54 protein-coding genes and 2 pseudogenes (2 of these 56 only partly in view) are annotated in these 55842 nt (G+C 61.7%); 30 read left to right on the top strand and 26 right to left on the bottom strand.

Features of this window, described 5'->3' with window-relative positions:
• The 3 genes in view from mpl to AB4N92_RS08725 are tightly spaced (each overlapping or abutting the next) and all read left to right on the top strand, a layout consistent with a single transcriptional unit that may run on beyond the window.
• Nucleotides 1–1225: the 3' portion of a UDP-N-acetylmuramate:L-alanyl-gamma-D-glutamyl-meso-diaminopimelate ligase gene (gene mpl / locus AB4N92_RS08735; protein WP_236266947.1), read on the top strand. The gene continues 125 nt to the left of window position 1, outside the view; the window shows 1225 of its 1350 coding nt (coding positions 126–1350); its start codon lies beyond the left edge, outside the window; it ends in the stop codon at nucleotides 1223–1225.
• Entirely contained in the window at nucleotides 1222–1851 is a 630-nt protein-coding gene (gene ubiX, locus AB4N92_RS08730) for a flavin prenyltransferase UbiX (RefSeq protein WP_010206807.1), read from the top strand. Before mpl ends, ubiX begins: the two co-directional genes overlap by 4 nt.
• Nucleotides 1844–2128 (top strand): YceK/YidQ family lipoprotein, encoded by a 285-nt coding sequence (locus AB4N92_RS08725; RefSeq protein ID WP_236266948.1) that lies wholly within the window; start codon nucleotides 1844–1846, stop codon nucleotides 2126–2128. The genes ubiX and AB4N92_RS08725 overlap by 8 nt, the downstream gene beginning before the upstream one ends.
• Nucleotides 2129–2266: 138 nt before the next feature.
• On the opposite strand, the gene AB4N92_RS08720 is transcribed toward AB4N92_RS08725, so the two are convergent.
• From AB4N92_RS08720 to AB4N92_RS08710, 3 genes are all read right to left on the bottom strand, one after another.
• Nucleotides 2267–2908 carry an oxidoreductase gene (locus AB4N92_RS08720; RefSeq protein WP_010206805.1) on the bottom strand — a complete coding sequence of 214 codons (642 nt, stop codon included), beginning with the start codon at nucleotides 2906–2908 and terminating at the stop codon, nucleotides 2267–2269.
• Nucleotides 2909–2937: 29 nt separating this feature from the next.
• Nucleotides 2938–4656 carry a C13 family peptidase gene (locus AB4N92_RS08715; protein WP_047543341.1) on the bottom strand — a complete coding sequence of 573 codons (1719 nt, stop codon included), beginning with the start codon at nucleotides 4654–4656 and terminating at the stop codon, nucleotides 2938–2940.
• 105 nt (nucleotides 4657–4761) lie between these two features.
• On the bottom strand, nucleotides 4762–5217 hold the full coding sequence (locus AB4N92_RS08710; protein WP_236266949.1) for a MaoC family dehydratase: 456 nt from the start codon (nucleotides 5215–5217) through the stop codon (nucleotides 4762–4764).
• A gap of 177 nt (nucleotides 5218–5394) precedes the next feature.
• Between AB4N92_RS08710 and AB4N92_RS08705 the strand changes: the two genes are divergently transcribed.
• From AB4N92_RS08705 to AB4N92_RS08695, 3 genes are read left to right on the top strand one after another with little or no spacing between them, the layout of a single operon-like run.
• Nucleotides 5395–5748: a CidA/LrgA family protein gene (locus AB4N92_RS08705; protein ID WP_010206802.1), complete on the top strand. Its 354-nt coding sequence runs from the start codon at nucleotides 5395–5397 to the stop codon at nucleotides 5746–5748.
• Nucleotides 5745–6461, top strand: a complete 717-nt coding sequence (locus AB4N92_RS08700; RefSeq protein WP_236266950.1) for an LrgB family protein — start codon at nucleotides 5745–5747, stop codon at nucleotides 6459–6461. The genes AB4N92_RS08705 and AB4N92_RS08700 overlap by 4 nt, the downstream gene beginning before the upstream one ends.
• 21 nt (nucleotides 6462–6482) lie before the next feature.
• Nucleotides 6483–7073: an LON peptidase substrate-binding domain-containing protein gene (locus AB4N92_RS08695; protein ID WP_010206798.1), complete on the top strand. Its 591-nt coding sequence runs from the start codon at nucleotides 6483–6485 to the stop codon at nucleotides 7071–7073.
• On the opposite strand, the gene AB4N92_RS08690 is transcribed toward AB4N92_RS08695, so the two are convergent.
• Complete coding sequence (locus tag AB4N92_RS08690) at nucleotides 7070–8386, bottom strand: bifunctional DedA family/phosphatase PAP2 family protein (protein WP_010206797.1); 1317 nt, start codon at nucleotides 8384–8386, stop codon at nucleotides 7070–7072. The two genes, AB4N92_RS08695 and AB4N92_RS08690, sit on opposite strands and share 4 nt — an antisense overlap.
• A gap of 145 nt (nucleotides 8387–8531) precedes the next feature.
• Nucleotides 8532–9215 (bottom strand): DNA-3-methyladenine glycosylase, encoded by a 684-nt coding sequence (locus tag AB4N92_RS08685; protein ID WP_029529011.1) that lies wholly within the window; start codon nucleotides 9213–9215, stop codon nucleotides 8532–8534.
• A gap of 174 nt (nucleotides 9216–9389) precedes the next feature.
• On the opposite strand from AB4N92_RS08685, the gene AB4N92_RS08680 reads away from it, so the two are divergent.
• The 13 genes from AB4N92_RS08680 to AB4N92_RS08620 all read left to right on the top strand — a co-directional run bounded on the left by AB4N92_RS08680 (nucleotide 9390) and on the right by AB4N92_RS08620 (nucleotide 21870).
• A complete protein-coding gene (locus tag AB4N92_RS08680; RefSeq protein ID WP_021492970.1) occupies nucleotides 9390–10655 on the top strand; it encodes a glutamate-5-semialdehyde dehydrogenase in 1266 nt (421 codons plus the stop codon).
• Nucleotides 10655–11299, top strand: a complete 645-nt coding sequence (nadD, locus tag AB4N92_RS08675) for a nicotinate-nucleotide adenylyltransferase (protein WP_010206794.1) — start codon at nucleotides 10655–10657, stop codon at nucleotides 11297–11299. Before AB4N92_RS08680 ends, nadD begins: the two co-directional genes overlap by 1 nt.
• A gap of 69 nt (nucleotides 11300–11368) precedes the next feature.
• Nucleotides 11369–11863, top strand: a complete 495-nt coding sequence (gene rsfS / locus AB4N92_RS08670) for a ribosome silencing factor (protein WP_010206793.1) — start codon at nucleotides 11369–11371, stop codon at nucleotides 11861–11863.
• Between the two features lie 9 nt (nucleotides 11864–11872).
• Nucleotides 11873–12340, top strand: coding sequence for a 23S rRNA (pseudouridine(1915)-N(3))-methyltransferase RlmH (rlmH, locus tag AB4N92_RS08665; RefSeq protein ID WP_003176297.1), 468 nt, complete (start codon nucleotides 11873–11875; stop codon nucleotides 12338–12340).
• Nucleotides 12341–12355: 15 nt separating this feature from the next.
• Nucleotides 12356–14254 (top strand): penicillin-binding protein 2, encoded by a 1899-nt coding sequence (mrdA, locus tag AB4N92_RS08660; RefSeq protein ID WP_021492969.1) that lies wholly within the window; start codon nucleotides 12356–12358, stop codon nucleotides 14252–14254.
• Nucleotides 14255–14285: 31 nt separating this feature from the next.
• Nucleotides 14286–15389: a rod shape-determining protein RodA gene (gene rodA / locus AB4N92_RS08655; protein ID WP_042570827.1), complete on the top strand. Its 1104-nt coding sequence runs from the start codon at nucleotides 14286–14288 to the stop codon at nucleotides 15387–15389.
• 17 nt (nucleotides 15390–15406) lie between these two features.
• Entirely contained in the window at nucleotides 15407–16417 is a 1011-nt protein-coding gene (mltB, locus tag AB4N92_RS08650) for a lytic murein transglycosylase B (RefSeq protein ID WP_236266951.1), read from the top strand.
• Entirely contained in the window at nucleotides 16417–17421 is a 1005-nt protein-coding gene (locus AB4N92_RS08645; protein WP_010206787.1) for a septal ring lytic transglycosylase RlpA family protein, read from the top strand. The genes mltB and AB4N92_RS08645 overlap by 1 nt, the downstream gene beginning before the upstream one ends.
• Nucleotides 17422–17602: 181 nt before the next feature.
• Nucleotides 17603–18760, top strand: a complete 1158-nt coding sequence (locus AB4N92_RS08640) for a D-alanyl-D-alanine carboxypeptidase family protein (protein WP_010206786.1) — start codon at nucleotides 17603–17605, stop codon at nucleotides 18758–18760.
• Between the two features lie 84 nt (nucleotides 18761–18844).
• Nucleotides 18845–19120: a DUF493 domain-containing protein gene (locus AB4N92_RS08635; protein ID WP_010206784.1), complete on the top strand. Its 276-nt coding sequence runs from the start codon at nucleotides 18845–18847 to the stop codon at nucleotides 19118–19120.
• On the top strand, nucleotides 19120–19767 hold the full coding sequence (lipB, locus tag AB4N92_RS08630; RefSeq protein WP_010206783.1) for a lipoyl(octanoyl) transferase LipB: 648 nt from the start codon (nucleotides 19120–19122) through the stop codon (nucleotides 19765–19767). The genes AB4N92_RS08635 and lipB overlap by 1 nt, the downstream gene beginning before the upstream one ends.
• A 26-nt stretch (nucleotides 19768–19793) precedes the next feature.
• Nucleotides 19794–20795, top strand: a complete 1002-nt coding sequence (lipA, locus tag AB4N92_RS08625) for a lipoyl synthase (RefSeq protein WP_162098517.1) — start codon at nucleotides 19794–19796, stop codon at nucleotides 20793–20795.
• 154 nt (nucleotides 20796–20949) lie between these two features.
• The gene (locus tag AB4N92_RS08620) at nucleotides 20950–21870 is read left to right on the top strand and encodes a S66 peptidase family protein (protein ID WP_236266952.1); all 921 of its coding nucleotides are present in this window, start codon (nucleotides 20950–20952) and stop codon (nucleotides 21868–21870) included.
• A gap of 130 nt (nucleotides 21871–22000) precedes the next feature.
• Here AB4N92_RS08620 and AB4N92_RS08615 read toward each other — a convergent pair whose 3' ends face one another.
• The 5 genes from AB4N92_RS08615 to leuS form a co-directional block, all read right to left on the bottom strand.
• The gene (locus AB4N92_RS08615; RefSeq protein WP_010206779.1) at nucleotides 22001–23326 is read right to left on the bottom strand and encodes a lytic murein transglycosylase; all 1326 of its coding nucleotides are present in this window, start codon (nucleotides 23324–23326) and stop codon (nucleotides 22001–22003) included.
• Between the two features lie 61 nt (nucleotides 23327–23387).
• Nucleotides 23388–23552, bottom strand: a complete 165-nt coding sequence (gene arfA / locus AB4N92_RS08610) for an alternative ribosome rescue factor ArfA (RefSeq protein ID WP_003176285.1) — start codon at nucleotides 23550–23552, stop codon at nucleotides 23388–23390.
• Between the two features lie 228 nt (nucleotides 23553–23780).
• Entirely contained in the window at nucleotides 23781–24818 is a 1038-nt protein-coding gene (holA, locus tag AB4N92_RS08605) for a DNA polymerase III subunit delta (protein WP_042571616.1), read from the bottom strand.
• 39 nt (nucleotides 24819–24857) lie between these two features.
• The gene (locus AB4N92_RS08600) at nucleotides 24858–25463 is read right to left on the bottom strand and encodes an LPS-assembly lipoprotein LptE (RefSeq protein WP_010206777.1); all 606 of its coding nucleotides are present in this window, start codon (nucleotides 25461–25463) and stop codon (nucleotides 24858–24860) included.
• Between the two features lie 88 nt (nucleotides 25464–25551).
• Nucleotides 25552–28158, bottom strand: a complete 2607-nt coding sequence (gene leuS / locus AB4N92_RS08595; RefSeq protein WP_236266953.1) for a leucine--tRNA ligase — start codon at nucleotides 28156–28158, stop codon at nucleotides 25552–25554.
• Nucleotides 28159–28420: 262 nt separating this feature from the next.
• Here leuS and AB4N92_RS08590 point away from each other — a divergent pair, with 262 nt between their 5' ends.
• On the top strand, nucleotides 28421–28738 hold the full coding sequence (locus AB4N92_RS08590) for a hypothetical protein (protein ID WP_021492967.1): 318 nt from the start codon (nucleotides 28421–28423) through the stop codon (nucleotides 28736–28738).
• A gap of 98 nt (nucleotides 28739–28836) precedes the next feature.
• A complete protein-coding gene (locus tag AB4N92_RS08585; RefSeq protein ID WP_010206774.1) occupies nucleotides 28837–29598 on the top strand; it encodes a YdcF family protein in 762 nt (253 codons plus the stop codon).
• Between the two features lie 126 nt (nucleotides 29599–29724).
• Here the strand turns inward: AB4N92_RS08585 and lnt are convergent, their stop codons facing one another.
• The 5 genes from lnt to miaB all read right to left on the bottom strand — a co-directional run bounded on the left by lnt (nucleotide 29725) and on the right by miaB (nucleotide 35152).
• Nucleotides 29725–31248, bottom strand: a complete 1524-nt coding sequence (lnt, locus tag AB4N92_RS08580) for an apolipoprotein N-acyltransferase (RefSeq protein ID WP_010206773.1) — start codon at nucleotides 31246–31248, stop codon at nucleotides 29725–29727.
• 8 nt (nucleotides 31249–31256) lie between these two features.
• Nucleotides 31257–32096: an HlyC/CorC family transporter gene (locus AB4N92_RS08575; protein ID WP_460129828.1), complete on the bottom strand. Its 840-nt coding sequence runs from the start codon at nucleotides 32094–32096 to the stop codon at nucleotides 31257–31259.
• A 41-nt stretch (nucleotides 32097–32137) separates the two neighbouring features.
• The gene (ybeY, locus tag AB4N92_RS08570) at nucleotides 32138–32596 is read right to left on the bottom strand and encodes an rRNA maturation RNase YbeY (protein WP_010206771.1); all 459 of its coding nucleotides are present in this window, start codon (nucleotides 32594–32596) and stop codon (nucleotides 32138–32140) included.
• The gene (locus AB4N92_RS08565; protein ID WP_010206770.1) at nucleotides 32589–33593 is read right to left on the bottom strand and encodes a PhoH family protein; all 1005 of its coding nucleotides are present in this window, start codon (nucleotides 33591–33593) and stop codon (nucleotides 32589–32591) included. Before AB4N92_RS08565 ends, ybeY begins: the two co-directional genes overlap by 8 nt.
• Nucleotides 33594–33823: 230 nt before the next feature.
• Nucleotides 33824–35152: a tRNA (N6-isopentenyl adenosine(37)-C2)-methylthiotransferase MiaB gene (gene miaB / locus AB4N92_RS08560; RefSeq protein WP_021492966.1), complete on the bottom strand. Its 1329-nt coding sequence runs from the start codon at nucleotides 35150–35152 to the stop codon at nucleotides 33824–33826.
• A 131-nt stretch (nucleotides 35153–35283) separates the two neighbouring features.
• On the opposite strand from miaB, the gene AB4N92_RS08555 reads away from it, so the two are divergent.
• Nucleotides 35284–35610, top strand: a complete 327-nt coding sequence (locus AB4N92_RS08555; RefSeq protein ID WP_003194436.1) for a DUF1820 family protein — start codon at nucleotides 35284–35286, stop codon at nucleotides 35608–35610.
• 128 nt (nucleotides 35611–35738) lie between these two features.
• On the opposite strand, the gene AB4N92_RS08550 is transcribed toward AB4N92_RS08555, so the two are convergent.
• The 4 genes from AB4N92_RS08550 to AB4N92_RS08535 form a co-directional block, all read right to left on the bottom strand.
• Nucleotides 35739–36293, bottom strand: a complete 555-nt coding sequence (locus AB4N92_RS08550) for a tetratricopeptide repeat protein (protein ID WP_010206766.1) — start codon at nucleotides 36291–36293, stop codon at nucleotides 35739–35741.
• Between the two features lie 225 nt (nucleotides 36294–36518).
• Nucleotides 36519–37802, bottom strand: coding sequence for a glutamate-1-semialdehyde 2,1-aminomutase (hemL, locus tag AB4N92_RS08545; RefSeq protein ID WP_010206765.1), 1284 nt, complete (start codon nucleotides 37800–37802; stop codon nucleotides 36519–36521).
• A gap of 17 nt (nucleotides 37803–37819) precedes the next feature.
• The gene (gene thiE / locus AB4N92_RS08540; protein ID WP_460129822.1) at nucleotides 37820–38443 is read right to left on the bottom strand and encodes a thiamine phosphate synthase; all 624 of its coding nucleotides are present in this window, start codon (nucleotides 38441–38443) and stop codon (nucleotides 37820–37822) included.
• Between the two features lie 18 nt (nucleotides 38444–38461).
• Complete coding sequence (locus AB4N92_RS08535; protein WP_021492965.1) at nucleotides 38462–39259, bottom strand: hydroxymethylpyrimidine/phosphomethylpyrimidine kinase; 798 nt, start codon at nucleotides 39257–39259, stop codon at nucleotides 38462–38464.
• A 277-nt stretch (nucleotides 39260–39536) separates the two neighbouring features.
• Here AB4N92_RS08535 and AB4N92_RS08530 point away from each other — a divergent pair, with 277 nt between their 5' ends.
• From AB4N92_RS08530 to AB4N92_RS08515, 4 genes are all read left to right on the top strand, one after another.
• Nucleotides 39537–41927 carry a hybrid sensor histidine kinase/response regulator gene (locus AB4N92_RS08530; protein WP_044287936.1) on the top strand — a complete coding sequence of 797 codons (2391 nt, stop codon included), beginning with the start codon at nucleotides 39537–39539 and terminating at the stop codon, nucleotides 41925–41927.
• Nucleotides 41928–42027: 100 nt separating this feature from the next.
• Nucleotides 42028–43680 (top strand): acyl-CoA dehydrogenase family protein, encoded by a 1653-nt coding sequence (locus tag AB4N92_RS08525; RefSeq protein ID WP_236266954.1) that lies wholly within the window; start codon nucleotides 42028–42030, stop codon nucleotides 43678–43680.
• A 120-nt stretch (nucleotides 43681–43800) separates the two neighbouring features.
• Complete coding sequence (gene amn, locus AB4N92_RS08520) at nucleotides 43801–45273, top strand: AMP nucleosidase (RefSeq protein ID WP_162098509.1); 1473 nt, start codon at nucleotides 43801–43803, stop codon at nucleotides 45271–45273.
• A 71-nt stretch (nucleotides 45274–45344) separates the two neighbouring features.
• Nucleotides 45345–45980 carry a pseudouridine synthase gene (locus AB4N92_RS08515; RefSeq protein ID WP_044287935.1) on the top strand — a complete coding sequence of 212 codons (636 nt, stop codon included), beginning with the start codon at nucleotides 45345–45347 and terminating at the stop codon, nucleotides 45978–45980.
• Here AB4N92_RS08515 and AB4N92_RS08510 read toward each other — a convergent pair.
• Complete coding sequence (locus AB4N92_RS08510; RefSeq protein WP_025858220.1) at nucleotides 45975–46184, bottom strand: DUF2788 domain-containing protein; 210 nt, start codon at nucleotides 46182–46184, stop codon at nucleotides 45975–45977. The two genes, AB4N92_RS08515 and AB4N92_RS08510, sit on opposite strands and share 6 nt — an antisense overlap.
• 202 nt (nucleotides 46185–46386) lie before the next feature.
• On the bottom strand, nucleotides 46387–46866 hold the full coding sequence (locus AB4N92_RS08505; RefSeq protein ID WP_003194418.1) for an Lrp/AsnC family transcriptional regulator: 480 nt from the start codon (nucleotides 46864–46866) through the stop codon (nucleotides 46387–46389).
• A gap of 398 nt (nucleotides 46867–47264) precedes the next feature.
• On the opposite strand from AB4N92_RS08505, the pseudogene AB4N92_RS08500 reads away from it, so the two are divergent.
• Nucleotides 47265–48310: pseudogene (locus AB4N92_RS08500) on the top strand (DUF6515 family protein).
• Here the strand turns inward: AB4N92_RS08500 and AB4N92_RS08495 are convergent.
• Together AB4N92_RS08495 and AB4N92_RS08490 are read right to left on the bottom strand one after the other, a co-directional pair.
• Nucleotides 48307–49200, bottom strand: coding sequence for a cation diffusion facilitator family transporter (locus AB4N92_RS08495; RefSeq protein ID WP_010206752.1), 894 nt, complete (start codon nucleotides 49198–49200; stop codon nucleotides 48307–48309). The pseudogene AB4N92_RS08500 and the gene AB4N92_RS08495 sit on opposite strands and share 4 nt — an antisense overlap.
• Before the next feature lie 15 nt (nucleotides 49201–49215).
• The gene (locus AB4N92_RS08490) at nucleotides 49216–49635 is read right to left on the bottom strand and encodes a hypothetical protein (protein ID WP_010206751.1); all 420 of its coding nucleotides are present in this window, start codon (nucleotides 49633–49635) and stop codon (nucleotides 49216–49218) included.
• Between the two features lie 250 nt (nucleotides 49636–49885).
• Between AB4N92_RS08490 and hrpB the strand changes: the two genes are divergently transcribed.
• The gene (hrpB, locus tag AB4N92_RS08485) at nucleotides 49886–52396 is read left to right on the top strand and encodes an ATP-dependent helicase HrpB (protein ID WP_236266955.1); all 2511 of its coding nucleotides are present in this window, start codon (nucleotides 49886–49888) and stop codon (nucleotides 52394–52396) included.
• 119 nt (nucleotides 52397–52515) lie between these two features.
• On the opposite strand, the pseudogene AB4N92_RS08480 reads toward hrpB, so the two are convergent.
• Nucleotides 52516–52620 (bottom strand): annotated as a pseudogene (locus tag AB4N92_RS08480) (GntR family transcriptional regulator); the annotation flags it as partial.
• A 189-nt stretch (nucleotides 52621–52809) separates the two neighbouring features.
• Between AB4N92_RS08480 and AB4N92_RS08475 the strand changes: the two are divergent.
• Entirely contained in the window at nucleotides 52810–53562 is a 753-nt protein-coding gene (locus tag AB4N92_RS08475; RefSeq protein WP_010206749.1) for a hydroxypyruvate isomerase family protein, read from the top strand.
• A gap of 18 nt (nucleotides 53563–53580) precedes the next feature.
• On the opposite strand, the gene AB4N92_RS08470 is transcribed toward AB4N92_RS08475, so the two are convergent.
• Together AB4N92_RS08470 and AB4N92_RS08465 are read right to left on the bottom strand one after the other, a co-directional pair.
• Complete coding sequence (locus AB4N92_RS08470) at nucleotides 53581–54669, bottom strand: endonuclease/exonuclease/phosphatase family protein (RefSeq protein ID WP_010206748.1); 1089 nt, start codon at nucleotides 54667–54669, stop codon at nucleotides 53581–53583.
• A gap of 40 nt (nucleotides 54670–54709) precedes the next feature.
• Nucleotides 54710–55369, bottom strand: coding sequence for a YciC family protein (locus AB4N92_RS08465; protein WP_010206746.1), 660 nt, complete (start codon nucleotides 55367–55369; stop codon nucleotides 54710–54712).
• 176 nt (nucleotides 55370–55545) lie between these two features.
• Between AB4N92_RS08465 and AB4N92_RS08460 the strand changes: the two genes are divergently transcribed.
• A protein-coding gene (locus tag AB4N92_RS08460) for a DUF2076 domain-containing protein (RefSeq protein WP_010206744.1) crosses the window boundary here: on the top strand, nucleotides 55546–55842 show its beginning. 435 nt of this gene lie beyond the right edge of the window; only the first 297 of its 732 coding nucleotides appear in the window; the start codon lies at nucleotides 55546–55548; its stop codon lies off the right edge, out of view.

Below are 55842 nucleotides of genomic sequence, written 5' to 3'. Positions count from 1 at the left end.
CGAGGCCCAGGGTATCGAGTTGACCCAAGGTTACGACCCGTCGCAATTCGACCCGGTCCCGGACCTGGTGGTGATCGGCAATGCCATGTCCCGTGGCAACCCGGCAGTCGAATATGTACTCAATAAAGGCTTGCCTTATGTGTCCGGCCCGCAATGGCTGGCCGACCATGTGTTGCAAGGCCGTTGGGTACTCGCGGTCGCTGGCACCCACGGCAAAACCACCACCAGCAGCATGCTCGCCTGGGTGCTGGAGCATGCAGGCATGAGCCCGGGCTTCCTGATCGGTGGTGTGCCGCAGAATTTCTCGGTGTCGGCGCGCCTGGGCGATACGCCGTTCTTCGTGATCGAGGCGGATGAATACGACAGCGCCTTCTTCGACAAGCGCTCCAAATTCGTTCACTACCGCCCGCGCACGGCAATCCTGAACAACCTGGAGTTCGACCACGCCGACATCTTCCCCGATCTGGCGGCCATCGAGCGTCAGTTCCATCACCTGGTGCGCACCATTCCGAGCGAAGGCCTGGTGATCCACCCGACCACCGAGCCGGCCTTGCAGCGTGTGATCGAGATGGGCTGCTGGACCCCGGTGCAAACCACCGGCGCGGGCGGGCAGTGGCAGGTCAAGCTGCTCAGCGACGACGGTTCCACATTTGAAGTGCTGTTCGAAGGCCAGACCCAAGGCATCGTCGAGTGGGACATGACCGGCCAGCACAACGTCGCCAATGCCTTGGTCACTCTGGCGGCTGCGCGGCACGTGGGCGTGGTGCCTTCCATGGGCATTGCCGCGTTGAGCGCGTTCAAAAGCGTGAAGCGCCGTATGGAAAAAGTCGCCCACGTGAATGGGGTTACCATCTACGACGACTTTGCCCACCACCCGACGGCAATTGCTACTACGTTGGATGGCCTGCGCAAACGTGTCGGCGATGCGCCGATCATTGCGATTGTCGAGCCGCGCTCCAATTCCATGAAGCTCGGTGCCCACCGGGATGGCCTGCCGGAAAGCGTCAACGACGCCGACCAGGTGGTCTGGTACGCACCGGCCAACCTCGGCTGGGATCTGCCGGCGATTGCAGCCCTGTGCACCGTGCCTTCCCTCGTCTGCGACTCCATCGAAGGCATCATCGAACACGTCAAGCGCCTGGCCAAACCGGGCACCCATGTCGTGGTCATGAGCAACGGCGGCTTTGGCGGCCTGCACGGCAAATTGGCTGAGGCGCTGAAATGAGTGGCCCGGAACGCGTTACCCTGGCGATGACCGGCGCTTCTGGTGCGCCTTATGGTTTACGCCTGCTGGATTGCCTGGTACGCGAAGAGCGCGAGGTGCACTTCCTGATCTCCAAGGCCGCGCAGTTGGTGATGGCCACCGAGACCGACGTGGCGCTGCCGCCCAAGGTGCAGATGATGCAGGCCTTCCTCACCGAATACACCGGTGCGGCGGCGGGGCAGATCAAGGTCTACGGTAAAGAGGATTGGATGTCGCCCGTGGCTTCCGGCTCCGGCGCGCCGGCGGCGATGGTGGTGGTGCCATGTTCCACCGGGACCTTGTCGGCGATTGCCACCGGTGCCTGCAACAACCTGATCGAGCGCGCGGCGGATGTGACCTTGAAGGAGCGTCGCCAGTTGATCCTGGTGCCCCGTGAAGCGCCGTATTCGAGCATTCACCTGGAACACATGCTCAAGCTGTCGAACATGGGCGTCACCATTTTGCCGGCCTCGCCGGGCTTCTATCACCAGCCGCAGACCATCGATGACCTGGTGGACTTTGTGGTGGCGCGCATCCTCAACCTGCTGAACATCCCTCAGGACATGCTGCCGCGTTGGGGTGAGCACCATTTGAGCAGTGATGAGTAAGGCGCTGCTGATCCTGCTGGCGCTGCAACTGGCCGGCTGCGCCACCGCGCGCACACTGGATGCGGCAAAACCTGGCGCGCCGGTGGTGTATGCCGGTACGCGCCTGGACCTGTATGCGATGAAGGGTGGATGCTGCGCCAAGGACAGGTTTGGTGCCGAGGCGCCGAGCTACCCTGGGGTGGATCTGCCGGCCAGTGCGTTGCTCGATACGCTGTTGTTGCCGCTGTCGGTGTTGACGGTTCTTGGGGTTAGCTTCAACGCTACCGGTGGTCTCTAACCCTGTCTGGAAGGCGGCACAAAACCCATGTGGGAGCGCGAATGCGGTGGATCAGTCATATTACTCGTCGACTGACACACTGCCTTCGCGAGCAAGCCCGCTCCCACATTTGAATCTCTGCCGGATAGTTAAATCGGATTACTTGCCCAGCTTGCGCAACTCATCCGACTCCACCACCCGCACCCCATCCTGTTCTTCCAGCGCCAGGCGCCACATGGCCCGGGCCAGTTCACACACTTCGATACCACGGTATTTGCCTGGAATCAGTCGTGATAACGGGCCGGCCAACTGTTCGGTCAGGCGCGGCTCCAGCCGTTCCCCCAACAGCAACGACGGCCGCACGATGGTCAGTTGAGGCCAGTCCTGGGCTTTCAGCGCCTCTTCCATTTCCCCTTTGACGCGGTTGTAGAAGACCGACGATTTCGGGTCGGCGCCAATGGCGCTGATCACGACCAAGTGCCGTGCGCCCATTTCCCGCGCGCGTTTGGCGAAGGCCACCACCATGTCCAGATCGACGGCGCGAAAAGCCGCTTCGGAGCCCGCCTGTTTGAGGGTGGTGCCCAGGCAGCAGAAGGCCAGATCCACCCGGCCACTCAGCTGCGGCAGGAACACCGCCGGGTCGCCCACCGGGTTTTCCAGGTGCGGGTGTTCCGCCAATGGCTTGCGGCTGGGTGCGAGCACGCGGGTCACGGTGGGTTCGTTGAGCAGGCGATCGAGCAGGTGTTCGCCGGTAAGGCCGGAGGCTCCGGCGAGCAAGATATGCTGAGGCGTCAGGTACATGGTGTTTCCCCCTTGTTACACGTTACAGCTTAGTTGCCTTTGGCTTCCTTGCTATTCATTGAGACGCTTTCGAGCGCCTTTCGTGCCTGCTGTTTGCGTAATAATTGCCAATGGGCGATCACACCCTTGGGGGCCCAGATCTGCGGCTCGGAGGCTTCGAAGTTGTCCGCCTGTTCGCGTTCGGCCACATGCAGTTGTGCCAGCTTGAAGGCTTGCTGCAAGTCGTCGGTCTGGTTGAAGGCTTGGGCGAAGAGGGCGTCGCCGAAGTAGGTGAAGTCGGCTTCCTCGGAGCAACCGAAAGACACGCGATCGGCGCGGGACGCGGTCATGATCAGGGTGCGATCGTCCTTTAGCGCCGGTATGAAGCCACCGGAGTAGCAGGCGGAAATCACCACGATCTTGTCGCGGCTCTTCAGCGGTGCCAGCACGGCGGCGAGCTCATCGGCGGGCAGGTCGGCCAGCTCCATACGCGGTTGGTCCAGCACCAGTTCGTGTTCGTGGGTACCGTGGCTGGTCATGTAGATAAACACCAGGTCTTCCGGCCCGGTGCGGTCGGCCAGGGTTTGCACGGCGCGGCGCAGGCTTTCGCGCGTGGCCAGCGGGCGGTCGGCGATGTGGTCGCGGTGGTTGACCAGGCGAATCTGCCCGCGTGCACCAAAACGGGTGGCGAGCATGTTGCTGACGTAATCGGCTTCGCGCAGGAACACGCTTTGTTTACCGTCGCCGGCCACGGCCAGGGTGTACAGCTCGACGGCCGGGGTCGAGGCGGGCACGGCGGCGAGGGCTGCGTTGAGCAAACCACCTTGGGCCAGTATGCCGATCTCCAACGGGTCGGGCAGCAGTTTGCCATCGGCGTCACGCACGCGCATGCCATTGACCCACGTGCCGGCCTGCACGGTGCCGTCGGTGAGGACCAGGGTGCCTTTGCCTTGATAGCTGTCGCTGTCGAACCCGCCGATATAGAAGCTGCCGTCGGTGAGGTTCAGGCGGCCTTCACCGCTGAAGCGCCAATCGCTGAACTGGCCGACATAGTGGCTGCCGTCGACACCGATCAACTCGCCCTTGCCGCTGAGCGCGCCTTCCTTGAACTGGCCGATCCACACGTCGCCGTCGGCGTTCTCGTAGCGGCCCTTGCCATTGAGCTGGTTCTGCTTGAATTGGCCGACATAAATGTCGCCATCGGCGCTGTTGAAAGTGCCGTTGCCTTCCAGTTGACCATCGACGAAATGGCCGCTGAACTGGTTGCCGCTGTCGTCGTTGCGCTGGCCTTCGCCATTCGGTTTGCCGTGGGCGAACTGGCCCTGGTATTGGCTGCCGTCCGCCAGCTCCAGGCGACCGAGGCCGGAATACTGGTCGTCCTTGAATTCGCCGCGATAGGTCATCTGCCCCTCTTTGAGGGTGCCTTCGCCGTTGCGTCGACCGTTCTTGAAGCCGCCCACATAGTGGCTGCCCGCCGTGGTCAGGCTGCCCTGGCCGTCGAACAGCCCCTGCTGGAACTGGCCTTTATAGACTTCGCCATTGCTGCCATGCCACTCGCCCTGGCCGTGCCACTGGCCTTTGTCGAACTGGCCGGCATACCAGCTGCCGTTGGGGTAGTCCACGCGGCCCTGACCTTGCAGCAAACCATCGACCACATCGCCCCGGTAGCGGCCGCCGTCGGGCAGGCGCGCATCGGGCGGCAACAGCGATTCGCCGTCTCCGCAAGCGGTGAGCAACAGGGCAAGGGCGAGGGGAGCGAGTGGGCGCATAGCGGGATCCGGATAATTGAGCGCCGAGTATGCCGCAGCTGCGAGTTTCATACATAAATTTACATACGCTGTGGTGAGGTTTATGTCCCCACCACAGGCACGGACTTACACGAAGTAGAGGGACAGCGACTCAGCAATGTAAGCTGGTTTTTCCTGGCCTTCGATTTCCAGGGTGGCGGTGGCCTTGAGCAGCCATTGGCCTGGTTTTTTCTCGGTGACGTCATTGAGCGTCACGTTCAGGCGCACCTTGGAGTTGACCTTCACCGGCTGGATGAAGCGCACGCTGTCCAAGCCATAGTTGACGGCCATCTTCAGGCCCTCGGGCACGATCAGCAGGTCCTCCATCAGTTTGGGCATCAGCGACAGCGACAGAAAACCGTGAGCGATGGTGCTGCCGAACGGGGTTTGCGCGGCCTTGAGCGGGTCGACGTGGATGAACTGATGATCGCCAGTGGCCTCGGCGAACAGGTTGATACGCGCCTGGTCGATGGTGAGCCATTCGGAACGTCCCAGTTCCTTGCCGACATAATCTTTGAGCTGCGCTACGGGTACATAGGGCATTGCGTCTCTCCTTGGTTCATCACGCTGTGTACAACGTCTGGTTTTTTATGGATTACAGAGAACCAATGTAGATCATCATGGCCGATAGGCTCGGTCAACCCACCATGCTTTTGGCGAATGCCGGTGCATAGGGCGGGCGTGCTTATAATGCGGGCGAGTATTGAGGGGGAAGAACGGATGCTGTTACGTGGCCTGACCTGGCTGGTGCTGTTTCAACTGATCGGCACGGCGATTAATCATTTGCTGTTGCCGGTACTGCCGGGGCCGATCATCGGGCTGCTGTTGATGCTGGGTTTTCTGATCTGGAAGGGCGATGTCGGCGAGCCCTTGAGCCTGGCGGCCAGCAGCCTGTTGCGTTACTTGCCGTTGCTGCTGGTGCCACCGGCGGTGGGGGTGATGGTGTATGCCAAGGATATTGCCGCTGATTTCTGGGCCATTGTCGGTGCGCTGGTGCTGTCGCTGGTGATCGCCATGGGCTTCGTGGGCGTGCTGATGCAGCAGATGGTCAAGCGCAAGGAGAAGGATCAATGATCTTCGACTGGCAGGGCGCGTGGACAGCGGTGATTCATCACCCGTTGTTCGGCATTGGCATCACCCTCGGCGCTTATCAGTTGGTACTGGCAGGGTTCGAGAAAACCCGTTGGATCTTCCTGCAGCCGGTGCTGGTGTCCATGTTGCTGGTGATCGGCGTGCTGATCAGTTGTGGCCTGAGCTACGCCGAGTACCGCAAGAGCACCGAGATCATGGGCATCCTGCTGGGTCCGGCGACCGTGGCCCTGGCGGTGCCGCTTTACTTGAACCTGCGGCGCATTCGCCAATTGTTCTGGCCGATTTTTACTACGCTGGTGATAGGCGGTGTGCTCGCCACCGGCCTGTGTTTGCTGCTGGGCTGGTGGTTTGGCGCCGAGCACAGGATGTTGATGACCATGGCGCCCAAGTCGGTGACTTCACCGATCGCCATGCTGGTGGCCGAGCAGATCGGCGGCGTGGCGGCTTTGGCGGCGGTATTTGTGCTGATCACCGGGGTGATCGGTGCGATGATCGGCCCGGCGTATTTGTCTCGCCTGGGGGTGCACAGCCCCGAGGCGCGCGGCATGGCGCTGGGCATGACTGCTCATGCCGTCGGCACCTCGGTGGCCCTGCAGGAAAGCGAAGAATGCGGCGCTTTTGCAGCGCTGGCGATGAGTCTGATGGGCGTGGCCACGGCGGTGTTCCTGCCGCTGGCTGTGTCGGTGATCGTTTAAACCGGGTTTAAGGAAACCTTTATGAGTCTGGCGCTGTTCCCGCTCAATACCGTGCTGTTCCCTGGCTGCACCCTCGACCTGCAACTGTTCGAGGCGCGCTACCTGGACATGGTCGCCCGCTGCATGAAAAAGGGCGAAAGCTTCGGTGTGGTGTGCATTCTCGACGGCCAGGAGGTGGGCACGGCGCCGGACGGCTACGCGCTGATCGGCTGTGAAGCGCTGATCCGCGACTTCAAGCAACAGGACAACGGCCTGCTGGGGATTCGCGTCGAAGGCGGGCGCAGGTTTCGCGTACGGGATGCCGGTGTGCAGAAAGACCAACTGCTGGTGGCCGACGTGCAGTGGCTCGAAGAACTGCCGGACCAGCCGTTGGAAGAAGAAGATGCCGACCTGCTGGCGCTGCTCCAGGCATTGGCCGAGCACCCCATGGTGGCGTCGTTGGACATGGACGCCCACGCCGACGGCCAGCAAGCCTTGGGCAATCAGTTGGCGTATCTGCTGCCGTTCACCGAGGCCGACAAGATCGACCTGCTGCAACTCGATGACCCGCAGCAACGCCTGGATGCAATCCAGATGCTGCTCGACGAGTTGCAGGGCGAACTGTTCACTTAATAGGCATAGCGCAGCAGGGCGTGGGGCGTGCCAGTGAGTGCGATGAAGCTGAGCACCGCGACCAACGCCGGCAGCAACAGCCACCAGGTTTTTTGCGACATGGCCGGCAGCGGGCTTCGATACTGGCTGATGCCCAGGCTGAACGCACACACCGTCATCGCCAGCAGCGTGCCGGCCAGGATGTCCGTGGGCCAGTGGGCGCCGAGGTAGACGCGCGATAGCGCAATGAAAGCGGCGGGAATGCAGCCCAACAACATCCAGGTCAGGCGCAACCGCACGGGTTGTCCGCGACCGGCCAGGATCGCCAGCGCCAGGAAAAACGCGAACGCGCCCGACGCGTGGCCGCTGGGCATGCTGAAGCTGGTCAGCGGGTCGGTGAGGATTTCCGGGCGGCCACGGGCGAAAAACAGCTTGGTCCCGGTGTTGATCACCGCAGCCCCGGCCAGCGTTGCGCCAACGAACACTGCGTGGCGCCATTGCCGCGCCAATAGCAGCAGGCCGGTGAACACCGCGCTGGCAACGAACATCTTCTTGAACTCACCCAGTTGGGTGATACGCACCATCACTTCGTCCAGCCAGGGGCTGCGGTGTTCCTGCACCAGGGCGCTCAGGCCGTGGTCGAAGTTGTCCAGCGAGTGGTAGCCAATAAACAGCGCGATCAATAGCACCAGGCTGGCACACCCAATCCATAACGTGGCGCGCCGATGGCCGCGCAGGCTGCTGTTCAGGCTCAGTCCAATCAACGCCGCCAGGCAACCCGCAACCACTGCCGCCTCGGGCCAGAACCCTTCGGGCAAGGGCAGGCGGAACGCAGCGCCGGTCGCCCAGCCGGGCAGCAGGTAAGCCACCGTCCAACCCGCTGCTGCCACAATGCTCACCATGGCGAAACGCGGGAATGGCATGTCGCACATACCGGCCACCATCGGCAGCATAGGGCGCAATGGGCCGATGAAGCGTCCGACCAGCAGGCTGGCAATGCCGTACTTGTGGAAGTAAGTTTCGGCGCCGTTCATCCATTCGGGATGATGGCGCAGGCCGGGCAGACGCCGGATGTTCTGATGGAAATGTCGTCCGAGGAAGTAGGACACCCCGTCACCCAGCAAGCCGCCGAGGAAACCCAGCAGCAGGGTTTCGCTCAAGGACAGCGCGCCGCTACCGGCCAGCGCCGCAATGGCAAACAACAATACCGTGCCCGGCACGATAAGCCCGGCGATGGCCAGGCATTCCACGCAGGCGACGATAAACACCGCGACCGCCAGCCATTCGGGGTTCAGTGTTAACCAGCCGGTAATGCTATCGAGCCATTGGCTCATACAGTCCTCTCCATTTGTGCGGCCATTTCCTCTCGAACTCATAGCCGGCCACACCGCCGGCCAACTGTGGGAGTGGGCTTGCTCCCACATTGGATCTGCGGTGTGGCAGGTATCGATTTCCAGCAGGGACAGCGGTCATTACTTATCAAATCAAAAAATAATCGCGGTCTTCGACCTGGCCCCGGCGCAGCGGGTTCCGCGTGCAATAAGGCGCGTAGCCCGCATCGACGAAGCGGTACATCAGGTGTTCATCACGCCCGCTGGGGATGCCCAGGCGCGTGGTCTGGATGATCTGGATCGGGGTCTGGCCCACGTCTTCAACATAGAGCTGTTCCTGATCGAAACGCTTGGCGTCCCACATCGGCACCTTCAACCCCAGGGCTTTGCACAGCAGGGTCTGACCGGCGCAGAGTTTTTGCAAGGTGCGTGGGCTGCCATCGGCATTCGGGTTGTTCAGCAGCATCTGCGCCAGGCTCGCCGGGCCGGATAACTCATCGACCCATGGATAGGCTGATTTGATCAATACGGCATTGCCCGGCCCATGGGCGCTGAAGTTCAGGGAGTCGCCGCCACGGGCGTAGTACATGTAGATATGGCCACCGTCCAGAAACAAAGCCTTACGCTTTTCTGTGTAGCCCAATGAGGCGTGGCTGCCTTTTTCGGCCACGTAATAGGCTTCGGTTTCAATAATTCGCGCAGAAAGCCAGGTTTCGCCGACGCGATGGCGGATGACTTTTCCGAGCAATGCTTGCGCAAGAATTTGCGCGTCACGGTCGAAGAAGCTGTCGGGCAGGGCGCTGGCGGGGAGTTGGGGCGATGAACTGGGCATGGCGGTCAGGGTAAATACGGCTAAATGTGACGGAATCATAACAACTCCCACCTTAATTACCGCTGAACCCCAGGTTTTTACAGTTCATTTCGACCATCCGCCCCTCACCGCTGTCAGTCGGGCGGCGTCACAGCTATAATCTGCCGCTTTCCTCCCTGCCAAGACTCCCTGACTATGACTGAGTCCGTTCTTGACTACATGACCCGCCTGGGTCGCGCTGCCCGTCAGGCCTCGCGGCTGATCGCCCGTGCGAGCACTGCGCAGAAGAACCGTGCCCTGCTGGCCGCCGCCGACGCTCTGGATGCCTCGCGCTCCGAGCTGACCGCCGCCAACGAGCAAGACCTGGCCAACGGCCGCGCCAATGGCTTGGAACCGGCCCTGCTGGACCGCCTGGCGCTGACCCCGGCACGTATCGACGACATGATCGAAGGCCTGCGTCAGGTGGCCAAGCTGCCTGACCCCATCGGTGAAATCCGTGACATGCGTTACCTGCCATCCGGCATTCAGGTCGGCAAGATGCGCGTGCCGCTGGGCGTGATCGGCATCATTTATGAGTCGCGTCCGAACGTGACCATCGACGCCGCGAGCCTGTGCCTCAAATCCGGCAACGCCACTATCCTGCGTGGCGGTTCCGAGGCGATCAATTCCAACCGTGCCATCGCCGCGTGCATCCAGCAGGGCCTGGCCGTGGCCGAGTTGCCTGCCGAAGTGGTGCAAGTGGTGGAAACCACCGACCGCGCCGCCGTAGGCGCGCTGATCACCATGCCCGAATTCGTCGACGTGATCGTGCCGCGTGGTGGCAAGAGCCTGATCGAACGTGTCAGCCGTGATGCAAAAGTGCCCGTCATCAAGCACCTGGACGGCGTGTGCCATGTGTACATCGACATCGCCGCCGACATCGACAAGGCGATCCGCATCGCCGACAACGCCAAGACCCACCGCTATGCCCCTTGCAACACCATGGAGACGCTGCTGGTGCACGTCGGCATTGCCGATCGCGTGCTGCCGCCGCTGGCTGCCATCTACCGCGACAAGGGCGTGGAACTGCGGGGCTGCGGGCGTACCCGTGCGCTGCTGGGCGCGGACGTGATCGAAGCGACCGAGCTTGACTGGTACACCGAATACACCGCGCCGATCCTGTCGATCAAGATTGTCGACGACCTCGACGAGGCCATCGAACACATCAACACCTACGGCTCCAAGCACACCGACGCGATTGTTTCCGAGCATTTCAGCGATGCCCGGCGTTTCCTCACCGAAGTGGACTCCGCTTCGGTGATGATCAACGCCTCGACGCGTTTTGCCGACGGCTTCGAGTACGGCCTGGGGGCGGAGATCGGTATTTCCACCGACAAACTCCACGCCCGCGGCCCGGTTGGCCTGGAAGGCCTGACCAGTGAGAAGTACGTGGTGTTCGGCGATGGTCATGTGCGCACTTGATGGGTAAACGCATCGGGCTGCTCGGCGGTACCTTCGACCCCGTGCACATCGGCCATTTGCGCAGTGCCCTGGAAGTCGCGGATGCCCTCGCGCTGGACGAGCTGCGCATGATGCCCAACGCTCGGCCGCCCCATCGCGATACGCCGCAAGTGTCGCCACAGCAGCGCCTGGAAATGGTGCGCCTGGCGGTGGACGGCATAACGCCGCTGGTGGTGGACGACCGCGAGCTCAAGCGCGATAAACCGTCCTACACTGTGGACACCCTGGAACTGATACGCGCCGAGTTGGCCGTGGATGACCAGTTGTTTCTGCTTTTGGGCTGGGACGCATTTTGCGGCCTGCCCTCTTGGCATCGCTGGGAGGAACTCCTCCAGCATTGCCACATCCTGGTTTTGCAACGCCCGGATGCCGACAGCGAACCGCCGGATGCCTTGCGCAACCTGCTGGCCGCGCGGTCGGTAAGTGACCCCTTGGCCCTGACCGGGCCGAACGGGAATATTGCATTCGTCTGGCAGACCCCGCTTGCGGTGTCCGCCACCCAGATCCGTCAACTGCTGGCCAGCGGGAAGTCGGTACGTTTCCTGGTGCCTGACGCGGTCCTGGCCTACATCGATGCGCACGGGCTTTACCGTGCGTCGAACTGAAAAGGCGCGCTCGAACCTACGCACAGTCGTAGAGCGGGCGCCCGAACATACGAGCAAAACGAGTTTTATATGACGAACAAAGACGTAAGCAAAGTTAAGCGCAAAGGCACCTTCAAAAGCGCTCCGCTGCCAGTAGAAGCCCACACCGGCCCTGAGCTGGCTGGCGAAGAACTGGTAAAAGTCGCCGTGGCGGCCCTTGAAGACGTCAAGGCCCAGGACATCCAGGTACTGGACGTGCGCGACAAGCAGAGCATCACCGACTACATGATCATCGCCACCGGTACCTCGAACCGCCAGATCGGCGCGATGCTCGACAAGGTCCGCGAAGCCGTCAAAGCCCAAGGCGTGAAGCCGCTGGGTGAAGAAGGCAAGGGCGACAGTGACTGGGTGCTGCTGGACATGGACGACGTGATCGTTCACATGATGACCTCCAACGCCCGTCAGTTCTACGACCTGGAGCGTCTGTGGAAAGGCGCCGAGCAGAGCCGTGCCGCCGATGGCAAGCACCACAGCCCGGAAGTGGGTCACGCGCACTTCGACAAGCTGAACAAAGACCAGGAATAAGGAACGGCTGTGCGCCTGCGTCTGATTGCTGTCGGTTCACGCATGCCCAAGTGGGTGGAAGAAGGCTGGCATGAGTATGCCAAGCGTCTGCCCGCTGAGCTGTCGCTGGAATTGGTCGAGATACCGCTCAATACCCGGGGCAAGAATGCCGACGTGGCGCGCTTCATCCGTCAGGAAGGCGAAGCCATGTTGGCCAAGGTCGGCCCCAATGAGCGCATCGTCACCCTCGAAGTCCACGGCAAACCCTGGAGCACCGAGCAGTTGGCGGTGGAACTGGATCGCTGGCGCCTGGATTCGCGTACGGTCAACTTCATGGTCGGCGGCCCCGAAGGGCTGGCGCCGGAAGTCTGTGCGCGGGCGGATCAGCGTTGGTCGCTGTCGGCGCTGACGCTGCCGCATCCGTTGGTACGGATTCTGATCGGTGAACAGCTGTATCGCGCCTGGACAGTTCTGTCCGGGCACCCTTACCACAAATAATCTGCGCCCCTCCCGATGACCCAGCCGATCCGCATCAAGGACCACGAGAAAGACGCACGTCTTGTACGCTCGCGTGTGGTGTTTGGCGCAATCATGGTGGTGGCGTTATTGGGTGTGCTGATCGCGCGCCTGTATTTCCTGCAGGTGATCCAGTACGACTATCACTCCACCTTGTCGGAAAACAACCGGGTGCATGTGCAGCCGATCCCGCCGACCCGCGGGCTGATCTTCGACCGCAATGGCGTGGTAGTGGCGGATAACCGGCCCAGCTTCAGTCTGAGCATGACCCGTGAGCGCTCCGGTGACTGGCAGCAGATCCTCGATGTGATCGTCGAGGTGCTGCAGCTGACGCCGGAAGACCGGGCGATCTTCGAAAAACGCATGAAACAGGGGCGCCGGCCTTTCGAGCCGGTACCGATCCTGTTTGAGCTGACCGAAGAGCAGATCGCACGGATCGCGGTGAACCAATTCCGTTTGCCGGGTGTGGAAGTGGTGGCGCAGTTGGTGCGGCATTACCCGCAAGGGCCGCACTTTGCTCACTCTGTCGGTTACATGGGGCGAATCAACGAAAAAGAGCTGAAAACCCTCGATCCGGTCAATTACAGCGGCACCCACCATATCGGCAAGACCGGCATCGAGCGTTTCTACGAGCCCGAGCTGCACGGCCAAGTGGGTTACGAAGAAGTCGAGACCAACGCCCGTGGCCGCGTGCTGCGGGTGCTCAAACGCACCGATCCGGTGCCCGGCAAGGACATCGTGCTGAGCCTGGACATCAAATTGCAGGAAGCGGCGGAGATGGCCTTGGGCGGTCGTCGCGGCGCGGTGGTTGCCCTGGATCCGAAGACCGGCGAAGTGCTGGCGATGGTCAGCCAGCCAAGCTTTGACCCCAACCTGTTCGTGACCGGCATCAGCTTCAAGGCTTACGCCGAGTTGCGTGACTCCATTGACCGGCCACTGTTCAACCGCGTACTGCGCGGTCTGTACCCGCCGGGGTCGACGATCAAGCCGGCGGTGGCGATTGCCGGTCTGGACGCGGGGGTGGTCACGGCCTCCAGCCGGGTGTTCGACCCGGGCTACTACATGCTGCCCAACTACGATCATAAATACCGTAACTGGAACCGCACCGGTGACGGCTATGTCGACCTGGACACCGCGATCATGCGCTCCAACGACACCTATTTTTACGACCTGGCGCATAAGCTGGGCATCGACCGCTTGTCCGCCTACATGGGCAAGTTCGGCCTCGGCCAGAAGGTCTCCCTGGACATGTTCGAGGAATCCCCCGGCTTGATGCCGTCGCGGGAGTGGAAACGAGCGACCCGTCGCCAGGCGTGGTTCCCGGGTGAAACCCTGATTCTTGGCATTGGCCAGGGCTATATGCAGGCCACGCCGCTGCAACTGGCCCAGGCCACGGCACTGGTGGCGAACAAAGGTATCTGGAACCGTCCGCACCTGGCCAAGACCATCGAAGGCGAAAAGCCGGTGGATGACAACCCGATCCCGGACATTGTGCTGCGCGATGCGTCGGACTGGACCAAGGTCAACCACGGCATGCAGCAAGTCATGCACGGCGCCCGTGGCACCGCACGCAAGGCGGCGGTTGGCGCGCAATACCGCATCGCCGGCAAGAGCGGTACCGCTCAGGTGGTGGCGATCAAGCAGGGTGAAAAATACGACCGCACCAAGGTCCAGGAGCGCCACCGTGACCACGCCTTGTTTGTCGGCTTTGCCCCGGCGGACGACCCGAAAATCGTGGTGGCGGTGATGGTCGAGAACGGCGAGTCCGGTTCCGGCGTCGCTGCGCCCGTGGTGCGCCAAGTGATGGACGCCTGGCTGTTGGCCGACGACGGCAGGCTCAAGCCCGAATATGGCGGCCCCCCTTCAAGCACCGAGGTTACGGCCCGTGAAGAGTAATTTTGACCGCATCCTCTCCAGTGAGGATGTGATGCGTCGCCGTGCGACGTTGCTGCAGCGCATGCACATTGATGGCCCGTTGCTGATCCTGCTGCTGACCCTGGCGGCCGGCAGTCTGTTCGTGCTGTATTCGGCCAGTGGCAAGAACTGGGACCTGCTGATCAAACAGGCGTCGTCGTTCGGCCTGGGGTTGTTGTCGATGGTGGTGATCGCCCAGCTTGAGCCGCGCTTCATGGCGCGATGGGTGCCACTCGGTTATGTCGCTGGCGTGCTGCTGCTGGTGGTGGTGGACGTGATGGGCCACAACGCCATGGGGGCGACCCGCTGGATCAACATCCCGGGGGTGATTCGCTTCCAGCCGTCGGAATTCATGAAGATTCTGATGCCGGCGACCATCGCCTGGTACCTGTCCAAGCGCACCTTGCCGCCGCAGCTCAAGCACGTGGGAATCAGCCTGATTCTGATCGGGGTGCCGTTCATCCTGATCGTGCGCCAGCCTGACCTTGGCACCTCGCTGCTGATCCTGGCGGGCGGTGCGTTCGTGCTGTTCATGGGCGGATTGCGCTGGCGCTGGATCCTCAGCGTGCTGGCCGCCGCCGTGCCCGTGGCCGTGGCCATGTGGTTCTTTTTTATGCACGACTACCAGAAGCAGCGGATCCTGACGTTCCTCGACCCCGAAAGCGACCCGTTGGGCACGGGCTGGAACATTATTCAGTCGAAGGCCGCCATCGGTTCCGGCGGAGTATTTGGCAAGGGTTGGTTACTGGGCACCCAGTCGCACCTGGACTTTTTGCCCGAGAGCCACACCGACTTCATCATTGCGGTGATGGGCGAAGAGTTCGGCCTGGTGGGCATATGCGCGCTGTTGCTGATCTATTTGCTGTTGATTGGTCGCGGCCTGGTGATCACCGCGCAGGCGCAGACGCTGTTCGGCAAATTGCTGGCCGGTGCCTTGACCATGACTTTTTTTGTTTACGTTTTCGTCAACATCGGTATGGTCAGTGGCCTGTTGCCGGTGGTTGGGGTGCCGTTGCCGTTCATTAGCTACGGCGGAACTTCGCTGGTGACATTGCTGTCAGCGTTTGGGGTTTTGATGTCGATTCATACGCATCGTAAATGGATCGCGCAGGTTTGAATAAGGTGAAGATGTCAATGCAAGTAATGCGCGGCTGGGCGACTCGGCACGCGTCCTGGATGGGCCTGATTGGGCTGCTGGGCGCAACGCAAGAGGCGCAGGCCGGTGACTACGATGGTTCACCCCAGGTCGCCGAGTTTGTCGGTGAAATGACCCGCGACTATGGTTTCGCCGGTGAACAACTGATGGGCGTGTTCCGCGAAGCCCAGAAGAAGCAGGCGATCCTCGACGCCATCTCTCGCCCAGCCGAACGCGTGAAACAGTGGAAGGAATACCGCCCGATGTTCCTCACCGACGCCCGCGTGGCGCGGGGTGTGGACTTCTGGCGCCAGCACGAGGCGGTACTGGCCCGCGCCGAGCAGGAATACGGCGTGCCGGCCCAGGTGATTGTCTCGATCATTGGTATCGAAACGTTTTACGGGCGCAATACCGGCAGTTACCGGGTGATCGACGCCTTGTCGACCCTGGGCTTTGATTACCCGCCGCGCGCTGACTTCTTCCGCAAGGAGCTGCGTGAATTCCTGCTGCTGGCGCGCGAAGAACAGGTCGACCCGCTGACCCTCAAGGGTTCCTACGCCGGGGCGATGGGCTTGCCGCAGTTCATGCCGAGCAGTTTCCGCGCCTATGCGGTGGATTTTGACGGCGACGGGCATATCAATATCTGGAGCAACCCCGACGACGTCATCGGCAGCGTGGCCAGCTACTTCAAGCGCCATGGCTGGGTCGCTGGCGAGCCGGTGGTGATCCGCGCCGACGTCACCGGGGACCGTGCCGATGAAGGCCTGACCCAGGGCATCGAGCCCGCCAAGACGGTCGGGGAGTTGCGGGCGCTGGGCTGGTCGAGTCAGAATGCGCTGCCTGATGATATGCCGGTCACCGCGTTCCGCCTCGAAGGCGAAAACGGTCCGGAATACTGGATGGGCCTGAAGAATTTCTACGCAATCACGCGTTATAACCGCAGTGTGATGTACGCCATGGCCGTGCATCAGCTGTCAGACATGCTGGTCCAAGCACGGGGCAACAAGTAATGCGGGCATCGCCGTTCTATCAACCGCTCAAGCTGGTGGCGTTCGCCGCGTTGTCCCTGCTGGTCGTCAGTTGTTCCACCACCAACAGCCGCGCGCCGGCGCAGAAGTCCGGCGGCGCAGTCGTCCGTGCCCAGCCAGGCCTGGACATCAACCGCGCGCACAAAGACGGCGCGCCGTGGTGGGACGTCGACGTGTCAAAGATCCCGGATGCCACGCCAACTCTGCACACTGGCCCGTACAAGGCCAACCCCTATACCGTGCTGGGCAAGAGCTACTTCCCGCTGCAGGAGTCCAAGACCTACGTGCAATCGGGCACGGCGTCCTGGTATGGCACCAAATTCCACGGCCAGAACACCGCCAACGGCGAAGTGTATGACCTGTACGGCATGAGCGCGGCCCACAAGACGTTGCCGCTGCCCAGCTATGTGCGGGTGACCAACCTGGACAACAACCGCACGGTGATCCTGCGGGTCAACGATCGTGGGCCGTTCTATTCGGACCGCATCATCGACTTGTCCTACGCCGCCGCGAAGAAACTCGGTTACGCCGAAACCGGCACCGCGCGCGTCAAGGTCGAAGGCATTGACCCGGCCCAGTACTGGGCCCAGCGTGGCAAGCCGGCGCCGTTGATGCTCAACGAGCCGCAAACCCAACAGCCGCAAGTGACGGCCTCCACGGGCAAGATCGAGCAGTGGACGCCGCCGCCGGCACAGCACGCGCCTGATACCGTGGTCGTACCCCATGCGGCGCCTGGCGCATCCATGGCCGGCGGGCAATACCTGCAGGTGGGTGCTTTCGCCAACCCGGATGCGGCAGAACTGTTAAGGTCCAAGCTCAGTGGTATGGTCAACGCGCCGGTGTTTATCAGCTCCATCGTGCGTAACCAGCAGACATTGCACCGTGTACGCATGGGCCCGATCGGCTCGCCGAGCGAAGTCGCTCACGTACAGAACAGCGTACGCATGGCCAACCTGGGGCAACCCAGCGTGGTCACTTCAGAATAAGTAAGCATTGATGGTTCAGGCTCGTGCGCGGGCTCGAACCCTGGTTGTTGGCTCGTTGAACAATAAAAACCCAGGGGCAAGGGGTGAGCGGGCAACCGAACACGCGACAGTCTGGCAACGGGCTGTCTGATATAAGTTTTGCCCGCGAGGGCAAGTTTCCATAAGCAATTTCGAGAGACGGATGAACATCACCACCTTAGCCAAACGCACGTGCCTGCTTCTTTCGCTGATCATCACCCCGGCCGCTTGGGCCGTTGAAATGGTGCCGGCTTCCCCGCAACTGGCCGCCAAGTCCTGGGTCCTCATGGATGCCGCCAGTGGCAACGTGCTGGTCGAGAGCAACGGTGACCAGCGCCTGCCGCCGGCCAGCCTGACCAAACTGATGACCGCCTACATCGCGACCCTGGAAATCCGTCGCGGCCAGATCGGCGAGAACGACCCGGTCACCGTCAGCGAAAACGCCTGGCGTACCGGCGGTTCGCGGATGTTCATCAAGGTTGGCTCGCAGGTCACCGTGAGCGACCTGCTGCACGGCATCATCATCCAGTCCGGTAACGACGCCAGCGTCGCCCTGGCCGAGCACATCGCCGGCAGCGAAGACGCGTTCGCCGACATGATGAACAAAACCGTGGCCGACCTGGGCATGACCAACAGCCACTTCATGAACCCGACCGGCCTGCCGAACCCAGAGCACTACTCGTCGGCTCACGACATGGCGATCCTGGCGCGCGCGATCATCCGCGTCGACCCGGTGCACTACGCGATCTACTCCCAGAAGGAATTCTTCTGGAACAACATCAAGCAGCCTAACCGCAACCTGTTGCTGTGGCGCGACAAGACCGTCGATGGCCTGAAAACCGGCCACACCGACGAAGCCGGCTACTGCATGGTGTCGTCTGCTGTCCGTGACGGCCAACGCTTGATCGCCGTGGTCTTCGGTACCAACAGCGAGCAGGCCCGTGCGGCCGAGACGCAAAAGCTGCTGACCTACGGTTTCCGTTTCTTCGAAACCCAGACTTTCTACCAGAAGGGTGCTGAGCTGGCGACCGCGCCAGTGTGGAAAGGCGCGACCTCCCAGGTCAAAGCCGGCCTGGCCGACGACCTGACCCTGACCATGCCTAAAGGCCAGCTGAAAAAGCTTGCGGCCAGCATGACCATGAACCCGCAATTGGTTGCCCCAATCGCCAAGGGTGATGTGATCGGCAAGGTCGAAGTCAAGCTGGACGACAAAGTGGTGCACAGCGCCGACCTGATCGCCCTGGACGCCGTCGACGAAGGTGGTATCTTCCGCCGCGTCTGGGATAGCATCCGTCTATTCTTCTACAGCTTGTTCAACTGATAGTGTGCACCTGCAAAGCCCCGCGTTGATCCGACGCGGGGCTTTGCCCGTCGCCACGGCTTACGCTTACGAGGCCGTTACGCCATGACCGATAAAGAAGTAAAGGCGCCAAAGATCGAATTCCCGGTGGTGGACTATCCCATCAAGGTGATCAGCGATACCGGTGTCGGCCGTAAAGACCTGATCCTTGAGATCGTGCGTAAACACGCAACGATCAACGATCAGCGCGTGGACGAACGATCCAGTTCAACCGGCAAATACACCACGATCCAGTTGCACATCGTTGCGATCGATCAAGACCAGCTCTACAACATCAACAGCGAACTGCGGGCCACGGGCTTCGTGCACATGGTGTTGTGATGTCTCACGTCCTGGGCTTTCGCGAGCTCGGCCGGATGGACTACGAGCCCGTCTGGCACGCCATGCAGCGGTTCACCAACGAGCGCGGCACGTCGGCACCCGATGAAATCTGGTTGGTGGAACACCCGCCGGTCTTCACCCAGGGGCAGGCCGGCAAGGCCGAGCATCTGTTGCTGCCGGGTGATATTCCGGTGGTGCAGGTCGACCGAGGGGGGCAAGTGACTTACCATGGTCCGGGTCAACTGGTGGCGTATCTGCTGCTGGACGTTCGCAAGCTTGGGTTCGGCGTACGTGACTTGGTAAGCCGTATGGAGGCTTGCCTGATCGAGCTGTTGGCCAGTTACGGCGTGAGCGCCGCGGCCAAGCCCGATGCACCCGGTGTGTACGTGGACGGCGCGAAAATCGCCTCCCTCGGTTTACGCATTCGCCACGGTTGTTCCTTTCATGGCCTGGCCCTGAATGTGGACATGGACCTGGCACCGTTCCGGCGCATCAACCCGTGTGGCTATGCCGGGTTGGCGATGACGCAACTGAGCGACCATGCCACACCGATTAAATTTGCCGAGGTAAGTGCCCGGCTGCGTGCGCAGCTCGTCAAACACCTCGACTATGCTGAGCAGACGACCCTTACGGGCGGAATCGACTGATTATGACTACTGATGCAGTGCAAACCATGATCCCGACGGTGGACGTTACCGAACGTCCGGCCCCGGCCCCGCGTGCCAAGGTGGAAGCCGGCGTCAAGCTGCGCGGCGCCGAGAAGGTTGCACGCATCCCGGTGAAGATCATTCCGACCACCGAACTGCCGAAGAAGCCTGACTGGATCCGCGTGCGCATCCCGGTTTCGCCGGAAGTCGACCGTATCAAGGCCTTGCTGCGCAAACACAAGCTGCACAGCGTGTGCGAAGAAGCGTCCTGCCCGAACCTGGGCGAGTGCTTCTCCGGCGGCACCGCCACCTTCATGATCATGGGTGACATCTGCACCCGTCGTTGCCCGTTCTGCGACGTGGGCCACGGCCGTCCGAAGCCATTGGACGTCAACGAGCCGGAAAGCCTGGCCATCGCCATCGCCGACCTGAAACTCAAGTACGTGGTAATCACCTCGGTTGACCGCGACGACCTGCGTGACGGCGGTGCCCAGCACTTTGCCGACTGCATCCGCGAGATTCGCAAGCTGTCGCCGAACGTGATGCTCGAAACCCTGGTGCCGGACTACCGTGGTCGCATGGAGGTCGCGTTGGAAATCACCGCCGCCGAGCCACCGGATGTGTTCAACCACAACCTGGAAACCGTGCCACGCCTGTACAAGGCGGCGCGTCCGGGGTCGGACTACCAGTGGTCGCTGACCCTGCTGCAGAAATTCAAGCAGATGATGCCGCACATCCCAACCAAATCCGGCCTGATGCTGGGCCTGGGCGAGACCGACGAAGAAGTCATCGAAGTCATGAAGCGCATGCGCGAACACGACATCGACATGCTGACCCTGGGCCAGTACCTGCAACCGTCCCGCAGCCACTTGCCGGTGCAGCGTTTCGTGCACCCTGACACCTTCGCCTGGTTCGCCGAGGAAGGTTACAAGATGGGCTTCAAGAACGTGGCGTCGGGGCCGTTGGTACGTTCCTCGTATCACGCTGATGAACAGGCCAAGCTGGTCAAGGCTAGCCTGGTTTCCTGATCGGGGTTCAGGCCCAGTGTGGGAGGGGGCTTATGTGGGAGGGGGCTTGCCCCCGATTGCGGTATGTCAGTCGCTACATGTGCTTGCTGATCCACCGCTATCGGGGGCAAGCCCCTCCCACATTTCGCTCCGCGTTAGTTAGGGAGAGTTGTGTATGACCGCCGCCGTTCCTGCCCTTCGTAGCGAAGGCACCATCGCCCTGATCGCCCCCGCCGGCCCCGCCATCCTGGACGTCGAAAAAGCCGGCCAATGGATGCGTACTCGCGGCTACGACCTGCGGATCTTCCCCGGCGTCTATGAACGCGATGGCTACCTCGCCGGCAGCGATAAAACCCGCCTCAACGACCTTCACAACGCCTTTGCCAACCCCGATATCGACGCCATCTTCTGCCTGCGTGGCGGTTACGGCACGCCACGCCTGCTCGACAGCCTGGACTTCGACCTGTTGTGCGCCAACCCCAAGCCATTCGTAGGCTACAGCGATATAACCGCTCTGCACCTGGCAATCAGCCGCTACGCCGGTTTTGTGACCTTCCACGGGCCGATGCTCAACGCCGACCTGTTGGGTGACAAGCAGCAACCTACCGAGTCTTCATTGTTCAGCATGCTGCGCGGCCAATTGGGCGCTGGCAGCGTGCTGGCGCACCCGGCAGCTTACCCGCTGACCACCCTCGAACCTGGCATTGCCTGTGGGCGCTTGCTGGGTGGCAACCTGTCGATGATCGCGGCGGTCATGGGCACGCCCTTCGAGATCGACGCAGAAGGCATCATCCTGCTGATCGAGGACGTCAACGAGCCGATCTACCGCATTGACCGCCTGCTGACGCACCTGCGTTTGGCGGGCAAGCTGGCGCAGGTTGCCGGTGTGCTGGTCGGGGATGTGGCGGGGGTGGACGGTGCCGCGCTGGAGCGCCTACTCAAGCAGACCTTCGAACCCTTGCGCATTCCGGTGCTGTCAGGCTGGCGCAGCGGGCATTGTGATCCGAATCTGACGCTGCCGATGGGCGCGTTGGTCAGGCTGGATGCGGGGGAGAAGAGGGTGGTGTTGGAGCAGGATGTGGTGTTCAAGGCCTGAGCTTGTTGTCGCCTAACAAACCGCCTTCGCGAGCAAGCCCGCTCCCACATTTGTCAGCATTCCAAAGTTGGAACTCGGTCAAATGTGGGAGCGGGCTTGCTCGCGAAAGCGGTGGCAGCCATAAGCCGATCTAGCGGTTCTGCAACGATTCCAGCAGCTTCACCGTCGGATAGCCATCCGCCGGCCAGCCCAGCGCTTGCTGCGCTGCACGGATCGCCTTGCGCGTATTGGCGCCGATAATGCCGTCCGGGTTGCCCGCGTCATAGCCATTGGCACTCAAGGCTGTCTGCAGGTCGATACGCTGCGAGCGGCTCAACGGCAGCTCATCCTTCGGCCAATCGCCACGAATCACGCCACCGCCCGCGAAGCGTTCCGACAGCAGGCCAACCGCCAATGCGTAGGACGACGAGTTGTTGTACTTGAGGATTGCACGGAAGTTATCCAGCACCAGGAAGGCCGGACCACGGTAACCGGCCGGCAATAGCAAGGCAGCGGACAGTTGGTCAACGTTCGGCGGCAGGGTTGCGCCCGGCGGCAGTTGGATGCCCAGTTTCAGCCATTCAGCAACTGTCTTGCGGATGCCGCCATCGGCCAGTGCGTAATCGAAATTCGCCGGCAGTTGTTTCACCTCGAAGCCCCACGGCTGGCCCTTCTGCCAGCCGGAGCTTTGCAGGTAGTGCGCGGTAGAGGCGAGGGCGTCGGCCGGGCTGTTCCAGATATCGCGGCGACCGTCGCCATCGAAGTCCACGGCGTGGGTGTTGTAGGTGGTCGGGATGAATTGGGTCTGGCCCATGGCGCCGGCCCAGGAGCCTTTCATCTGGTCGGCCTGGATATCGCCATGCTGGATGATCTGCAACGCGGCCAGCAATTGCGCCTGGGCGAATGCTGGGCGACGGCCTTCATAGGCCAGGGTCGCGAGTGAGCGGATCACTGAGTTATTGCCCTGGAACTGGCCGAAGTTGCTCTCCATCCCCCATACCGACACCAATGCCTGGCGGTCGACGCCATAGCGTTGTTCGATGCTTTGCAGGATGTCGGCGTACTTGATCAACAGCGACTGGCCGTTACGTACGCGCAGTGGCGAGAGGGCGCCATCGAGGTACTCCCACACCGGGCGGGAAAATTCAGGCTGGCTGCGATCGGCCCGGATCACCGCCATGTCCGGGGTGACATTGGCGAAGGCGTTGTCGAACACGGCAGCGGTGATGCCGGCCTGCAGGGCTTGCACACGAAAGCCCGCCTGCCATTCGGCGAAGGTCTGGGTCGGTTGGATGTCCAGATTGTCCACGGCCAGCGGGGCCACGACAGCGGGCGCTACCACGGGGGCGGTCTGGAGTTTGGGCAGGGGTTGAGCGTCGGCGGCGGTCGGTTTTTCCGCGCAGGCGACGAGCAGAATGAGGCTGGAGGCAGCGATCAATTGGCGAAGGTGCCAACGATGGGAAAGACTAGAGGGCATGCACAGGTCCAGGGATTACAAATCAGGTGCAGACCTTATCATGTCAGAGGGGCGCTTGCCTTCAGGCAGCCAGAAAGTAAGAAGCCTCCCAGCTATTAGACTGGAAGGCTTCGCGGCGGTAGCTGCCTTTGCCCTTGCCGGCGCGTTCCTGACGGCTGCGGAACAGTGGCTGGGCGATGATGGATTTGGCCTTGTTGGGGCCATGCTTGGATGGCTTTTTGCTCATGGACGGTACTCTCGTCAGGTGGGATGAAGCGGTGCAAATCATCTGCCGAAGTCGGGCCGCTGTAAAGCCCGGCGATGTGTAGGTGTTTTCGTAAGCTGAAGTAAGCGCGGTGAATGTGGGGGCTGGCTTGCCTGCGATAGCATCAGCTCGATGCCTCTGAAAAAACGAGGTGCCTGCATCGCGGGCAAGCTCGGCTCCCACAGGGGAACGTGGTGTTTCAAGAGGGTGTTATTCGGCGGGGAGGGTCAAGCGCTGGCCGGCCATCAACAGCGACAAACGGCTCAGGCTCATCCATGGCGAACCGGCCGCCTGGCCCTTGATCTGTGCGTCGATGCGCTGCGCTTCCAGCAAGAGTTGCGCCCAGCGTTGCGCCGAGTGCCGCTGCAGCGCTTTGCTCATCAGCGGTTTGCGCTTGTCCCATACCGGCGGCCGGGCTTGGCTGAAGGCCTTGTCCAGCGGCGTGCCCTGGCTGTATTGCAGGGCAATATTGGCCAGTACGCGCAGTTCACGGGCCAGGGCCCAGAGAATCACCGGTGGTTCCACCCCTTCGCCACGCAGGCCTTCGAGCATGCGCAGGGCGTGGGCGGGTTCGCCATTAAGGATCGCGTCCACCAGTCCGAACACATCAAAGCGTGCGCTATCCGCCACGGCGCCCTGGACGGTCTCGACGGTAATCTGCCCGTCTTCGGCCATCAGCTTGAGCTTTTCGATCTCCTGGGCGGCGGCAAGCAAGTTGCCTTCGACCCGGGCGGCGATCAGCTCCACCGCGTCCTGGGTCGCCGACAGCCCCGATTGGGACAGGCGCTGGCGAATCCACTGCGGCAGCTGGTTGCTGTCCACTGGCCAGATCTGGATGAACTGGGTGTGCGCCCCTTCCACCAGGGCCTTGCCCCATTTGGTTTTCTGCGCACTGCCGTCGAGCTTGGGCAGGCTGATCAGCAGCACCGTGTCTTCGGCCGGGCGTGAGCAGTATTCCATCAAGGCGGCAGCGCCTTTGTCGCCCGGCTTGCCCGAAGGCAGGCGCAGTTCCAGCAGGCGTTTTTCGGCAAACAACGACATGCTTGCGCCAGCTTGCAGCAGCGTGCCCCAGTCGAAACTGGCGTCGGCGCTGAAGACCTGGCGTTCGTCGAAGCCTTGCTGGCGTGCCGCCATGCGGATGGCGTCGGCGGCTTCCTGGCACAGCAGCGGGTCATCGCCGCTGACGATATAGACAGGCGCAAGGCCACCTTGCAGGTGTTTGGCGAGTTGGGCGGGAGCGAGTTTCATAGGCAGGGCGAACGGGGCGTTTGGGGCGCCCCGTCTGGCTTACTCGACAGGTACTTCAACAGGCGATTGTTTCGGCGTGTTGTCTTCGTACTCTTTGGCGGCTTTCAGCGCATCAGCGTCGGCCTTGGCCTTGTTGTCAGCGGCCTGCTGCAGGGCTTCCAATTGCACTGGCGTCAGCAGTTGCAGGCGCAGGATCATGCGCTGGACCAGCTCACGACGCATTTCCTTGCGCACTTGGACGATTTCCGAGTCCGAGCCCACCAGGTTGTTGCCATCGTGGCTCACGACCTTCTGGACCTGGATCTTGTCACCCATCAATGGCAGATGGTCGCGGCCCTGGATTTGAAAGCTCAGTTCGGTGCTCAACTCGATGTCCGACGCACGGCCGGCGCTGGCGTAGCTCAGGTTGCGCTGGGTTTCTCTCTCATCAGCCAGGAACAGCTTGTAGGTCGCGCCGGTGTAAACGTGCACGCCGCTGTTTTCCAGAACCTGGCGCAACTGAATCACGGTGTCGCCGTAGGCATTGCGGGCGCTGACGTCCAGTTCCTTGATCGCCAGGTCGTTGGTGCCGGTGCCGCGCAGCTGGAAGCCGCAAGCGCTCAGCAGCACGGCAAGGCCCATTACCAGCAAATTGCGTTTGATCATTTTGTTGCTCCCCTTGAAACCATGTGGGCCTTATCGAGGCCCTGAAGGCTTTGTTCGACGCAGGGCTCAAGCCCTGCGCCCGATCCGATTAGCTAGCGACGATATTGACCAGTTTGCCAGGCACCACGATCACTTTGCGGATCGTCAGGCCTTCGGTAAAGCGCAGCACGTTTTCGTTGACGCGGGCAGCCGCTTCAACGTCTTCGCGGCTGGCGGTAGCCGGCATGTCGATCTGGCCACGCAATTTGCCGTTGACCTGGATCACCAGTTGCAGCGTGTCCTGTACCAGGGCGCTGTCATCCTGCACCGGCCAGCGTGCATCGATGACGGCTTCGCTGTGGCCCAGGCGGTTCCACAGGTCGTGGCTGATGTGCGGCGTGATCGGTGCCAGCAGCAGGGTGACCGTTTCCAGGCCTTCCTGTACCAGTGCACGATCCTGTTCGGTCGCTTGTGGTGCTTTTTCCAGCACGTTCATCAGCGTCATCACCTGGGCGATGGCGGTGTTGAACTTGTGGTTCTGGCCCACGTCCTGGCTGGCTTGCTTGATGGCCAGGTGGGTGCTGCGGCGAATCAGTTTCTGCTCGTCGCTCAAGGCGTTCACGTCCAGTTTGCCCGGCAGGCCCTGGCTGATGTGGGCGTGCGCCAGGCGCCAGACGCGCTTGAGGAAGCGGTGCGAACCTTCGACGCCGGAGTCGGACCATTCGGCGCTCATGTCGGGCGGCGAGGCGAACATCATGAACAGGCGGCAGGTGTCGGCGCCGAACTGATCGATCATCGACTGTGGGTCAACGCCGTTGTTCTTTGACTTGGCCATCTTCTCGGTGCCGCCGATTTCCACCGGCAGGCCGTCGGCGATCAGCTTGGCGCTGATGACCTTGGCTTTGCTGTCGCGCTCAAGCTCAACGTCGGCCGGGTTGAACCAGGTATAGGCGCCATTGGCTTCTCGGCGATAGTAAGTCTCGGCGACCACCATGCCCTGGGTCAGCAGGTTCTTGAACGGCTCATCGGAGCTCACCAGGCCTTCATCGCGCATCAGCTTGTGGAAGAAGCGCGCATACAGCAGGTGAAGGATGGCGTGTTCGATACCGCCGATGTACTGGTCAACCGGCAGCCAGTGATCGGCCGCGGATTTTTCCACCAGGCCACCCTCGTAGTGCGGCGAGGCGTAACGGGCGTAGTACCACGAGGACTCGACGAAGGTGTCCATGGTGTCGGTTTCACGCTTGGCAGGCTGGCCGCATTTCGGGCAGCTGCATTCGTAGAACTCGGGCATGCGCGCCAATGGCGAACCGGCGCCGTCCGGTACCACATCTTCCGGCAGGACCACCGGCAGTTGGTCTTCCGGTACTGGCACGTCGCCACAGCTTTCGCAGTGAATGATCGGGATCGGGCAGCCCCAGTAGCGCTGGCGGCTGATGCCCCAGTCACGCAGACGGAACTGGGTGCGCGAGGCACCGAGGTTTTTCTTGATCAGTGCAACTTCGATTGCATCGAAAGCGCCTTGGAAGTCCAGGCCGTCGAACTCGCCGGAATTGATCAGTTCACCGTGCTCGCCGTAGGCGTCTTGCCACGGGACCGGGTTGGTATCGCCCGAGCTGGTGCGCACCACGGATTTGATCGGCAGGTTGTATTTGGTGGCGAATTCGAAATCGCGCTCGTCGTGAGCCGGCACAGCCATTACTGCGCCATCGCCGTAGTGCATCAGCACGTAGTTGGCGACCCAGACCGGCAGCTTCTCGCCCGTCAGTGGGTGCTCGACGAACAGGCCGGTGGGCAGGCCTTTTTTCTCCTGGGTGGCAACGTCGGCTTCGGCCACACTGCCGCCTTTGCATTCGGCGATGAACGCCTGCAGCTCAGGGTTGTTCTGTGCGGCCTGGGTGGCCAGCGGGTGCTCGGCGGCCACGGCGACGTAAGTCGCGCCCATCAGGGTATCCGGACGGGTGGTGAAGACTTTGAGTGCGCCCGCTTCGCCGATCGAGTCGACGTTGTACGGGAACTGCACTTCCATGCCTTTCGACTTGCCGATCCAGTTGCGCTGCATGGTCTTGACCTGCTCAGGCCAGCCCGGCAGGTCGTCGAGGCTCGACAAGAGCTCATCCGCATAGGCGGTGATCTTGAAGTAGTACATCGGGATTTCGCGCTTTTCGATCAGCGCGCCGGAGCGCCAGCCGCGACCGTCGATCACCTGTTCGTTGGCCAGGACGGTCTGGTCGATCGGGTCCCAGTTCACGGTGCCGCTTTTTTTGTAGATCACGCCTTTTTCGAACAGGCGAGTGAACAGCCATTGTTCCCAGCGGTAGTAATCCGGCTTGCAGGTGGTCACTTCGCGGGACCAATCCACCGCCAGGCCCAGGCTGCGCAGCTGGGTTTTCATGTAGGCGATGTTTTCGTAGGTCCACTTGGCGGGCGCCACGTTGTTTTTCATCGCGGCGTTTTCCGCCGGCATGCCGAAGGCGTCCCAACCCATGGGTTGCAGGACGTTCTTGCCTTGCATGCGCTGGTAACGGGAAATCACGTCGCCGATGGTGTAGTTACGCACGTGCCCCATGTGTAGCTTGCCGCTGGGGTAAGGGAACATCGATAGGCAGTAGTAAGTCTCCTTGCCTGGCTGTTCACTGACTTCAAAGGACTTTTGCTCGTCCCAGAAGGTTTGGGCGGCATTTTCTATTTCACGGGGCTGATATTGTTCGTGCATGGCTACTTTTGAACTGAATAGGGGTGGCCTAATCCTCTTCGGTGCAACATTCAGGTTGATCGACACCAAAAAGCGGCGCGTCCGTGCCCAAACCCTGCGGGAAGTGGAGTTACAGGAAGCGCCGTAGCATACATGACCCCACTCTATCGAGGGAAACCCTGATTGCGCAGGCAGGGCCGTCTGTCGCGGCGCCAGGCAGGTGCAGCCATGGGGGCTACGCTGTTTATTGGGGAATGAGTCATATCTTCAATGAGGTGAGGGGATGGTTGAATCGCAGCGAATCGTAACGACACCGGATATCTACGAAGGACTGATCGACCGATTGGGTCGTGCATTGGATGCAGCGAGGACAGCGGGCCGATTGCGTGATGAACGGCCTGTTGAGTTGGAACTGCGTGGGCTTAGCCGCGCGGAGCTGGAACTGATCAATGCTTATCTGGACCGCAATGGGCGCAGTGCGCCTCCTTGGGTGGCAACCCCGCCCATCAAGGAGCCTACGCATTCAGCCAAGGTGGTGTGGCTCAAGGACTTGTCGGCCGGTCGTGGCGCGGAAAAACTCCGGTCCGCCCGCCACAAGTAGTTCACTCCCCCTGAACTGCATCATCGCTCTATGTCACCGTAAAGATTGTCGCTAAACCCCGTTACACCTTAGGCTTCGGGCATCTATGGAGATGCCCGATGCCTATTCGTTACTTCATCAAACAACTGCTCCTGCCGCCCGGCATTCTTTTGCTGTTGCTGGCCCTTGCCTGGTGGTTTCGTCGCAGCCGTCCGCGCTTGGCGGCGTGCTGCTTCGCCCTGGGGCTGGGTGGCCTGTGGCTGATCAGCTTGCCGGTGATGGTGGAGTGGGGTGCCCGGGCCCTGGAAAGCGAGCCACCGTTGGCCCGTGAGGACTGGAGCACCCTGGCCCAGCGCGCCGACGCCATTGTGGTGTTGGGTTCGGGGCGTGAACGCGGTGATCCGGCCTGGGGCACCGACCAGCCCACCGGTATCGGCCTGGGGCGCCAGCGCTACGCCGCACGCTTGGCCGAGGCTTCCGGTTTGCCGGTGCTGACCTCCGGTGGCCTGCATTACGGCACACCGCCCAGCGAGGCGGAGTTGATGGCCGTGTCGATGCAGGATGATTTCGGTGTAACCGTACGCTGGAAGGAAGAGCGCAGCCGTACGACCTGGGAAAATGCGCAGATGAGTGCCGAGATTCTATTGCCGGAAGGTATCAAGCGCGTGGTGGTGGTGACCCAGGCCTGGCACATGTCGCGTTCGGTCTGGAGCTTTGAAAAGGCCGGTTTCACCGTGGTCCCGGCGCCCGTGGGTTTCCTGGGCGTGGACAACGCCCGGCCGCTGGGTGGTTGGATGCCGGAGTTCAAGTCGGTGTGGCAGAGCGGGCAGTTGATCAATGAAGCGGTGGGGCAGGTGGGGTATCGGGTGTTCTACCAATAACACCGCAAATCAAAATGTGGGAGCGGGCTTGCTCGCGAATGCGGTGTGTCAGTCACCAAATGTATTGACTGATCCACCGCATTCGCGAGCAAGCCCGCTCCCACATTGGGTGTCTGTGTTTGTCTGTCAGACGGTTTTGGCCATGCGACCGGCCAGCAGCGCCCAGCCAAACAGCCCCAGGCACACAATGATCAACGGCCATGAGCGCCATTGCAGGTACGGCGTAAGGTTGTGCATCGGCACGACTTCACCGTAGAGGATGCCGCGTTCGAATTGCGGGATCTGCGCGGTGATCTGACCGAACGGGTTGATCAGGCCGGTCACGCCATTGTTGGTGGCGCGGATCATCCAGCGACCGGCTTCGAGCGCACGCATCTGCGCCATTTGCAGGTGCTGCAACGGACCGATGGAGCGGCCGAACCACGTGTCGTTGCTGATGGTGAGCAGCAGATCACTCTGGGCCGACAGGCCGGCAGCGAACTCCGGGTACACCACTTCGTAGCAAATGAACGGCGCAATCTGATAGCCCTTGGCCTGCAGCATTGCCTGGTCTGACGGGCCGCGAGCGAAGTCGGACATTGGCAAATCGAAGAAGGCAATCAGGCCGCGCAGCATGTCCTGCAGCGGCACGTACTCGCCAAACGGCACCAGCTTCTGTTTGAGGTAGGTGCCGTCACCTTCGCCAACCACGGTGATACCGTTGAAGTAGCGCTTCTGGTGATGCACTTCCTGGCGGATCGGTACGCCGGTGATCAGCGCGGTGTGCCGGTCGGCAGCGAACTTGCCCATCATGCCCAGGTAGCCTTCGACAGACTCCTTGAGCACCGGCACGGCGGTTTCCGGCCACACCAGCAGGTCGACGGGCTTGGAGGTGAAGCTCATGTCGCGGTACAGCGCGAGCTGTGCGTTGAGCTGCTCCGGGTCCCACTTCATGCTTTGTTCGACGTTGCCCTGGATGGCGGCCACGCTCAGCGGCGCGCCAGACGGGCTGGTCCAGGCGTGATGCTTGAGCGCCAGGCCGATCGCCCAGGGCGCGACCAGTAACACAAGGCCTGCACCAATGAATGCGTTCCGCTTGCCAGCCAGCAGGCGCGGCAAGTTGCACAGCAGCGCCGCCGTGAGTGCCAGGGCAAAGGAAATCAGCCACATACCGCCCACGGGCGCCAAACCCGTCAGCGGGCCGTCAAGCTGGCTGTAGCCGGAGTACAGCCACGGGAATCCCGTCAGGAACCAGCCGCGAAACGCTTCCTGGCCCACCCACAACGCAGCAAACGTCAACGCATCCGCCAATGGAGCCTCGTTACGACGCAACCAGCGCGCCCACAACCACGCGGGCAGCGCGAAGAACCAGGCGATGGCGGCGGTAAACAGCAGCATCAAGAAACCCGCCAGCAGCACCGAAGCGCCGCCGAAGTGGTGGATGCTGTAGTAGATCCAGCTGGTGCCGGCGCCGAACAAGCCGAAACCGAAGCACCAGCCACGGCCCAGGGCCTGGCGCGGGCTCAGGTCCCGCAGCCCGATATAGAACAGCCCGACCGCCAGCAGCGCAAATGGCCACACGTCGAACGGCGCCAACGCCAGGGTGGTGATGGCACCGGCCACCACGGCCAGCAGATTACCGGGCCAGCCGGGGCGGGTTAGGCGCTGCATGTCATTCCTTAGCGGGCAATAGGGGTCAGGCGGATCAAGTGGATTCGACGACTATCGGCGTTCAGGATGCGGAAGCGATACGCGCCGATCTCGGTGGTTTCGTTACGCTTGGGCAGATGCCCGAACGCACTCATCACCAACCCGCCCACGGTATCGAACTCGTCATCGGAGAATTCGCTGTCGAAGAACTCATTGAAGTTCTCGATCGGCGTCAGCGCCTTGATCAGGAAGTCACCGCTGGGCAGTGGCTTGATGTAGCTGTCTTCTTCAACGTCGTGCTCGTCCTCGATGTCGCCGACGATCTGTTCCAGCACGTCTTCAATCGTCACCAGGCCGGCTACGCCGCCGTATTCGTCGATCACGATTGCCATGTGATTGTGGTTGGCGCGGAATTCGCGCAGCAACACATTCAGGCGCTTGGATTCGGGCACGAAGGTGGCCGGACGCAGCAGGTCCTTGATGTTGAAGCTGTCGCCGTTCTCCTTGAGGATCAGCGGCAGCAGGTCCTTGGCCAACAGGACGCCCATGACGTCGTCATGGCTTTCACCGATCACCGGGTAGCGCGAGTGCGCCGAGTCGATCACGGCCGGGAGGAATTCCCGAGGGGTCTGGGTCGCCTTGATGCTGATCACCTGCGAGCGCGGGACCATGATGTCGCGTACTTGCAGGTCAGCCACCTGGATGGCGCCTTCGACGATGGCCAGCGCTTCGCTGTCCAGCAACTTGTTCTGATGGGCCTCGCGCAGCAGCTCAAGCAGCTCCTGGCGGTTTTTCGGCTCGTGGGCAAAAGCCTGGGTCAGTTTACCCAGCCATGACTTCTGCCCGTTGCTCGATCGGTCTTCGCTCATAGCGATTACTCTGAATCCTTTATTGTTACAGTTGAGTGTTTTTAAACTTCGTCGTCGGCATACGGGTCCGGATGACCCAATTCTGCAAGCAACGTTTGTTCCAGTGTTTCCATTTCCTCGGCTTCGTCATCGTCTATATGGTCGTAACCCAAGAGATGCAAGCAGCCGTGGATGACTAGATGGGCCCAATGGGCTTCTAGTTCCTTGCCTTGTTCTTTTGCCTCGCGCTCCACCACGGCGACACAGATGACCAGATCGCCCAGCAACGGGATATCCAGCAGTTCATCCGGCACGTCGGCGGGGAAGGACAGCACGTTGGTCGCGTAATCCTTCTGGCGCCAGGTGTGATTCAGTTCGCGGCCCTCGGGCTCGTCCACCAGGCGAATGGTCAGTTCCGAGTCGGCGGTGCGCTGGCGCAGGGCCAGGGCGCACCATTGGCGGAACTGTGCTTCGCTGGGGGCGGGCGCGTCGGTGGCCAGCTGCAGGTCAAGCTCAAGCATCGCGGCGAACATCCTTGGACAAACCATCGTCGCGGTGTTCGAAGCGCTCGTAGGCCTCGACAATGCGCTGCACCAGCGGGTGGCGCACCACATCCTTGGGCATGAAGTGCGTGAAGCTGATGCCCGGCACGTCCTTGAGCACCTCGATCACCTGGCCCAGGCCCGACTTGGTGCCCTTGGGCAGGTCGACCTGGGTGATGTCGCCGGTGATCACCGCAGTGGAGCCGAAGCCGATCCGGGTGAGGAACATCTTCATTTGCTCGACAGTGGTGTTCTGGCTTTCATCGAGGATGATGAAACTGTTGTTCAAGGTACGACCGCGCATGTAGGCCAGCGGGGCGATCTCGATCACCTGGCGTTCGATCAGCTTGGCCACGTATTCGAAGCCGAGCATCTCGTACAGCGCGTCATAGAGCGGGCGCAGGTACGGGTCGATCTTCTGGGCCAGGTCACCGGGCAGGAAACCGAGCTTTTCGCCGGCCTCGACCGCTGGGCGCACCAGCAGGATGCGGCGCACTTGCTCACGCTCCAACGCGTCGACCGCGCAGGCCACGGCCAGGTAGGTCTTGCCGGTACCGGCAGGGCCGATGCCGAAATTGATGTCGTTGCCGAGGATTTCCTTGACGTACTTCTGCTGATTCAAGCCGCGGGGGCGAATCATGCCTTTTTTGGTACGCAGGGCCACGCTGGCTTCGGCCACAGGGTTGTTGGCCAGGTCTTCAACCGCCGATTCCTGCAGGTACAGGTGCACCGTTTCCGGCGACAGCTCACTGCCCTTGGTTTCGCGGTAGAGACGGCGCAGCAGGTTTTCTGCAGACGTGGTGTGTTGGGGTTCACCAATGAGCTCGAACTGATTGCCGCGGTTGCGGATCTCGATGCTCAGGCGTTGTTCGATCAGGCGCAGGTGCTCGTCGAACTGTCCGCACAGATTGGCGAAACGGCGAGCCTCAAATGGCTCGAGGATAAAACGATGGGGTTCTGCTATGGGTGCGTTCAAGGTCGCTTTTAGCCGCCCTTTGGCTGTTGAGGTGAAAGAGAGAATAACGCCAGGCGCCGGTGTGCGAAAGCACTTAAATAGCCTGGCCCCACTCTCGATAACCATGAAGAACTCCTGTGGGAGCTGGCTTGCCTGCGATAGCGGTGGGTCAGTTGGCACATAGGGCACTGATACATCGCTATCGCAGGCAAGCCAGCTCCCACATTTTGATCTTCATCCGGTCCGCGAGATCAGTTGATCAGCGAGCCGCGCAACGAGTGTGGCTGCGCTGCATCGATGTGCACATCGGCAAATTGGCCGATCAGGGTCGGGTTGTCGCAGCGGAAGTTGACGATGCGGTTGTTCTCGGTGCGCCCCTGCAACTCACCCGGGTCTTTCTTCGAGTAATCGGTGACCAGGATGCGCTGGGTCGAGCCGACCATTTGTCGGCTAATTTCGAAACCCTGTTGGTTGAGGCGATGTTGCAGTGCGTTCAACCGCTCCTTTTTCAACGCCTCCGGGGTTTCGTCCAGCAGGTCCGCCGCCGGGGTGCCCGGGCGCTGGCTGTACACAAACGAGTAGGAAAAGTCGAAACCGACGTCTTCAATCAGCTTCATGGTCTGCTGGAAATCTTTCTCGGTTTCGCCCGGGAAGCCGACGATAAAGTCCGAACTGATGCAGATGCCCGGTACGGCGGCGCGCAATTTGCGCAGCTTGGATTTGTATTCCAGGGCCGTGTGGTTGCGCTTCATGGCCGAGAGGATGCGGTCCGAGCCCGATTGCACCGGCAGATGCAGGTGCTTGACCAGTTCCGGCACTTCGGCGTGGGCCTGGATCAGGCTGTCGGAGAACTCCAGCGGGTGCGAGGTGGTGTAGCGGATGCGTTCGATACCGTCCACGGCGGCGACCACGCGGATCAATTCCGCCAGGTCGGCCAGGCGACCGTCGTGGGTCAAACCGCGGTAGCCATTGACGTTCTGGCCCAGCAAGGTCACTTCACGCACGCCGTTTTCGGCCAGGTGGATGATTTCCGACAGCACGTCGTCAAATGGCCGACTGACTTCTTCGCCACGGGTGTAGGGCACCACACAGAAGGTGCAGTACTTGCTGCAACCTTCCATGACCGATACGTAGGCGCTTGGCCCATCGATGCGCGGCTCGGGCAAGTGGTCGAATTTTTCGATTTCAGGGAATGACACGTCGACCTGCGGCAGCTTGGTGAAGCGTGCGGCGTCGATCATTTCCGGCAGGCGGTGCAGGGTCTGCGGGCCGAAGACCACATCGACATAGGGCGCGCGGTCGCGGATCGCTGCGCCTTCCTGGCTGGCCACGCAACCGCCGACGGCGATCACCATGTCCGGGTTGGCGAGTTTCAATTCACGCCAGCGGCCCAGCTGCGAGTAAACACGGTCCTGGGCCCGCTCGCGGATCGAGCAGGTATTGAGCAGGATCACGTCGGCATCTTCGGCGCGGGCGGTGACTTCCAGGGCCTGGTGTTCGCCCAGCAGATCGACCATGCGCGAGCTGTCGTACTCGTTCATCTGGCAACCGTGGGTTTCGATATAAAGCTTCTTGGCCATGGGAATCGTCAACTGGTGGTAAAGAACCGCGCATTATAGGGGGCATGCCCATTGGTTCCTAGCGTTGTGCATCGGGTGCCATGCTATAGTTCGCGCCCTCTTTTATATCCCCGATGTGTTGTTCGCCCACCATGACCAAACGTGAAGCTCCAATCTATAAGGTGATTTTCCTCAACCAGGGCCAGGTGTTCGAAATGTACGCCAAGCAGATCTATCAAAGTGATCTGTGGGGCTTCCTGGAAGTGGAAGAGTTCGTCTTTGGCGAGCGCACCCAGTTGGTCGTCGATCCGGGCGAAGAGAAGCTCAAGGCTCAATTTGAAGGCGTGGTGCGCAGTTTTGTGCCGATGCATTCGATCGTGCGCATCGATGAAGTCGAGCGCCTGGGTACGCCGAAGATCAGCGAGGCGCGGGGCACCAGCAATGTCATGCCGTTTCCGATGCCGATGCCTGAGAAGTAGGGCTTTAGACCGCGTCGACCCTATTCGCGAGCAAGCCCGCTCCCACACGTGATGAGTTCCAGCTTTGGAATGCAGTCAAATGTGGGAGCGGGCTTGCTCGCGAAGAGGCCCTAAAAAGCACCAAAGACTCAGGGCAGGGGTGAAAAGGGCGAGCGCCCATCGGCACTCTGCAATTCCTGCAGGTAATTGCGGAAAATCTGGCCCAACACCTGGGTGGCGACTTCCAGTTCATCGCGCTGCATGTGCTCGGCGACTTCGTCGGCCGTGTCCAGCGCGTCTTCGGCGCCGTTGACCGCGGCCATTTTCAGCACGATGTACGCCTGCACGTTATTGGCCGGCACGCCTTCGCCTTTGAAGAACATGTTGCCCAGCTCGAATTGCGCCTGGGCGTGACCTTGCAACGAGGCTTTCTCGAAGTAGCTCAACGCCTTGTTGAGGTCGCGGGCCGGGTTTTTACTGTCGTGGAAGTACTCGCCCAACTCGTATTGCGCCTGCGCATCCCCGCCATCGGCCTGTTTCTGGCACGCGCTCAAGGCTTCGGCCTGGCTGTCTGGCTGGGTATTGAGGGTGCAACGACCCATCGCTGGGATTAACAACGAGTTGCCGCCTGCTTGTGCATGCGCCAGCAGCGGCTGAAGGAGCAACAGGCAGCCCAGAACCAGGGTGCGGCCGGTGCGTTTCATGGGAATCGACTTACCTCTGACGGGGCGCGCGGATCCTCGGGGGATCCAATAAGCGCGCATTATGAAATAAGCAGGCCTCTGCTTACAAAGTCTTTACTCGTTTTTCTGCTGCTTGGGCAAGTTATCTGCCGGATTGCAGGTGATTTCTCTAAAAAACGCGGAAATCTCTGTAAGCAAAGTAGCAAATCAGACACCGTTTGCGCGGTGCCTGATTTTTTCGGCCAATTATTTCAGTGCAGCAAAGGCGCGCTCGGCGGCATCGAGGGTCAATTTCAGCTCGGCTTCGCCATGGGCGATCGAGGTGAAGCCGGCTTCGAAAGCGCTTGGCGCCAGGTACACACCGCCTTCCAGCATCAAGTGGAAGAAACGCTTGAACAAATCGGCGTCGCTGCCCATTACGTCATCAAACGTCACGATATCGTCGGCACCGCTGAAATACAGGCCGAACATCCCGCCCGCCTGGGTGGTAACAAAGGGGATGCCGGCGGCATCGGCGCGCTGTTGCAGGCCGTCCAGCAGGCGCGTGGTGTAGTCGGTCAGCTCGGCGTGGAAGCCCGGGCGGCTGATCAGGCGCAGGGTGGTCAGGCCGGCGGCCATGGCCAGCGGGTTACCCGACAAAGTGCCCGCCTGGTACACCGGGCCCAACGGCGCGATGTGTTGCATGATTTCGCGCTTGCCGCCGAAGCAGCCCACCGGCATGCCGCCGCCGATGATCTTGCCAAAAGTGCTCAGGTCCGGCGTGACACCATAGTGAGCCTGGGCCCCGCCGAGCGCGACGCGGAAACCGGTCATCACTTCGTCGAAAATCAGCACCACGCCGTGTTTGTCGCACTGCGCGCGCAGGCCTTCGAGAAAGCCTGGTGCCGGTGGTACGCAGTTCATGTTGCCGGCCACCGGCTCGACGATGATGCACGCCACGTCCTTGCCCACTTCATTGAGCATCTGCTCGACGGCGGCGATGTCGTTGAACGGCAGGGTCAGCGTGTGTTTGGCGAATGCCGCCGGCACACCGGCGGAGCTTGGCACGCCTTGGGTCAGCAGGCCGGAACCGGCTTTCACCAGCAGGCTGTCGGAGTGACCGTGGTAGCAGCCTTCAAACTTGATGATGCTGTCGCGGCCGGTGAAACCACGGGCCAGGCGGATCGCGCTCATGGTGGCTTCGGTGCCGGAACTGACCATACGCACCATTTCCATCGACGGTACGATCGAGCAGACCAGGTCGGCCATCTCGGTTTCCATGGCGGTCGGCGCGCCGTAGGACAGGCCGTGTTCCAGCTGCTTGCGCACCGCGTCCAGCACGTCCGGGTGGCTGTGGCCGAGGATCATCGGGCCCCAGGAACCGACATAGTCCACATAGCGTTTGTCATCTTCGTCGGTGACGTAGGCGCCTTCGGCGTGCTTGAAGAACAGCGGCGTGCCGCCCACGCTCTTGAACGCACGCACGGGGGAGTTCACACCGCCGGGGATGTGTTTCTGGGCATTGGCAAACAGCGTTTCGGAACGGGACATGATCGGGCTCTCTGAAATCAAATCTTAAGAAGGGCGTTGAACGCACGGGCGCGGCGCGTGACTTCCTGGGTGCTGTCGGCGCCAAACAGGCCGTGCACCACCGCCAGCAGGTCGGCGCCATGGGCCACCAAGGGCTCGGCGTTCTCCAGGGTGATGCCACCGATCACGCAGATTGGCAGCTGCAAACGTGTGCGGGCCTGGGCCAGCATCTCCACGGTCGCGGCAGGCGCGCCAGGCTTGGTGTTGGAATTGAAGAAGCGGCCGAAGGCGACATAACTGGCGCCTTCCTTGGCCGCCTGCTCGGCCAGTTCGATCTGGTTGTGGCAGGTGGAACCGATGATCGCCTTGGAGCCGAGCAGGGCCCGGGCCGGGGTCAGCGGGCCGTCGGTCTGGCCCAGGTGCACGCCGACGCCGAGGCGCGCGGCCAGTTCAGCGTCGTCGTTGATGATCAGTTGGGTCTTATAGCGCGAGCACAGCTCCCGCAGCTTTTCCGCTTCACGCAGGCGCCGGGCTTCGTCGCTGCTTTTGTCGCGGTACTGCAGCAGGGTCACGCCACCGTCCAACGCGGCTTCGACGTAGGCGAGGAATTTCCCGGCCAGCAGTTGGCTGTCGGTAATGGCGTAAAGGCCACGTAGTTTCATCGGGCAGGCCTCTTAGTCTTACGAGCAGAAATCCAGCGGCAACCGGCGTGGTACAAACTGGCCCTGGCCAAGTTGTTCGGCATCACGCAGGGTGCGCCAAGTGTAGTTGAGGGCCGATTGCACGGCGCTGACCAAGCCTTCGCCCTGGGCAATCCGACCGGACAACGCGCTGGCCAACGTACAGCCCGAACCGTGATAGCTGCCGGGCAGGCGCTGGCAGGTAAAGGTCTGGCGCGTGCCATCGCGGCTGTAGAGGCGGTTGTGCACTTCGTGCTCGTCGCCATGGCCGCCGGTGATCAGCAGGTGCTTGATGTACGGCAGCAGCTTCTCGGCGCATTCGTCCGCCGTGCCTTCAGGCAGCTCCGCAAGGATGCGCGCTTCCGGCAGGTTGGGCGTGGCGATCAGCGACAGCGGCAGCAACCGCTCGCGCATCGCATAACCGACGTCGTCCTTGCCCAGGCTGCCGCCGCCGCCGGCGCGCAGCACCGGGTCGCACACCACGGGCAGGTGCGGATGCGCCTGCAGCAGTTCGACCACGGTGTCGACCATCGCGGTGGAACCGAGCATGCCCAGTTTGACCGCCGCCACCTCGGAGTCGCCGAGTACAGCATTCGCCTGGGCCAGTACCCACTCGCGGTCGAGCACGCGGAAATCACTGACGTTGACGGTGTTTTGCACGGTCAAGGCGGTAACGGTCGGAGCCGCATGGCAACCCTGGGCGAGCAGGGCTTCGATATCTGCCTGCAAGCCGGCGCCACCACTGGGGTCATGGCCGGAGAGACAGAGGACAACGGGACGAGAGCTGTAGATATTCATGGTGCGCGAGCTTACCACCAAACGCTTTTGGCGGGGCCGTCTGGCGATGGCTGAATTTTGTCACTGCAGTGACGCTTTTTTGGCGGTTTTTTAGACGACAAAAATCGCTGAAAGCATCGATCTAGAGCCTTTCAAAAAATTATCTCAATGGTGTCTAGTGGCCTTTGGCAGCTATGCTAGAGTGGATCCAAACTACTGACTGTATTGCCGGTGTACGTCTTCTCAAAAGGAATGGGGGGCTTTTTTGACATGACCGGACAGGCCACGCTGGGGCTCTATGCGCTATTTGCTGATTTTTTTGTTGAGCGGGCTGCCGCTGTTCGCCAACGCCATCGAGTTCAACCAGAACACGCGAAGCCTGCCGTTGGGCCGAGCCATTCAAGTGCTCGAAGACCCGACCGATGCCCTCACCATCGCGGACGTCAGTGCGCCTTCCGCCACCCCGCAGTTCAAACCCCACGATAAAGACACCCTGAATGCCGGCTACTCGCGCTCGGTGTTCTGGCTCAAGGTCAATTTGCACTACCTGCCGACTCAGGCCGAAGCGCAGCGTACCTGGTTGCTGGAGCTGGCCTACCCGCCGCTCGACCATCTTGACCTGTACTTGCCGGACAGCAGCGGCACCTATCGCCTGGCGGGGCGCACGGGCGATGCGCTGCCGTTTTCCGCGCGTGAGATCCGCCAGAACAACTACCTGTTCAAGGTCGACTTCGCGCCGGGCGAGGCCAAGACCGTCTACCTGCGCCTGCAAAGCGAAGGCTCGATCCAGGCGCCGTTGACGCTCTGGTCCAGCACCGCCTACCTGGAGCAACAGCCGCTGCGCCTGTATGTGCTGGGCCTGATCTATGGCGTGTTGCTGGGGATGCTGGTCTACAACTTGTTCATCTACCTCAGCGTGCGCGACACCAGCTACCTCTATTACATCTTCTATATCGCCTCGTTTGGCATGTATCAGCTGTCGGTCAACGGCGCGGCGGTGGAGTATTTCTGGCCGAACAACCCCTGGTGGGCGAATGCCGCGACGCCGTTTCTGATTGGCTCGGCGGCGCTGTTTGGCAGCCTGTTTGCGCGCAGCTTTTTGCACACGGCCCAGCACAGTCGCTGGATCAACCGGCTGCTGCTGGCGCTGGTGGCCTGTGGCGGTGTGGTGATGCTGTTGTCATTGATGACCAGCTACGCCCTGGCGCTGCGCCTGGCTACCGGCTTGGCGCTGGTGTTTACCGTGACCATCTTCGTCGCCGCCATTAAGGCCTGGTACTGCGGGCAGCGGGTGGCGCGCTATTTCATCATCGCCTGGTCGGCGTTTCTGTTGGGCGGGGTGGTGAATACGTTGATGGTGCTGGGTTACTTGCCCAACGTATTCCTGACCATGTACGCCAGCCAGATCGGCTCGGCGATTGAAGTGGCGTTGCTGTCCCTGGCTCTGGCCGACCGCATCAATTCCATGCGCGAGCAACAGGCGCAGATCCTCTTCGATGCCAGCCAGAAACTCGAAGTGCTCAACCAGCAGTTGGCCCGCAGTAATCGGCTCAAGGATGAATTCCTCGCCACCCTGACCCACGAACTGCGAACGCCCATGAACGGCGTGATCGGCTCCCTCGAACTGATGCAGACCGTGCCCCTGGACGCGGACCTGGCGCAATACCATCAAACCGCCGCCGGTTCGGCGCGGGACATGATGCGCATGGTCAACGGCATCCTCACCCTCACCGAGCTGCAGGCCGGTCGCCTGAGTGCCCAGCCCCAGGTATTCAGCCTGCGCGGTACGCTCGACACCTTGCGCCAGCAATTCACCGCCAACGCCCAGAGTAAAGGCCTGGCGTTTTCCATCGACGTGGCGGACGAGTTGCCGGACCGCGTACTGGGTGACGCCGACAAACTGCTGCAGAGCCTGGATTGCCTGCTGGACAACGCCTTCAAATTTACCCACGAAGGCTCGGTGCGCCTGCGTGTGGTGGGTGTGCCCCAGAGTGACGGCGGTCTGCGTTTGAGCTTTATCGTCACCGACACCGGTATCGGCTTTGCTTTCCTCGACGAGGCGACCCTGTACCAGCGTTTCTTCCAGCTGGATGGTTCCACCACCCGCGAGTATGGCGGCCTGGGTATCGGCTTGGCGATCTGTCGGCAACTGATCGAGTTGCTGGGCGGGCGTCTCACCCATCATTCCGAGCCGCGCAAAGGCAGTCGCTTCCAGCTGGAACTGGAAGTCAGCCCGGTAGCGTCAGACTCCAAGCCAGCGCCGGATCGGCAACGCGCGCCGCAGGAGTGTTCGGTGTTGTTGGTGGATGACAACAGCGTCGGCCAATTGGTCGTGCGCGGCATGCTGCTCAAGCTCGGTTACCGGGTAAAAACCGTGGACACGGGCCCGAACGCGTTGGCGGCTTTGCAAGCGGGGGATTTCGACGCCGTACTGTTGGATATTCCCGAAGGGGGTTTTTCGTTGTGCTGTCAGATCCGTGCACTGCCGGGCTGCGGCGAGTTGCCGGTAATCGCCCTGAGTACGTCGCTGAATGTGTCGGAGCGAGAGCGCTGTCATGGCATCGGCGTCTCTGAGCATCTGGTCAAACCTGTGCGTTTCGAGGCCTTGCAGGCGGTGTTGGAGCGTCGGTTGTTGTGTCCGGCAGAGGGTGAAAGCGCCGCGTATTCGGCGGGTATGCCACTTTTTTAAGCGTCGTAGCAGTGCTTAACTGAAAAAACCGGCCTCAATCGACGGGCACCGTGCAGGAGCGAGCTTCGATCGAAATGGGCCTTTTTCCAGGAGGCCCGTCATGAACCTGCATCAGTTTGCCGAAACCCACGACGTCACCAACCAGCCACCGTCCCTGGACGGCACCAACCTGTACCGTATCGATGTGCCCCTGCAGGAATGGTCGCGCCGCTTTGGTGCCGGCTGGGCGCAAGCGCGCATCGATGCCTATGGTGCGCTGGCCGGCGGGCCGCTGATGGAAGCCGGGTTCCTGGCGAATCAAAACAAACCGGTGTTCAGCAGCCATGATCGTTATGGTCATCGCATCGACCTGGTGGAGTTTCACCCGGCTTACCACGAATTGATGCGCACGGCCGTCGAACACGGTTTGCCTTCGCTGCCTTGGGCGCATCCGCAGTCCGGCGCCCATGTGGCCCGCGCCGCCATGACCTACCTGCACAGCCAGGCCGAAGCCGGCACCGGCTGCCCGCTGACCATGACGTTCGCCTGCGTACCGGCCCTGCGCCTGCAACCTGACCTGGCCGAGACCTGGCTGCCGAAAATCCTCACTACCCAATACGACCCGCGCAATGTCGGCATCGCCCACAAGGCTGGCGCCACGCTCGGCATGGCCATGACCGAGAAGCAGGGCGGCACCGACGTGCGCGCCAACACCACCCGCGCTTACCCCGTGGGCGCCGGTGGGCCGGGGCAAGCCTATGAACTGGTGGGCCACAAGTGGTTCTGCTCGGCACCGATGTGCGATGCCTTCCTGACGCTGGCGCAAACCGACAAGGGCCTGAGCTGTTTCCTGCTGCCCCGGCACCGCCCGGATGACACGCGCAACGAGTTCTACATCCAGCGCCTGAAAAACAAGCTCGGCAACTGCTCCAACGCCTCCAGCGAGGTGGAGTTCCGTGGTGCCCTGGCCTGGATGATTGGCGAAGAAGGTCGTGGCGTGCCGACCATCATCGAGATGGTCGCCATGACCCGCTTCGATTGCATGGTCGGCTCCAGCGCGTTGATGCGCCAGGCGCTGACCCAGGCCAGCCATCATTGTGCCCATCGTTCGGTGGGCGGCCGTGTACTCAGCGAACAGCCCTTGATGCAAAATGTGTTGGCGGACCTGGCGCTGGAAAGCGAGTCCGCTCTGGCCTTGAGCCTGCGCATGGGCCGGGCGCTGGACCATTTGGGGGATGAGCAGGAAGCCAAGTTCGCCCGGCTGGTGACGGCGGTGGGCAAGTATTGGATCTGCAAGCGTGCCCCGGCCATGATCAACGAAGCCGCCGAGTGCATGGGCGGTGCCGGGTATGTCGAGGACAGCATCCTGCCGCGCCTGTACCGTGAGGCACCGGTGAATTCGACGTGGGAAGGTTCCGGCAACGTGCAATGCCTGGACGTGCTGCGCGCATTGTCGAAAGAACCCGGCGTACTGGAAGCGCTGTTTGTCGAGTTGGGTGATGGGCATGGCGACCGGTTGCTGGCGCGGCATATCGAGCAGCTGAAAACGGCGTTCATGGACACCCAGGATATCCAGTACCGCGCTCGGCAACTCACCGAAGATATCGCAGTGGCGTTGCAGGCCAAGCTGTTACTGGAAGCCGGCAATGCGGCGGTCAGCGATGGGTTTATCGCCAGTCGATTGGGCGAATCGTCCGGTCGGGCGTATGGCACCTTGCCGCGCGGTGTGGCGGTGGAGGCCATTGTGGCTCGCTCAACCCCGCAATCCCTCTGACTGAGCACGGTCCAAATGTGGGAGCTGACCCACCGCCCTCGCGGGCAAGCCCGGCTCCCACATTGATCGCATTCCAGCTGAGATAAGGGCAAGATAAAGGCCTGCACGTCAGAACACAGGATGCTTACCGTGACCGAAGCTTTTGTTGTCGTTCAAACCGCCGAAGAAGCCGTGGATCGGCTGGCGGCCCTGCATGAGCGTGCCACCGGTGCGCTCAATCAGGCCCTCAAGCAATACCTCAAGGACCGCGTCGAGCCCGACGCCGAACAACGTGCGCTGTTTCGCTATCCGGAACTGCGCCTGACCTACCACTGCCACGGCGAAGTCCCACAGACCACCCGGGCGTATGCCAAGGTTCAGCTGCCGGGGACCTACAGCGTTACCGTCACCCATCCTGCGGCGTTCCGTAAATACCTGCTGGAGCAACTGGTGCCGCTGATGCACGACTTCACCGTGACGGTGGAAGTCGGTGTCAGCCAGCAGAATATCCCGTATCCCTACGTGGTGGAGCAGGGCGATGAACTGGCTGGCTCCGGCGTGACCGCGGCGACCCTGGCTCGCGTATTCCCGAGCACCGACCTGTCGGCCGCCACCGATGGCATCGCCGATGGCCTGTACGACTGGGAAAACACCGATCCGCTCCCTCTGGCGCTGTTCGATGCGGCACGCGTGGACTTTTCCCTGCGCCGCCTGGTGCACTACACCGGCAGCGACTGGCGCCATGTGCAGCCGTGGATCCTGCTGACCAACTACCACCGTTATGTCGACCAGTTCATCCTGCATGGTCTGGAGCAACTGCGCAGCGATCCGCGTTTTATCCGCATGGTGTTGCCGGGCAACGTGGTGATCGACAAGAGCATGGACCACGGCGAAGCCTCCGCCATTGCCGCAGGCGTGGTGTGGCACCGCTACCAGATGCCGGCCTACCACCTGCAGGCGGCCGACGGCCACGGCGTGACCCTGGTGAACATTGGCGTTGGCCCTTCCAACGCGAAGAACATCACCGACCACCTGGCTGTGCTGCGTCCACATTGCTGGCTGATGATCGGCCACTGCGGCGGCTTGCGCCAATCCCAGACCATTGGCGATTACGTGCTGGCCCACGCTTACATGCGCCGCGACGGGATTCTCGACCGCGTAGTGCCGCCGAACATCCCGATCCCGGCCCTGGCCGAAGTACAGATGGCCTTGCAGCAAGCGGCGGCCAACGTCACCGGCGAAAAGGGTGAAGAGCTGAAAAAACGCCTGCGCACGGGCACCGTGCTGACCTACGACGACCGCAACTGGGAACTGCGCTGGGCTCAGGAACGGCCGCTGATCAACCTGTCCCGCGCCGTGGCCGTGGACATGGAAAGTGGCACCATCGCCGCCCAGGGTTATCGCCTGCGGGTGCCATACGGCACTTTGCTGTGCGTATCGGACAAGCCGCTGCACAGCGAAATCAAGCTGCCAGGTTCAGCCAACGCCTTCTATGAGCGCGCGGTGAGCCAGCACTTGAAGATCGGCATCGAGGCGGTGGATTTGCTGCGCACCGAACTCAACTCGCTGCACTCGCGCAAACTGCGCAGCTTCGACGAGCCGCCATTCCGCTAAGCGGTTGGGATGGTCATTTAACGGTCAGGCCACTAGCATTGTCGGTCCTGACCGTTAGATGTTCCTTTGCCATGTCGCGTCCCACCCGTCCCGATTCTCGCCGCCCCGGCGTGAAACCTCCGTATTCCGCAGCGCGGCGTGTCGCCAAGGCGCCACCGGCCGAGCCGAAATTGATCCTGTTCAATAAACCCTTTGACGTGCTGACCCAGTTCAGCGACGAAGGCGGACGTGCGACCCTCAAGGATTTCATCGCCATCCCCGGCATCTATCCGGCGGGCCGCCTGGACCGTGACAGCGAAGGCCTGTTGTTGCTGACCAACGATGGCCAGTTGCAGGCGCGCATTGCCGACCCCAAGCACAAGCTGGCGAAAACCTACTGGGTTCAGGTGGAAGGCGAGCCGACGGAAGAGCAACTGCAACGCCTGCGCGATGGTGTCGAGTTGAATGACGGCAAGACGTTGCCTGCCCAAGCGCGGCAGTTGGATGAGCCCCAGTTATGGCCGCGCAACCCGCCTGTGCGCTTTCGCAAAAACATACCGACTTACTGGCTTGAATTGGTGATTCGCGAGGGACGTAACCGCCAGGTACGGCGCATGACTGCCGCCGTGGGGTTGCCCACCTTGCGCCTGGTGCGCGTGCGCATTGGCGATTGGACGATCGACGGCCTGGATCAAGGCCAGTGGAAGGAAGTGCCGGCGCGCTTATAAGGCGCCGGACTCGATCAGGCCGATCACCACGCTCTTGATGATGAACGCGGCCACGCCCAGGCCCAAGACGAAGAACAGGATGAAAGAGCCAAAGCGCCCGGCTTTGGACTTCTTCGCCAGGTCCCAGACGATAAAGCCCATGAAAATGATCAGCAGGGTGACCAGACCGGTCATCATCCATTCTTCAAACAGGGCGGGGTCGATGTTGTTCATTAGGGCGTTCCAGCAGGGCAGGCGGGCAGTATACGGCAGCGTTACAGACGCAACATTGACCTGGATCGAAGTGCGTCCAACTGTGAGAGCGGGTTTGCTCGCGAATGCGGTGGGTCAGTCACCTATTCATCAACTGACAGACCGCATTCGCGAGCAAGCCCGCTCCCACAGGGGATCTACAGTGTTCTTGAAATCAGGTGCGTAGGTGCGTCAGCGGCAATTCGGTGCTGTTAAGCACCTGGTTCAGCACAAAGCTTGACCGCACACTGGTCACACCTTCAATGCGGGTCAGATGCCCCAGCAGCAACTTCTGGTAGTGATCCATGTCCGGCACCACCACTTTCAACTGATAGTCCGCATCCATCCCGGTGACCAAACTGCATTCCAGCACTTGGGGCAGGGTGCGGATCGCCGCTTCAAAGTTCTCGAAACGCTCCGGGGTGTGGCGGTCCATGCCGATCAGCACATAGGCGGTGAGGCTCAGGCCGAGCATCTTGCGGTCGAGTAACGCGACCTGGCGAGCGATGTAGCCATCGTCTTCCAACTGCTTGACCCGGCGCGAGCACGGCGACGGCGACAAGCCGATGCGTTCGGCCAACTCCTGGTTGGAGATCCTCGCATCACGTTGCAATTCCGCCAAAATACTCAGGTCGTATCGGTCAAGCTTGCTCATTGGGTTAGCCTTTGTCGTAACTATTGCGGCGAATTATCCATGAAGGGTTAAAAATTGCGCAAGCACTGTTTATTGACGCAATCTTCGCAATCATCTGCCGGGCGTTGACGGGTATCTTTATCAACAGAATCACCGCCTGGACAACAGTCCACTTGCAGCGAGCCCAATCAGGCCCGCTGCGGCCGCCACCCCAGCAGGGTTGAGCCGGCCTCCAGGCTGCACACTGTCCACAAGACGGCGTGAGGTGAGCCAACGCCAAAAGCGTTGAGCCAGGACGAAATTCTCAAGGGGTGGCCGACGGGTCACCCCTTTTCTTTTGCCTGCTGATAACCTGTCCGCGAACCGGGCCTGGCTTTTCCAGTCTCATGGACAGGCCCTAATCCGCAGTGAGGAATAGCATGAAGCGCATCTGGCGTATGGCAGGTGTAGGTTTGCTGATGGTCACCGTTGGCGCCCAGGCAGTGGCCGAGGAGCGTGACAACGGGCCGCGCGGTGACGGCGGTGGACAGCACGAAAGAGGGCCGGAGGGCGGACGGCCAGGGGGAATGAACAGCCGCGCCCGCAGAATAACCCCTCGCGTCCACAGAACAACCAGCCTCGGCCGGAAAACAATCAGCCACGCCCGCAGAATCAGCATTTTGATCGAGGTGGCCAGAACAGTGGCGGCCAATGGCAGGGGCACCCCCAAGGTAACGAGCAGGGGCGGCCGCAGCCACAACCACAACCCTCGAATAACCTGCCGATCCAGAGTCGCCCCGACACCGTGCGCCAGACCCAGGAACCGCGCCAGGGCTACTACCGCGACATCCCTCGACGCAATGACGGCAACCCGCACTGGGAAGCCGGCGGCCCGGGCTCGCGTCCCGGCGACAACCGCTGGCCCGGTCGTCCCGACGGCCATGGCAACGGCTGGGGCCCAGGCCCGCAACATCGCCCCGGCTACGTGATCGACCGCTTCCCCGACCGCAATTACCGCGTGCCTTACCGTGGCCAGGATTACTTCTACTCCGGCGGCTATTGGTACCGTCCACAAGGCCCGCGCTATGTGGTGGTGACGCCGCCTTACGGCATCCGCGTGCATTACCTGCCGGACTACGCCCGTGAAGTGTGGGTGGGCGGCGCGCTGTTCTTCCTCGCCGCCGGCGCCTATTACACCTACGAAAGCAGCTCCCAGCAGTATGTGGTGGTGCAACCGCCAGTTGCCGTGCCTGCACCGCCGCCCGCGCCGCAAGGCAATGGCTATGACGTGGTGGCGTATCCGGCCAACGGCCAGTCACCGGCGCAGGTACAACAGGACGGTTATGACTGTTATCGCTGGGCCGTTCAGCAGAGCGGCTTCGACCCGCAGCAAGTCACCTACGCCCCCGACCCGGCGGTGGTGCAAACCTACCGCCAGGCCCAGGGCAACTGCCTGAGCAGCCGTGGTTATCAGGTGCAGTACTAGGTTTTATTGCCCGTGACCACTTCCCGCGGGTCGGCGTGCACCAGTACTTCGGCACGCGGGTAAGCCTTGTGAATGGCATCGGCGGCCTGGTCGCTGATGCCATGGGCCACTGACAGCGTCAATTCCCCCGGCAATTCCAGGTGCAGCTGCACAAACCAATGGCTGCCGGAAATCCGCGTGCGCAAATCATGCGCACCCAATACGCCCGGTACGCCGCGGGCCAGTTCCAGCATGTGCTGGCTGACGTCCGGCGGCAGTTCCTCATCCATCAACACCGCGAAGCTTTCCCGGGCGATCTGGATCGCGCTCCACAAGATGTAGGCGGCAATCCCCAGGCCGAACCAAGCGTCCACCTGATGGTAGCCAAAACCTGCCACCACCAGCGCCACCAGGATGCTGCCGTTGAGCATCAGGTCCGAGCGGTAGTGCAGTGAGTCCGCGCGCACGGCGTTGGAGCCGGTTTCACGGATCACCCGGTGCTGCAGCATCAATAAGGCTACTGTCAGCACCAGGGAAAACACGATCACACCAATGCTCAACCACGGCGCGCCCACAGGTTCCGGGTGTTGCAAGCGCTCGTAGGCCTGGAGCGCGATCAACACCGCACTGCCGCCGATAAACAGCGCCTGTGCCATGCCTGCCAGCGACTCGGCCTTGCCATGCCCATAACGGTGATCGTCATCGGCCGGGCGCAGCGCGTAATGCACCGCGAGCAGGTTCAGCAGTGAGGTCACGCCGTCCAGCAGCGAGTCGGTCAACCCGGCGAGCATGCTCACCGAGCCGCTGAACCACCAGGCGATGGACTTGGTGATAATCAACGCACAGGCCACACCCACCGAAGCGCGAGTGGCCAGGCGCAAGAGCCTGGCGTGTTCGGGACTGCTGGTCATAGGCGGGTCGAATCCTTAGGCGGCGGGTTGCAGGCCCAGGCTGGCGAGCTGTTGTACGCTGCCCTTGAACTGGATCATTCGCGGGTCGTCCAGCGGCAGGCTGCGGCCGGTTTCTTTCTGGATGATGCTTTGCAGCTTGGCGTTGTCGACCTTGCCGTCGGCGCCAATGGCTTCGTGGAGTTTTTGCGGATCGACCTGGGCGGTCTTGCCCGGTTCGAAGTAGATAGCGCCAGTGGCGAAGTCCACGCCGAACGCGATCAGGCCGGGGATCACATAGAACAGCAGGCCCACCGCATCGAGCACGGCAATGGTCGGGTCAATCTTGCCGTCGATCTGGCCACGGCGGTCCGGGTAGAAGATCGAACCGCAGGCCGTCAATTGGCTCAGCAGGGTGACGGCGAGGACACCGCCAATGACACGGGAAGCGATACGCATAACATTCTCCTGAACACGATTGATACGGGACTATATGACAATACTGCCGAGCAACACCGCTCTAATGTGGGGGCTGGCTTGCCTGCGATGGCACCCCCTCGGCTTATTTGAAAGACCGAGTTGTCAGTATCGCAGGCAAGCCAGCTCCCACCTTTGACCGCGTAGCCAGGCGCAGCTGGTGGTGTTTTTCAGACCAGCGTCGGCATCCGGCAGTTCGCCGTTATACTCGCCGCTCTGCTTTGGAGCCAGTATGAATTCGTTGCCGATTGATGAAGTTTTACCCGCACTGCGTGACGCCTTGGCGAATCGCCATGAAGCCGTGCTGGAAGCGCCCCCCGGCGCCGGTAAAACCACCCGCGTGCCCTTGGCCTTGTTGAACGAGCTCTGGCTGGCCGGGCAGACCATCCTGATGCTCGAACCCCGTCGTCTCGCAGCCCGCGCGGCGGCCGAGCGTCTGGCCAGCGAGTTGGGTGAAAAAGTCGGTGAAACCGTCGGCTATCGCATTCGTCTGGACAGCAAGGTCGGCCCCAATACGCGCATCGAAGTGGTCACCGAAGGCATCCTCACCCGCCGCCTGCAGGACGATCCGGCGCTGGACGGCGTGGGCCTGCTGATCTTCGATGAGTTTCACGAGCGCAGCCTCGACGCCGACCTGGCGCTGGCCTTGAGCCTGAACGGCCGCGAACTCTTTCGCGATGATCAACCGCTGAAAATCCTGTTGATGTCTGCCACCCTCGAAGGCGAACGCCTGGCCGGGCTGCTGGACAACGCGCCAATACTGCGCAGCGAAGGGCGCATGTTCCCGGTGCAGATGCGCTGGGGCCGCCCCTACCAACCCGGTGAATTCATCGAACCGCGTGTGGTGCAGACTGTTCTCGACGCCCTGCAAGACGAAACCGGCAGCGTGCTGGTGTTCCTGCCGGGGCAGGCGGAGATTCGCCGGGTCAACCAGCAACTGGCTGACGCCCTCGGCGAGCGCGCGGATGTGGTGTTGTGCCCGCTGCATGGCGAACTGGACCTCAACGCTCAACGCGCCGCCATCGACCCGGCGCCCGTCGGCAAACGCAAGGTCGTGCTGGCGACCAACATTGCCGAGACCAGCCTCACCATCAACGGCGTGCGCGTCGTGATCGACGCCGGGTTGGCGCGGGTGCCGCGTTTCGACCCCGGAAGCGGCATGACCCGCCTCGATACCCAGCGCATTTCCCGCGCCAGCGCCACCCAGCGCGCCGGTCGAGCAGGGCGCCTGGAGCCGGGCGTGTGTTATCGCCTGTGGTCCGAAGACCAACACGAAGGCCTGGCCGCCTACGGCAGTGCGGAAATCCTCGCCGCCGACCTGGCCGGCCTGGCTTTGCAACTGGCGCGCTGGGGCGTCACGCCCACTCAGTTGGTCTGGCTGGATGTGCCGCCGACGGCGGCGTATGCCCAGGCCCAGGATCTGCTGGGGCGCCTCGGTGCGTTGGATGAAGAAAAACTCACCGCTCACGGGCAGAAGATGGCCGAGTTGCCGGCCCATCCGCGTATCGCCCATCTGCTGCTGCGCGGGCAGGCTCTTGGGTTGGCGGCGACGGCATGCGATGTGGCGGCCCTGCTGGGAGAGCGCGACATCTTGCGCGGTGGCGGTGCGGATTTGCACAGTCGATTGGCGCTGTTGTCCGGCGAAGAGCGTGCACGCGGCACTCAAGGCGGTGTACAGCGGGCCAAGCAGCTGGCGCGACAATACCGAGGCTACCTAAGAGGCCAGGCCACACAACCCGTTGCCGACCCCGATCACCCGCGCTGGCTCGGTGCCTTGCTGGCACTGGCCTACCCGGATCGCGTCGCCCAGCAGCGTCGCCCCGGCGGTGCCGAGTACCGCCTGGCCAACGGCCGCGCCGCGCTGTTCGCGGAGGCTGACAGCCTGATGAAACAGGCTTGGCTGGTGATCGCCGACCTGGGTAGCCGCCAGGGCCAGCGTGAAGAACGTATCTACTTGGCGGCGGATTTCGACCCGGCGCTGTTCGACACGGTGCTGGCCGAGCAAGTGCGCAACGTCGACCAACTCGATTGGGACGAACGCGAAGGCGTACTGCGCGCCGAACGCCAACGCAAAGTCGGCGAACTGGTGCTCAGCCGCGAACCGCTGACTGGCCTCGACGAATCCGCCCGCAGCCAGGCGCTGGTCAACCTGGTACGCCGCAAAGGCCTGGAACTGCTGCCGTGGACGCCAGAACTGCGGCAATGGCAGGCTCGGGTCATGTTGTTGCGCCAACTCGACGCCGGCAAAACCAGCGAATGGCCCGACCTCAGTGACAAGGCGTTGCTCGCCAGCCTTGAACACTGGCTGATGCCCTACCTGGGCAAAGTCTCGCGTCTGAGCCATTTCGCCAACCTGGATATCTCCAGCTTCCTGCACAACCTGCTGCCCTGGCCACTGCCCCAACGTTTGGACGAACTGGCGCCACAGCATGTGAAAGTGCCGTCGGGCTCATCGGTGCGTTTGGACTACAGCGAACAGCCGCCGATCCTGGCGGTGCGCTTGCAGGAATTGTTCGGGCTGGCCGACACCCCGCGCATTGCCAGCGGGCGCCTGGCCGTGAAGTTGCACCTGTTGTCCCCGGCGCGGCGGCCGGTGCAGGTCACGCAAGACCTGGCGAACTTCTGGCGCAGTACCTATGCCGAGGTGAAGAAGGATTTGAAAGGGCGCTACCCCAAGCACTACTGGCCGGATGACCCGTTGGTGGCCGAAGCGACGGCCCGAATCAAACCCAGAAAGCCTTGAATGTAAGTAACTCCCCCAGTCGTTTTGATGACTGGGGGGTTACCTGAACGCGTTGAATCAGAGCAAGGAGGTTGTCTTGAAGGGCTTAAAGCGCTTCAAGCGCACTGTCAAATTGCTTATGCGCGTGTCTGCTCGCGCAAGGGCTCACCGGCTTTCATCGAACGGGCGCGAACCATGTCTATGACGCGTGGGGCCAACTGCAGGGCGAGGTCTTTCTTGATCACAGGTTTTATTCCGAATTGTTAGCTTCAGTCCGTTTCCGTCGGGGCAGATGCCCCCACCGCACTGGAGTGGGAAAATACCATACGAAGAGCATGAGTATTTGCACTGACCACTTTCAATAGCGTGGCGCTGGAGCCGCGAATGAGGCTCCAGGCTGATGATTTGTTTATTCCCAGGATGGATAGTTACCCATGCTCAAATTCAATGCTCACCTCGGTTTCCAATTCAACGAATTGCCTTTTCTGCAACGCATCGAAGCCGCCGCCGCTGCCGGTTTCAGGGCGGTGGAGTTCCCATCGCCCTATGAATTTGACGCCAGCCTGCTCGCCGATCACCTGGCTCAATACAACCTGCCGTTGATTCAGTTCGCAGCGCCGGCAGGTGTTACCAAAGGCATCGCTGCCTTGCAGGGCAAGGAGCAGGAATTTCGCGATGGGCTGCGCGAGGCGGCCCGCTATGCGAAGGCGCTGAACTGCTCGGATGTGCACATCATGTCTGGCGTGACCACACCCCAGGATGAGAGCGCGCCTGCCTACGTAAGTAACCTGGAATACGCGGTCAAGTACCTCGAAGATCAGGGTTTGCGCGCGCTTATTGAAGTGATCTGCCCGCAGGCGATGCCAGGCTATTACATGTCTGACTTCAGCAAGGCGCAACAGGTGCTGGAAACCTTTACGAGTGTCGGGCTGATTCTGGATCTTTACCATGCCCAGCTTTTGACCGGCGACGCAGCCGGGGTGTTGGCGCAGTTTTACGACAGGACCGTCCATGTACAAATCGCCGACAACCCGGGGCGTCATGAGCCGGGCACCGGAACCATGGACTTTGCCGCGTTGTTCGCGGCGCTTGAGCAGCGTGGCTACCGAGGATGGATCGGCTGTGAATACCGCCCATCCGGCACCACGGTTGAAAGCCTTGAGTGGCTTAAGCCGCTGCGGGCCTAGGTGTTGAAACCCTAGGGGCTATTGTGCGGCAGGCAGCAGGAAGCGGGCGATCACCGGCAGGTGGTTGGAAATACGTAACGTATCCTCCTGGCGCACCTTGGCCTCCACCCGTTTGATCCGCGGGCTGTAGAACAGGTAATCCAGCGTACGGTCCGGCCCGTCCACGCTCGGGTCGTTGGGGAAGTTCGTCAGCCATTTCTCACGATCGATCCCGCTGGATTGGCTGTTGCTCGGTATCATCGGGTATTTGTCCCACAGCAGATGCAGCTCGCTGTCCGGCGAATATTGCCCGCGTTTGGTGGCGTCCAGGCGCAGGAATTGGCCCAGTGGCAGCAGGTTGAAGTCCCCACCGATCAGCCAGGGCGTGCCACGGCCCTCAAATTTATCCAGCAATTTGACCGTGGTCTGGACCTGCTCCATCACCGCGCTGCGGCCAGGGGCGTCACCGTCCATGCGAGTGTTGAGCACCGCGAGTTGTCCGCCGTCGCTCAGGGGCAGGTAGGTCAACAGCAAGGCAGGCTTGGGTTGAAACTGGCGACTCAGGATGTTGGCCTCGGGCGCCGGCAGCTGCAGGCGTTCGGCGTGTTCGATCTGGTAACGGCTGAGGGTCGCCAGTTTGCGGCCCACGCTGCCGAAGATGTGCAGGTTTGGCACGAAGTCGGCTTTCCAGTCGAAGGCCTGGGCGCTGCACGGGTAGAGATCGACCAGGCGCTCTTGCAGCAGGGCCAGTTGGTCCTGGTAGTGGGACGGCTTGGCGTTTTCGTCGAGCTCCTGCAGCAGCAGGATGTCGGGCTGTTCGTCGCGGATGACCCGCGCCACTTCGTCGAGGCTGGCGGCCATGTCTTCCACGGTGGGGCGGTCGTCGGGGCCGCTGCCGTCGGAGGTGTCGTACCAGAACACATAATTTTTGCCGGCCAGGTATTGCACGTTCCAGGTCATGACCTTGAGCGCTTGCCCCGGCAACAGCGTGGGCGCACGCGGCGCGACGCAGCTCACCGGCAGGGTTTCCTTCGCCTCGGGGCGCCAGGTCAGGCTGTAGATCAGGGCGGTCAGCAGGCCTGCGATGATCAGCAGGCCCAGCAAGGTGATGCGCAATAAACGGGTCATTGGCTCGGCTTATAGCGTTTCAGAGGTGGCACGGAGCATATCACCGCGCGTCGGCATCGCCACCGATCAACATGAATAAACGGAACAGCACCACGCTGGTAAACAGCTGCAGAAAGCTGTGGGCGCTGTCCAGTAGCAGCCCCAGCAGCGGCGCAGGCGTTGGATAGGCCGCAACGCTGGCGCCTTTGAGCAACCACAGTGGCGTCATCACGCACAGCAGGCACACCAGGATCAGCCAGAAATGCCCACGGCTCAGACGGAAACTTTCCTTCATCGCCTCCAACGCCGGCATGCCACGCAGCACCAGCAGGTATTCGGCAAATGCCAGCACCACCATCAGCCACAGCCCCGGCAGGAAATACAGCGACAGCCCCAGCAGAATCAGCAGCGTGCTCATCGCGGTCAGCAGGGCAAAGCGCGGCCACAGAGTAAGGGCCATGGCCCAGACATCTTTAGTGCCCGGCGACTCGCCACGGGTGCGAGCATCCAGAAACAGGATCAATGCGCCGGTGTACAGCGGGTACACCAGCAACCCCACCACCACGCTGTAGCCGGGAAACGCATCCGGGCCGACGACATGGTTGAGCACCTGTTGCAGCAGGGCTTCGAAAATCACCAATGGCAGACACAGCTGGACGATGGCGCCCAGGTTGCGTTGGGTGAAACGGAAGGAGTCGCGCAGCACGTCTAACGGATTCATCAAGTTCATCGCAGGCCTGAAAGCAAGGGCAACACTTTAACCGATCATTACCGGAGGTAAGCAAACGTAAACCTTGAGTAAAGACCATTGAAACAACTCGTAACATCCCCATAACTAGGTCGGCGCCTGAATAAAGGCGAGACCACGATTTTTACCGGCAATCTAACGAGGTCGCCATGAACAGCGAAGAGCAAACCCTGATCGATGGACTGTTTTCACGGTTGCAACAAGCCGAAACGGACTCAGCCCCCCGCGACGCCCAGGCCGAAGCGCGGATCAAGGAACACATGACGCGCCAACCGGCGGCCGGGTACTACATGACCCAGTCGATCCTGGTGCAGGAACATGCGCTCAAGAGCCTCGACGCGCAGAATAAGCAGCAAGCGCAACAGATCCAGCAATTGCAGGACGAGCTGCAACGGGCCAAGTCCGCGCAGCCAGCCCCGGCGAGCAGCGGCGGATTCCTGTCGAGC

It is taken from the genome of Pseudomonas sp. S3_A09 (assembly GCF_054668065.1).
Note: the sequence above shows the minus strand (reverse complement) of the source record. Positions and strands in the feature narration are given on the sequence as shown.

Bases quoted from the DNA above. Each gene is read 5' to 3' on its own strand.
- ubiX (WP_010206807.1), top strand. From the start codon at position 1,222: ATGAGTGGCCCGGAACGCGTTACCCTGGCGATGACCGGCGCTTCTGGT.
- AB4N92_RS08725 (WP_236266948.1), top strand. From the start codon at position 1,844: ATGAGTAAGGCGCTGCTGATCCTGCTGGCGCTGCAACTGGCCGGCTGC.
- AB4N92_RS08720 (WP_010206805.1), bottom strand. From the start codon at position 2,908: ATGTACCTGACGCCTCAGCATATCTTGCTCGCCGGAGCCTCCGGCCTT.
- AB4N92_RS08715 (WP_047543341.1), bottom strand. From the start codon at position 4,656: ATGCGCCCACTCGCTCCCCTCGCCCTTGCCCTGTTGCTCACCGCTTGC.
- AB4N92_RS08710 (WP_236266949.1), bottom strand. From the start codon at position 5,217: ATGCCCTATGTACCCGTAGCGCAGCTCAAAGATTATGTCGGCAAGGAA.
- AB4N92_RS08705 (WP_010206802.1), top strand. From the start codon at position 5,395: ATGCTGTTACGTGGCCTGACCTGGCTGGTGCTGTTTCAACTGATCGGC.
- AB4N92_RS08700 (WP_236266950.1), top strand. From the start codon at position 5,745: ATGATCTTCGACTGGCAGGGCGCGTGGACAGCGGTGATTCATCACCCG.
- AB4N92_RS08695 (WP_010206798.1), top strand. From the start codon at position 6,483: ATGAGTCTGGCGCTGTTCCCGCTCAATACCGTGCTGTTCCCTGGCTGC.
- AB4N92_RS08690 (WP_010206797.1), bottom strand. From the start codon at position 8,386: ATGAGCCAATGGCTCGATAGCATTACCGGCTGGTTAACACTGAACCCC.
- AB4N92_RS08685 (WP_029529011.1), bottom strand. From the start codon at position 9,215: ATGCCCAGTTCATCGCCCCAACTCCCCGCCAGCGCCCTGCCCGACAGC.
- AB4N92_RS08680 (WP_021492970.1), top strand. From the start codon at position 9,390: ATGACTGAGTCCGTTCTTGACTACATGACCCGCCTGGGTCGCGCTGCC.
- nadD (WP_010206794.1), top strand. From the start codon at position 10,655: ATGGGTAAACGCATCGGGCTGCTCGGCGGTACCTTCGACCCCGTGCAC.
- rsfS (WP_010206793.1), top strand. From the start codon at position 11,369: ATGACGAACAAAGACGTAAGCAAAGTTAAGCGCAAAGGCACCTTCAAA.
- mrdA (WP_021492969.1), top strand. From the start codon at position 12,356: ATGACCCAGCCGATCCGCATCAAGGACCACGAGAAAGACGCACGTCTT.
- rodA (WP_042570827.1), top strand. From the start codon at position 14,286: ATGCGTCGCCGTGCGACGTTGCTGCAGCGCATGCACATTGATGGCCCG.
- mltB (WP_236266951.1), top strand. From the start codon at position 15,407: ATGCAAGTAATGCGCGGCTGGGCGACTCGGCACGCGTCCTGGATGGGC.
- AB4N92_RS08645 (WP_010206787.1), top strand. From the start codon at position 16,417: ATGCGGGCATCGCCGTTCTATCAACCGCTCAAGCTGGTGGCGTTCGCC.
- AB4N92_RS08640 (WP_010206786.1), top strand. From the start codon at position 17,603: ATGAACATCACCACCTTAGCCAAACGCACGTGCCTGCTTCTTTCGCTG.
- AB4N92_RS08635 (WP_010206784.1), top strand. From the start codon at position 18,845: ATGACCGATAAAGAAGTAAAGGCGCCAAAGATCGAATTCCCGGTGGTG.
- lipB (WP_010206783.1), top strand. From the start codon at position 19,120: ATGTCTCACGTCCTGGGCTTTCGCGAGCTCGGCCGGATGGACTACGAG.
- lipA (WP_162098517.1), top strand. From the start codon at position 19,794: ATGATCCCGACGGTGGACGTTACCGAACGTCCGGCCCCGGCCCCGCGT.
- AB4N92_RS08620 (WP_236266952.1), top strand. From the start codon at position 20,950: ATGACCGCCGCCGTTCCTGCCCTTCGTAGCGAAGGCACCATCGCCCTG.
- AB4N92_RS08615 (WP_010206779.1), bottom strand. From the start codon at position 23,326: ATGCCCTCTAGTCTTTCCCATCGTTGGCACCTTCGCCAATTGATCGCT.
- arfA (WP_003176285.1), bottom strand. From the start codon at position 23,552: ATGAGCAAAAAGCCATCCAAGCATGGCCCCAACAAGGCCAAATCCATC.
- holA (WP_042571616.1), bottom strand. From the start codon at position 24,818: ATGAAACTCGCTCCCGCCCAACTCGCCAAACACCTGCAAGGTGGCCTT.
- AB4N92_RS08600 (WP_010206777.1), bottom strand. From the start codon at position 25,463: ATGATCAAACGCAATTTGCTGGTAATGGGCCTTGCCGTGCTGCTGAGC.
- leuS (WP_236266953.1), bottom strand. From the start codon at position 28,158: ATGCACGAACAATATCAGCCCCGTGAAATAGAAAATGCCGCCCAAACC.
- AB4N92_RS08590 (WP_021492967.1), top strand. From the start codon at position 28,421: ATGGTTGAATCGCAGCGAATCGTAACGACACCGGATATCTACGAAGGA.
- AB4N92_RS08585 (WP_010206774.1), top strand. From the start codon at position 28,837: ATGCCTATTCGTTACTTCATCAAACAACTGCTCCTGCCGCCCGGCATT.
- lnt (WP_010206773.1), bottom strand. From the start codon at position 31,248: ATGCAGCGCCTAACCCGCCCCGGCTGGCCCGGTAATCTGCTGGCCGTG.
- AB4N92_RS08575 (WP_460129828.1), bottom strand. From the start codon at position 32,096: ATGAGCGAAGACCGATCGAGCAACGGGCAGAAGTCATGGCTGGGTAAA.
- ybeY (WP_010206771.1), bottom strand. From the start codon at position 32,596: ATGCTTGAGCTTGACCTGCAGCTGGCCACCGACGCGCCCGCCCCCAGC.
- miaB (WP_021492966.1), bottom strand. From the start codon at position 35,152: ATGGCCAAGAAGCTTTATATCGAAACCCACGGTTGCCAGATGAACGAG.
- AB4N92_RS08555 (WP_003194436.1), top strand. From the start codon at position 35,284: ATGACCAAACGTGAAGCTCCAATCTATAAGGTGATTTTCCTCAACCAG.
- AB4N92_RS08550 (WP_010206766.1), bottom strand. From the start codon at position 36,293: ATGAAACGCACCGGCCGCACCCTGGTTCTGGGCTGCCTGTTGCTCCTT.
- hemL (WP_010206765.1), bottom strand. From the start codon at position 37,802: ATGTCCCGTTCCGAAACGCTGTTTGCCAATGCCCAGAAACACATCCCC.
- thiE (WP_460129822.1), bottom strand. From the start codon at position 38,443: ATGAAACTACGTGGCCTTTACGCCATTACCGACAGCCAACTGCTGGCC.
- AB4N92_RS08535 (WP_021492965.1), bottom strand. From the start codon at position 39,259: ATGAATATCTACAGCTCTCGTCCCGTTGTCCTCTGTCTCTCCGGCCAT.
- AB4N92_RS08530 (WP_044287936.1), top strand. From the start codon at position 39,537: ATGCGCTATTTGCTGATTTTTTTGTTGAGCGGGCTGCCGCTGTTCGCC.
- AB4N92_RS08525 (WP_236266954.1), top strand. From the start codon at position 42,028: ATGAACCTGCATCAGTTTGCCGAAACCCACGACGTCACCAACCAGCCA.
- amn (WP_162098509.1), top strand. From the start codon at position 43,801: ATGCTTACCGTGACCGAAGCTTTTGTTGTCGTTCAAACCGCCGAAGAA.
- AB4N92_RS08515 (WP_044287935.1), top strand. From the start codon at position 45,345: ATGTCGCGTCCCACCCGTCCCGATTCTCGCCGCCCCGGCGTGAAACCT.
- AB4N92_RS08505 (WP_003194418.1), bottom strand. From the start codon at position 46,866: ATGAGCAAGCTTGACCGATACGACCTGAGTATTTTGGCGGAATTGCAA.
- AB4N92_RS08495 (WP_010206752.1), bottom strand. From the start codon at position 49,200: ATGACCAGCAGTCCCGAACACGCCAGGCTCTTGCGCCTGGCCACTCGC.
- AB4N92_RS08490 (WP_010206751.1), bottom strand. From the start codon at position 49,635: ATGCGTATCGCTTCCCGTGTCATTGGCGGTGTCCTCGCCGTCACCCTG.
- hrpB (WP_236266955.1), top strand. From the start codon at position 49,886: ATGAATTCGTTGCCGATTGATGAAGTTTTACCCGCACTGCGTGACGCC.
- AB4N92_RS08475 (WP_010206749.1), top strand. From the start codon at position 52,810: ATGCTCAAATTCAATGCTCACCTCGGTTTCCAATTCAACGAATTGCCT.
- AB4N92_RS08470 (WP_010206748.1), bottom strand. From the start codon at position 54,669: ATGACCCGTTTATTGCGCATCACCTTGCTGGGCCTGCTGATCATCGCA.
- AB4N92_RS08465 (WP_010206746.1), bottom strand. From the start codon at position 55,369: ATGAATCCGTTAGACGTGCTGCGCGACTCCTTCCGTTTCACCCAACGC.